At 61.8% G+C, this 56,091-nt stretch carries 56 protein-coding genes and 1 pseudogene; 15 read left to right on the plus strand and 42 right to left on the minus strand.

Annotated elements, in window-relative coordinates; all coding sequences use genetic code 11:
- The 7 genes from BRA62_RS05170 to wecB form a co-directional block, all read right to left on the minus strand.
- On the minus strand, nt 1–230 hold a 230-nt coding region (locus BRA62_RS05170), incomplete at its 3' end, for a hypothetical protein (RefSeq protein ID WP_292365398.1).
- Between the two features lie 128 nt (nt 231–358).
- A complete protein-coding gene (locus tag BRA62_RS05175; protein ID WP_292365400.1) occupies nt 359–1,492 on the minus strand; it encodes a phosphonoacetaldehyde reductase in 1,134 nt (377 codons plus the stop codon).
- Nucleotides 1,485–2,639, minus strand: coding sequence for a phosphonopyruvate decarboxylase (gene aepY / locus BRA62_RS05180; RefSeq protein ID WP_305066099.1), 1,155 nt, complete (start codon nt 2,637–2,639; stop codon nt 1,485–1,487). Before aepY ends, BRA62_RS05175 begins: the two co-directional genes overlap by 8 nt.
- Complete coding sequence (locus BRA62_RS05185; protein ID WP_292365402.1) at nt 2,636–3,247, minus strand: isocitrate lyase/phosphoenolpyruvate mutase family protein; 612 nt, start codon at nt 3,245–3,247, stop codon at nt 2,636–2,638. Before BRA62_RS05185 ends, aepY begins: the two co-directional genes overlap by 4 nt.
- Complete coding sequence (locus tag BRA62_RS05190; protein WP_292365403.1) at nt 3,159–3,944, minus strand: isocitrate lyase/phosphoenolpyruvate mutase family protein; 786 nt, start codon at nt 3,942–3,944, stop codon at nt 3,159–3,161. The genes BRA62_RS05185 and BRA62_RS05190 overlap by 89 nt, the downstream gene beginning before the upstream one ends.
- Nucleotides 3,945–4,145: 201 nt before the next feature.
- Nucleotides 4,146–4,859 (minus strand): FkbM family methyltransferase, encoded by a 714-nt coding sequence (locus tag BRA62_RS05195; protein WP_292365404.1) that lies wholly within the window; start codon nt 4,857–4,859, stop codon nt 4,146–4,148.
- Complete coding sequence (gene wecB / locus BRA62_RS05200) at nt 4,856–5,962, minus strand: non-hydrolyzing UDP-N-acetylglucosamine 2-epimerase (RefSeq protein ID WP_292365405.1); 1,107 nt, start codon at nt 5,960–5,962, stop codon at nt 4,856–4,858. Before wecB ends, BRA62_RS05195 begins: the two co-directional genes overlap by 4 nt.
- A 156-nt stretch (nt 5,963–6,118) precedes the next feature.
- On the opposite strand from wecB, the gene BRA62_RS05205 reads away from it, so the two are divergent.
- Together BRA62_RS05205 and BRA62_RS05210 are read left to right on the plus strand one after the other, a co-directional pair.
- Nucleotides 6,119–7,288: a glycosyltransferase family 4 protein gene (locus tag BRA62_RS05205; RefSeq protein WP_292365407.1), complete on the plus strand. Its 1,170-nt coding sequence runs from the start codon at nt 6,119–6,121 to the stop codon at nt 7,286–7,288.
- Nucleotides 7,289–7,310: 22 nt separating this feature from the next.
- Nucleotides 7,311–8,057 carry a glycosyltransferase family 2 protein gene (locus BRA62_RS05210; protein ID WP_292365409.1) on the plus strand — a complete coding sequence of 249 codons (747 nt, stop codon included), beginning with the start codon at nt 7,311–7,313 and terminating at the stop codon, nt 8,055–8,057.
- Between the two features lie 32 nt (nt 8,058–8,089).
- On the opposite strand, the gene asnB is transcribed toward BRA62_RS05210, so the two are convergent.
- From asnB to BRA62_RS05290, 16 genes and pseudogenes are all read right to left on the minus strand, one after another.
- Entirely contained in the window at nt 8,090–9,910 is a 1,821-nt protein-coding gene (asnB, locus tag BRA62_RS05215; protein ID WP_292365410.1) for an asparagine synthase (glutamine-hydrolyzing), read from the minus strand.
- Between the two features lie 352 nt (nt 9,911–10,262).
- Nucleotides 10,263–11,153 (minus strand): annotated as a pseudogene (locus BRA62_RS05220) (glycosyltransferase); the annotation flags it as partial.
- A 299-nt stretch (nt 11,154–11,452) separates the two neighbouring features.
- Nucleotides 11,453–12,772 carry a nucleotide sugar dehydrogenase gene (locus BRA62_RS05225; RefSeq protein ID WP_292365414.1) on the minus strand — a complete coding sequence of 440 codons (1,320 nt, stop codon included), beginning with the start codon at nt 12,770–12,772 and terminating at the stop codon, nt 11,453–11,455.
- Nucleotides 12,773–13,260: 488 nt separating this feature from the next.
- Nucleotides 13,261–14,346 (minus strand): DegT/DnrJ/EryC1/StrS family aminotransferase, encoded by a 1,086-nt coding sequence (locus BRA62_RS05230; protein ID WP_292365416.1) that lies wholly within the window; start codon nt 14,344–14,346, stop codon nt 13,261–13,263.
- On the minus strand, nt 14,343–14,942 hold the full coding sequence (locus BRA62_RS05235) for an N-acetyltransferase (protein WP_292365418.1): 600 nt from the start codon (nt 14,940–14,942) through the stop codon (nt 14,343–14,345). Before BRA62_RS05235 ends, BRA62_RS05230 begins: the two co-directional genes overlap by 4 nt.
- Nucleotides 14,939–16,678, minus strand: coding sequence for a glutamine--fructose-6-phosphate transaminase (isomerizing) (gene glmS, locus BRA62_RS05240; protein WP_292365420.1), 1,740 nt, complete (start codon nt 16,676–16,678; stop codon nt 14,939–14,941). Before glmS ends, BRA62_RS05235 begins: the two co-directional genes overlap by 4 nt.
- Nucleotides 16,679–17,833 carry a bifunctional sugar-1-phosphate nucleotidylyltransferase/acetyltransferase gene (gene glmU, locus BRA62_RS05245; RefSeq protein ID WP_331518890.1) on the minus strand — a complete coding sequence of 385 codons (1,155 nt, stop codon included), beginning with the start codon at nt 17,831–17,833 and terminating at the stop codon, nt 16,679–16,681.
- A 1-nt stretch (nt 17,834) separates the two neighbouring features.
- Nucleotides 17,835–19,034, minus strand: a complete 1,200-nt coding sequence (gene glmU, locus BRA62_RS05250) for a bifunctional sugar-1-phosphate nucleotidylyltransferase/acetyltransferase (protein ID WP_292365422.1) — start codon at nt 19,032–19,034, stop codon at nt 17,835–17,837.
- Nucleotides 19,035–19,038: 4 nt separating this feature from the next.
- Nucleotides 19,039–20,295 carry a phosphopentomutase/phosphoglucosamine mutase gene (locus BRA62_RS05255; protein WP_292365423.1) on the minus strand — a complete coding sequence of 419 codons (1,257 nt, stop codon included), beginning with the start codon at nt 20,293–20,295 and terminating at the stop codon, nt 19,039–19,041.
- A gap of 37 nt (nt 20,296–20,332) precedes the next feature.
- Nucleotides 20,333–20,938 (minus strand): hypothetical protein, encoded by a 606-nt coding sequence (locus BRA62_RS05260; RefSeq protein ID WP_292365425.1) that lies wholly within the window; start codon nt 20,936–20,938, stop codon nt 20,333–20,335.
- 2 nt (nt 20,939–20,940) lie between these two features.
- Nucleotides 20,941–21,549: a cyclase family protein gene (locus tag BRA62_RS05265; protein ID WP_292365427.1), complete on the minus strand. Its 609-nt coding sequence runs from the start codon at nt 21,547–21,549 to the stop codon at nt 20,941–20,943.
- Nucleotides 21,546–22,211, minus strand: a complete 666-nt coding sequence (locus BRA62_RS05270) for a protein-L-isoaspartate(D-aspartate) O-methyltransferase (protein ID WP_292365429.1) — start codon at nt 22,209–22,211, stop codon at nt 21,546–21,548. Before BRA62_RS05270 ends, BRA62_RS05265 begins: the two co-directional genes overlap by 4 nt.
- Nucleotides 22,212–22,226: 15 nt before the next feature.
- On the minus strand, nt 22,227–23,348 hold the full coding sequence (locus BRA62_RS05275) for a SufB/SufD family protein (protein ID WP_394339990.1): 1,122 nt from the start codon (nt 23,346–23,348) through the stop codon (nt 22,227–22,229).
- Nucleotides 23,324–24,055 carry an ABC transporter ATP-binding protein gene (locus tag BRA62_RS05280; RefSeq protein WP_292365431.1) on the minus strand — a complete coding sequence of 244 codons (732 nt, stop codon included), beginning with the start codon at nt 24,053–24,055 and terminating at the stop codon, nt 23,324–23,326. Before BRA62_RS05280 ends, BRA62_RS05275 begins: the two co-directional genes overlap by 25 nt.
- Nucleotides 24,056–24,429: 374 nt before the next feature.
- Nucleotides 24,430–25,533: a hypothetical protein gene (locus BRA62_RS05285; RefSeq protein ID WP_292365433.1), complete on the minus strand. Its 1,104-nt coding sequence runs from the start codon at nt 25,531–25,533 to the stop codon at nt 24,430–24,432.
- 4 nt (nt 25,534–25,537) lie between these two features.
- Complete coding sequence (locus BRA62_RS05290) at nt 25,538–26,305, minus strand: TIGR01458 family HAD-type hydrolase (RefSeq protein ID WP_292365435.1); 768 nt, start codon at nt 26,303–26,305, stop codon at nt 25,538–25,540.
- 133 nt (nt 26,306–26,438) lie between these two features.
- Here BRA62_RS05290 and BRA62_RS05295 point away from each other — a divergent pair, with 133 nt between their 5' ends.
- The 4 genes from BRA62_RS05295 (at nt 26,439) to BRA62_RS05310 (ending at nt 30,934) form a co-directional block, all read left to right on the plus strand.
- A complete protein-coding gene (locus BRA62_RS05295) occupies nt 26,439–26,942 on the plus strand; it encodes a hypothetical protein (RefSeq protein ID WP_292365437.1) in 504 nt (167 codons plus the stop codon).
- 84 nt (nt 26,943–27,026) lie between these two features.
- Nucleotides 27,027–28,106, plus strand: coding sequence for a ribonuclease H-like domain-containing protein (locus tag BRA62_RS05300; protein WP_292365439.1), 1,080 nt, complete (start codon nt 27,027–27,029; stop codon nt 28,104–28,106).
- A complete protein-coding gene (locus tag BRA62_RS05305; RefSeq protein WP_292365440.1) occupies nt 28,087–30,339 on the plus strand; it encodes a DEAD/DEAH box helicase in 2,253 nt (750 codons plus the stop codon). The genes BRA62_RS05300 and BRA62_RS05305 overlap by 20 nt, the downstream gene beginning before the upstream one ends.
- Nucleotides 30,340–30,397: 58 nt before the next feature.
- Entirely contained in the window at nt 30,398–30,934 is a 537-nt protein-coding gene (locus tag BRA62_RS05310; RefSeq protein ID WP_292365441.1) for an archaemetzincin family Zn-dependent metalloprotease, read from the plus strand.
- A gap of 385 nt (nt 30,935–31,319) precedes the next feature.
- Here the strand turns inward: BRA62_RS05310 and BRA62_RS05315 are convergent, their stop codons facing one another.
- From BRA62_RS05315 to BRA62_RS05325, 3 genes are read right to left on the minus strand one after another with little or no spacing between them, the layout of a single operon-like run.
- Nucleotides 31,320–31,526, minus strand: coding sequence for a helix-turn-helix transcriptional regulator (locus tag BRA62_RS05315; protein WP_048112121.1), 207 nt, complete (start codon nt 31,524–31,526; stop codon nt 31,320–31,322).
- Nucleotides 31,523–31,906, minus strand: a complete 384-nt coding sequence (locus tag BRA62_RS05320; RefSeq protein ID WP_292365445.1) for a hypothetical protein — start codon at nt 31,904–31,906, stop codon at nt 31,523–31,525. The genes BRA62_RS05315 and BRA62_RS05320 overlap by 4 nt, the downstream gene beginning before the upstream one ends.
- Entirely contained in the window at nt 31,903–32,289 is a 387-nt protein-coding gene (locus BRA62_RS05325) for a hypothetical protein (RefSeq protein WP_292365447.1), read from the minus strand. The genes BRA62_RS05320 and BRA62_RS05325 overlap by 4 nt, the downstream gene beginning before the upstream one ends.
- 759 nt (nt 32,290–33,048) lie before the next feature.
- Here BRA62_RS05325 and BRA62_RS05330 point away from each other — a divergent pair.
- Nucleotides 33,049–35,307: a bifunctional alpha,alpha-trehalose-phosphate synthase (UDP-forming)/trehalose-phosphatase gene (locus BRA62_RS05330; protein WP_292365449.1), complete on the plus strand. Its 2,259-nt coding sequence runs from the start codon at nt 33,049–33,051 to the stop codon at nt 35,305–35,307.
- Here BRA62_RS05330 and sepS read toward each other — a convergent pair.
- The 8 genes from sepS to BRA62_RS05370 form a co-directional block, all read right to left on the minus strand.
- On the minus strand, nt 35,282–36,877 hold the full coding sequence (gene sepS / locus BRA62_RS05335; RefSeq protein ID WP_292365451.1) for an O-phosphoserine--tRNA ligase: 1,596 nt from the start codon (nt 36,875–36,877) through the stop codon (nt 35,282–35,284). The two genes, BRA62_RS05330 and sepS, sit on opposite strands and share 26 nt — an antisense overlap.
- Nucleotides 36,874–37,767, minus strand: a complete 894-nt coding sequence (gene twy1 / locus BRA62_RS05340; protein WP_292365453.1) for a 4-demethylwyosine synthase TYW1 — start codon at nt 37,765–37,767, stop codon at nt 36,874–36,876. The genes sepS and twy1 overlap by 4 nt, the downstream gene beginning before the upstream one ends.
- Nucleotides 37,748–39,412: an arginine--tRNA ligase gene (argS, locus tag BRA62_RS05345; RefSeq protein WP_292365455.1), complete on the minus strand. Its 1,665-nt coding sequence runs from the start codon at nt 39,410–39,412 to the stop codon at nt 37,748–37,750. The genes twy1 and argS overlap by 20 nt, the downstream gene beginning before the upstream one ends.
- Nucleotides 39,412–40,683 carry a peptide chain release factor aRF-1 gene (prf1, locus tag BRA62_RS05350; RefSeq protein WP_292365457.1) on the minus strand — a complete coding sequence of 424 codons (1,272 nt, stop codon included), beginning with the start codon at nt 40,681–40,683 and terminating at the stop codon, nt 39,412–39,414. Before prf1 ends, argS begins: the two co-directional genes overlap by 1 nt.
- 107 nt (nt 40,684–40,790) lie before the next feature.
- Nucleotides 40,791–41,285 (minus strand): NUDIX hydrolase, encoded by a 495-nt coding sequence (locus BRA62_RS05355; protein ID WP_292365458.1) that lies wholly within the window; start codon nt 41,283–41,285, stop codon nt 40,791–40,793.
- Between the two features lie 3 nt (nt 41,286–41,288).
- Nucleotides 41,289–41,954 carry a 7-cyano-7-deazaguanine synthase QueC gene (gene queC, locus BRA62_RS05360; protein ID WP_292365460.1) on the minus strand — a complete coding sequence of 222 codons (666 nt, stop codon included), beginning with the start codon at nt 41,952–41,954 and terminating at the stop codon, nt 41,289–41,291.
- Nucleotides 41,954–42,562: a 7-carboxy-7-deazaguanine synthase QueE gene (locus BRA62_RS05365; protein ID WP_292365463.1), complete on the minus strand. Its 609-nt coding sequence runs from the start codon at nt 42,560–42,562 to the stop codon at nt 41,954–41,956. Before BRA62_RS05365 ends, queC begins: the two co-directional genes overlap by 1 nt.
- Nucleotides 42,549–42,962 (minus strand): 6-pyruvoyl trahydropterin synthase family protein, encoded by a 414-nt coding sequence (locus BRA62_RS05370; protein ID WP_292365465.1) that lies wholly within the window; start codon nt 42,960–42,962, stop codon nt 42,549–42,551. The genes BRA62_RS05365 and BRA62_RS05370 overlap by 14 nt, the downstream gene beginning before the upstream one ends.
- 173 nt (nt 42,963–43,135) lie before the next feature.
- Here BRA62_RS05370 and BRA62_RS05375 point away from each other — a divergent pair, with 173 nt between their 5' ends.
- Genes BRA62_RS05375 through BRA62_RS05385 form a run of 3 tightly spaced genes read left to right on the plus strand, consistent with a single transcriptional unit; the run spans nt 43,136 to nt 46,383 of the window.
- Entirely contained in the window at nt 43,136–43,564 is a 429-nt protein-coding gene (locus BRA62_RS05375; protein ID WP_292365467.1) for a 30S ribosomal protein S12, read from the plus strand.
- 5 nt (nt 43,565–43,569) lie between these two features.
- Entirely contained in the window at nt 43,570–44,160 is a 591-nt protein-coding gene (locus BRA62_RS05380) for a 30S ribosomal protein S7 (RefSeq protein WP_292365469.1), read from the plus strand.
- Nucleotides 44,161–44,190: 30 nt separating this feature from the next.
- Nucleotides 44,191–46,383: an elongation factor EF-2 gene (locus tag BRA62_RS05385; RefSeq protein ID WP_292365471.1), complete on the plus strand. Its 2,193-nt coding sequence runs from the start codon at nt 44,191–44,193 to the stop codon at nt 46,381–46,383.
- 301 nt (nt 46,384–46,684) lie between these two features.
- Here BRA62_RS05385 and BRA62_RS05390 read toward each other — a convergent pair whose 3' ends face one another.
- Complete coding sequence (locus BRA62_RS05390; protein WP_292365473.1) at nt 46,685–47,227, minus strand: hypothetical protein; 543 nt, start codon at nt 47,225–47,227, stop codon at nt 46,685–46,687.
- 168 nt (nt 47,228–47,395) lie between these two features.
- Between BRA62_RS05390 and BRA62_RS05395 the strand changes: the two genes are divergently transcribed.
- Nucleotides 47,396–48,157: an MBL fold metallo-hydrolase gene (locus tag BRA62_RS05395; RefSeq protein ID WP_292365475.1), complete on the plus strand. Its 762-nt coding sequence runs from the start codon at nt 47,396–47,398 to the stop codon at nt 48,155–48,157.
- A gap of 31 nt (nt 48,158–48,188) precedes the next feature.
- On the opposite strand, the gene BRA62_RS05400 is transcribed toward BRA62_RS05395, so the two are convergent.
- Nucleotides 48,189–48,650, minus strand: a complete 462-nt coding sequence (locus tag BRA62_RS05400; protein WP_292365477.1) for a protease inhibitor I42 family protein — start codon at nt 48,648–48,650, stop codon at nt 48,189–48,191.
- A gap of 220 nt (nt 48,651–48,870) precedes the next feature.
- Here BRA62_RS05400 and BRA62_RS05405 point away from each other — a divergent pair, with 220 nt between their 5' ends.
- Nucleotides 48,871–49,491, plus strand: coding sequence for a hypothetical protein (locus tag BRA62_RS05405; protein WP_292365478.1), 621 nt, complete (start codon nt 48,871–48,873; stop codon nt 49,489–49,491).
- An 18-nt stretch (nt 49,492–49,509) separates the two neighbouring features.
- Here BRA62_RS05405 and BRA62_RS05410 read toward each other — a convergent pair whose 3' ends face one another.
- The 5 genes from BRA62_RS05410 to BRA62_RS05430 all read right to left on the minus strand — a co-directional run bounded on the left by BRA62_RS05410 (nt 49,510) and on the right by BRA62_RS05430 (nt 53,574).
- Complete coding sequence (locus tag BRA62_RS05410; protein WP_292365479.1) at nt 49,510–50,076, minus strand: class I SAM-dependent methyltransferase; 567 nt, start codon at nt 50,074–50,076, stop codon at nt 49,510–49,512.
- Nucleotides 50,077–50,185: 109 nt separating this feature from the next.
- Nucleotides 50,186–50,362: a DUF1059 domain-containing protein gene (locus BRA62_RS05415; protein ID WP_292365494.1), complete on the minus strand. Its 177-nt coding sequence runs from the start codon at nt 50,360–50,362 to the stop codon at nt 50,186–50,188.
- A 65-nt stretch (nt 50,363–50,427) separates the two neighbouring features.
- Nucleotides 50,428–51,141 (minus strand): ABC transporter ATP-binding protein, encoded by a 714-nt coding sequence (locus BRA62_RS05420; protein WP_292365496.1) that lies wholly within the window; start codon nt 51,139–51,141, stop codon nt 50,428–50,430.
- Nucleotides 51,142–51,146: 5 nt separating this feature from the next.
- Nucleotides 51,147–52,331 carry an ABC transporter permease gene (locus tag BRA62_RS05425; RefSeq protein ID WP_292365480.1) on the minus strand — a complete coding sequence of 395 codons (1,185 nt, stop codon included), beginning with the start codon at nt 52,329–52,331 and terminating at the stop codon, nt 51,147–51,149.
- A gap of 1 nt (nt 52,332) precedes the next feature.
- Nucleotides 52,333–53,574 carry a COG1361 S-layer family protein gene (locus BRA62_RS05430; protein WP_292365481.1) on the minus strand — a complete coding sequence of 414 codons (1,242 nt, stop codon included), beginning with the start codon at nt 53,572–53,574 and terminating at the stop codon, nt 52,333–52,335.
- A gap of 464 nt (nt 53,575–54,038) precedes the next feature.
- Between BRA62_RS05430 and BRA62_RS05435 the strand changes: the two genes are divergently transcribed.
- Nucleotides 54,039–54,239: a hypothetical protein gene (locus BRA62_RS05435; RefSeq protein ID WP_292365482.1), complete on the plus strand. Its 201-nt coding sequence runs from the start codon at nt 54,039–54,041 to the stop codon at nt 54,237–54,239.
- Between the two features lie 89 nt (nt 54,240–54,328).
- A complete protein-coding gene (locus BRA62_RS05440; protein ID WP_292365483.1) occupies nt 54,329–54,994 on the plus strand; it encodes a hypothetical protein in 666 nt (221 codons plus the stop codon).
- 9 nt (nt 54,995–55,003) lie between these two features.
- Here the strand turns inward: BRA62_RS05440 and BRA62_RS05445 are convergent, their stop codons facing one another.
- Entirely contained in the window at nt 55,004–55,396 is a 393-nt protein-coding gene (locus tag BRA62_RS05445) for a hypothetical protein (RefSeq protein WP_292365485.1), read from the minus strand.
- A gap of 157 nt (nt 55,397–55,553) precedes the next feature.
- On the opposite strand from BRA62_RS05445, the gene BRA62_RS05450 reads away from it, so the two are divergent.
- A partial coding sequence (locus BRA62_RS05450; RefSeq protein ID WP_292365487.1) for an SRPBCC domain-containing protein occupies nt 55,554–56,091 on the plus strand: 538 nt, incomplete at its 3' end.

A 56,091-nucleotide genomic window follows, 5' to 3' on the forward strand; every position in this document is an offset into this window, starting at 1 on the left:
GAGGGTTTCAACAGAGCCGAATATTGATATATTACCTGGAAGTCTTTTGATTGATTCGGGTTTACTGCCTCGATCAGTGATTTATTGCAGGTGATCCATACGATCCGGAATTCATCACAATAATATTTAACAAACTTTTGAAAGAGATATTTACTATTGTCAGAAAATTTTTGACCCAGGGGTCCGGAGAAGACTAAAAGGTCATTGTCTTTAGGCCACACGAAGTCCATAGATTTAAAGACAATTCGTCGGAAGTTGCATAATGCCCATAATGGACGCGCAATTAAATTTCTTTCGAGAAAACCGAACGCCCTTGTTCTATACGACATAGTTTCTCCCGATATTATCCCCTTAACAACTATAGACACTGAAAAGCGTCCCTGACAATGGTACACACATCACTTACGTTTGCTGGGCGCATGTTGTTATCAGCCCTTCCCGGCGTGAGCATATTGTGAACCAATGAAAGAATTTGTTCTTCCTTTAGCCCGTATGTTGAAAAAAACCTTGGAACATTCAGGTTTAACAGTAACCTGTTCAGTGCATCTGCCAGCACTAGAGTGTCAGCATGCCCGAGACTCTGGGCAAGCTGTTTTAATCGTCCATCATCAACCTCCGCATTATATTTTAGGATCTCCGGTAGGGCAAAACTGCATGCGATCCCGTGGGGAAGGTCAAATCCGAGGGTCAATGGGTACGATATCGAATGAGCTAGAGCTGTTCGAGTCTGGCTTATTGCCATCCCTGCCAGAAGGCTTGCACTCATCATTGCCGAACGGTTTGCCCGATCATGGGACCTGTTCTTAAGTTCTGGCAGAGTTTTAAGTGATATCGCCAGCGACTGCGTTGCAAGACCAATACTTACTGGGTTTGCATTCTTGTTCCAGACCGATTCAAATGCGTGGGAGATCGCATCTAAGCCCGAAGATATAGTGAGTGATTCGGGGAGGCAGAGTGTTAATGTTGGATCGAGAATTGCTTTTATGGGAAAGAGATCGTTGCCTGTTAGAGAGTGTTTCTTCCGCTCTCGAAAGTCCCAAACTGTCGCAAAAGGAGTCACTTCAGCTCCTGTTCCCGCAGTGGTTGGGATAGTTATAACCGGGAGAGCCCTCTCGTTTTCAAGGGACAAACCCGCTCTGAGATGACCAGATAGCGTCGCTTCTTCGGGTTGGGTGAGTATACGAGCGAGGGCTTTGGCCGTATCAAGACTGCTCCCTCCCCCCAACCCAATCAGGCAGTCAGGGTCGACGTGCCTCAAGCGTTCCGCAGTGTTATCGATTGCATCGATATCTGGGTTGGGTTGTACCGTATCGCAGACAGTAGCGAGCCTATCACCCAGCGCTCTTTTCATATGGGTCACGACCCCGCGTTTAGTAAACCCCGGCGTCGTAATCAAGGCAATCCGCTGATAATTGATACCACTACTGGCCCTATCGAGGCCTTCGGGACAGAACTCAATATGAGTGGGGTTATAAAATGACCAGTTATCCATCTGATTCCTCCATTCTTACGACCCCTAAATTACCCATAAACGCGTCGCGGTTTTCCAGAGGAGTTGTTTTCGGTCGACCGAGATCCTTCCGGGAGCCTCTCTTGATCCTGACCTCAAGAAGCGCAGGGCCGTTGGCAAACCTGAGTTGGTTCATGAAATCTTTTATGCTGTCTGGTTCTGTTACCGAGCGCGCGTCCCGATAACCGCACGCTTTCGCGATCTGAGGGATATCAATATTGAGCCCAACAGTTGGCTGGCCCCCAACCGAATCGTGCGCTCCGTTGTTGAATATGACATGGATCAAATTATTCAGTCCTGATTGGCCTATCACAGCAAGAGCACCCATATGCATTATTGCAGCCCCATCCCCGTCAAAACAGATTACGCGCCGATCGTGTCTTCGTGCCGCAATTCCCATGGCGATAGAGGAGACGTGACCCATTGAACCAACAGTTAAGAAATCCTTTCCATGTCCTTCACCCCTCGCTTCCCGGTATTCGTAGAGTTCACGTGAGAGTTTCCCGGTCGTGGAGACCACCAGATCTCCTGGTTCGAGAAGATCAACGATAATTTCCATGGCTTTTTCTCTCGTTATGCAGCATTGCGTTGTACTCTCTTTCTGCAACGAGTAGTGCGAAAAGAATCCTGATTTCACCACTAAAACAACAGGCATCATCCGCTTCCGCAGGACCTGACATGCCCGGACTATCACCGATTCAGGCTCTTCTAAACTCCCATCGAGAACAAACCACGGCAACTGCAGTACGTCGAGCAACTCAGTCAAGATACGCCCTTGCTTTGAATGCTGTGGCTCGTCAGGTTTCCCGGGTTCACCACGCCATCCGATCATGATGAGCATCGGAATGCTATAGACCTCTGGATCCGCAAGTGATACCAGAGGGTTGATAGCGTTGCCCAGTCCGGAGTTTTGCATGTATACCAATGTGGGTTCTCCGGACGCCATGAACCAACCTGCCGCAAGGGCAATTGCATTTCCTTCGTTTGCGGCAATAACGTGCGCCTGCTCATCCACATGGTCAGTCACGTAAGCGCAAAAATTTTTCAATAACGAGTCAGGCACACCTGTAAAAAATGAGATACCCTGATCTCTAATCGTATCGAATACCCTTTTCGGTGAGATCATCATTTGCACCCAGGGATCAGTTCGAGTGTCTCTTTGATTGGTATAAGCATCGAATCTACCTCAAGTGACCTCTGGTGGATTAAAATACTCTTTGCTGTCTCGACCATTGCAGGATATGCCGCCCGAATTAGATGGTTCGCGTAAATGACCACGTCTACGCCCGCTCCAATGAGCTCATCTTCTGTCACCGAGTTATAGGTTGTAGGGACAACAAATAGCGGAACTCTCCGAGAGAAGTTTTTATATTCCGCACAGAAGGCAAAAATATCGTCAGGGGTCTTTGCTCTGCTATGGATGAGAATCCCGTCTGCACCAGCATCGATATACGCCCGAGCGCGTTTGAGTGCATCTTCCAGCCCTTTGTCCAAGATAAGACTCTCAATTCGTGCTATTATCATAAAGTCGTTAGTGACCTGAGCTTTCTTGCCTGCGCTGATTTTATTTGCGAAGTCCTCGATACTGTCTTGGTGCTGAACAACGTCGTTCCCTAGGAGGGAGTTCTTTTTCAGTCCGATCTTATCCTCAATTATCGCCGCTGAAACGCCGAGCCGCTCCAGTGTCCGGACAAGTATATTGAAAATGTTCCGGTTTGCCCCCTGTATCGGCATCATAAACGATAGGCTTCGTTGTCACCTCGATCAGATCGTTCAGTGTAGAGACACGTGCTGAAACATCTACTGCTTCAATATCTGGCTTCCCTTTTGCAGTTGATTCGGTGAGGCTGCTCGCCCAGATTCCATCGAACTCTTTCTTTCCTTTTTCGGTATTGATGCCAATATTTTCTACGATTAATCCGGTTAAACCATTATGTGCCTCAAGTAGCCGTACAATGGGTTTAGCATCCAAAAGACGTCTTAGTTTATTTCGTCGGAGATCTGGCGTTGTACCGTTGTTTTTCAGTGCGTGATTTAATTGTGTTGATGAAATGCCTCGTGTATAAGGGATCTCAACAAGTTGCCCTCCCCATGTTGCTAATGTGTCAATTACTGCCTGCCGTACGTATTTCTGGACGCCTTCTTGCCAATCATCTCCATGGACAACATAGTCTGGGCGGTATTTTAGCAGATTTGGAACATAATCCAGTTGTTCCTGAGGGACAACCCGATCAACCCCTTTTAGACTTGCAACAACTTCCTTGCGCTGCGCGAAAGTCATATATGGTAGACGTTTGTAACTGGCTATTGCAGCATCGGTTAGGACACCCACCGTGACCTTGCCGAGCTCTGCAGCTCGACGGATTACGTTCAAGTGGCCGGGGTGGATTATATCTGCACTCATCCCGACGTAAACTATCTTATCGCCTGGCATTCGTCTCCCTACATTTGTTTCCCTAATTATAGTAACATTCGAGTAAGCGAATATATATGCCCGTCGAAAGTTATCAACTCTATGAGGTCCTTATATTTGCTTCAAGTTTGATTGGATAAAGTTGCATATAAATTGGTTATTCACAGGTGACGCCCAGGTTATACTATCGCATATTTATTTGATATCTGGGTTGACATGGCACTAGTTCCCTCTCTCTAAGGGCACGCAATACAGGTCGTCGGGTGATAATTGCTCAATGTTATAATCGTATTCAGAGAGGAGGTCCAAACACTCATCTAATAAATTGTCGTGTACTGATAGTACAATTTCCGGTCTGATCTCCGATAGGCAGATATCAGCACCGTGCAGTGCTCTCACCTCCGCTCCCTCGACATCTATCTTCATGATGTCTGGTGAGATTCCGCTGTTCTGGATGAACATGTCAAGAGTGGTGCACTCAACCTCGATGTTACCGTCGTCAGAAAACTTGCACATCGTATGTGCAGTCCCATCAAATCGAATGATTCCAGGTGCATCTGCTAGTGCTTTTTGTACGGGGGTAACATTGATACACTTGTTGATCGTGATATGTTCAATGAGCACTTGCATGTTTCCCGGCTCCGGCTCGAATGAGATCACCTTCCCGGCGTCGCCGACAAGGGTGGATGCAAATAGTGTGTAATACCCAACGTTTGCGCCGATATCAAAGAACACCGCCCCCGCATTCAATCCACCCTGCAACCGTGTCGCAATATGCCGCTCATAGGCTCCAAATGCACAGGATGGGATGGAAGAAGTAAACTGCCATTTCTTTCCTCTGAGCACACCGAAAGGGATCCTAACCATACCGATCCCGAGTGCCTGCCCTGCCTGCATCACTGCAACTCCGGCGCGCTCCCGGATTTTTATGCTCATGTTCGTCCCCCTTCTGGGATAGAATCATCTACCAAGCCAACGATCTCCACAATCTTCCTCCCCGTCGTCCCGTCCCCGTAGGGATTCTGCCAGGCCCGCTCCCTCGCCATCATGACCCGCACGCCTTCGACAATCGCCTCCGGGTCGGTCCCCACCAGGATATTCGCCCCGACGTCCACCGTCTCCGGCCGCTCCGTGTTCTCCCGGAGCGTCACGCAGGGCGTGTGAAGAATACACGCCTCCTCCTGGACGCCGCCGGAGTCGGTCAGGATCAGTCCTGCATGCTTCTCCAGCTGGAGGAAGGAGAGGTAGTCGAGAGGCTCGACGCAGCGGATGGAGCCGGCCCGTAAGCCGAACCGCTCCATCATCTTCCTGGTCCGGGGATGCATGGGATAGATCACCGGCATCGCGTAATCGGCCGCGATACGCTCAAGACCCTTGAGGATATTGCCGAGTCTTCTCGCGTCGTCGACGTTCTCCTGGCGGTGGGCGGTGACGAGGAAGTAGCCGCCCGGGCGGACCCCGAGTTCCGAGAGAGGATCTATTGTTTCTTCGCTGATCGAGAGGTTCTGGTAGAGCGCATCGACGACTGTGTTTCCGCAGACGAAGATCTTCCCGTCAGGTATGCCCTCATGCATCAGGTTCTGCCGCGACGCCTCCGTCGGCGCAAACAGGTAGTCCGAAGCGTGGTCCGCCAGGATGCGGTTGATCTCCTCCGGCATTCTCCGGTCATTGCTCCGCAGGCCGGCCTCGACGTGCCCGACATGGATATGGAGTTTCGCTGCGGCGAGCGCTCCCGCGAGCACCGTGTTGGTGTCCCCCTGGACCAGAACTGTGCGCGGCTCCTCGTCGATCAGGACCCGCTCGATCTGGCCGAGCATCTTTCCGGTCTGCTCCGCCTGCAGGCCCGACCCCACATTGAGGTTGTACCGCGCCTCCGGGAGATGCAGCTGCTCAAAGAAGATCCTGTCCATCGAGTAGGAGTAATGCTGGCCGGTATGAAGGATGAAGTAGTTATCTCCTCTCTTTTCGTATTCCCTGATGATCGGAGACATCTTGATGATCTCAGGCCGGGTCCCGAGGATGATTGCAACGCCGCTCATGGTTCACCTGCACGGTTTTGGTGCGGTATTCCATTCATTGGTCCGGTGCCATATATAGCGCTGTTGTTGCGATTATCCCGCCAGGGTCAGCAGCTCTTCGACTCCCATCTGGGAAGACATATAATGAGCCTGATGTAAATGTAGTTAGGAGAGCGAATGGGGCTCAATATCTGCATACTTTCGGTCGATTTTCTCCCGAATGTCGGGGGGATCGCAGCACATGTCTACGAGCTTGCCAGGGCGCTCCGGGCTCTCGGGAACGACGTCACGATAGTTACGTTCCGCGATTCCCTCTTCGCTCCGGGAGAAGAGACGATCGACGGCCTCCACGTCGTCAGGGTCTACCTGCCTCGGAACACCGTGCTGCTGTATCCGGCATTTGCCCTGTTTGAATACTTCAGTGTACGGCGCATCATCAAGAGAAAGAAGATCGATCTCCTGCACTCGCATTACGTATTCCCTGACGGGTTCGTGTCGAGACTGCAGCCGGGGGTGCCCGGCATTGCGACCGAGCATACCTCTGGGTTCCTGGATCGCCTTGAGCGAGGAAGGATGCTAGGGCTGTACCGGTGGGTCTACAGCCGTATGGACCACATCATCACCCCCAGCGACGAACTTGCCGGGGCGGTCGGGTCGCTCGGGGTTCCCCGGCAAAAGATTACGTTCGTGTCAAATGGGGTGGATACGGATAAATTTTCGCCGGAGGTTCCGCCCAGGGACCTCCGGCAGCAGTACGCTCTCGCGGTGGGTACCCGGATCGTACTCTGTCCCCGGCGTCTCGAACCGAAGAACGGTGTCAAATACCTGATTGAAGCGGTTCCGGCGGTCCTCCGGCAATGCCCGGACACCTGGTTCTTTGTCGTCGGGGGATCCTATCCCGACCAGCTGGCCCTGCTCCAGAAGAGGGCCCGTGAACTCGGGGTGCAGGATCACATCATCTTTGCCGGGTCGGTTCCGAACGCCGAAATGCCCTCCTGGTATACGGCGGCGGACGTCGTGGTTCTCCCCTCCCTCAAGGAGGCGACCAGTATCGCGGGGCTTGAAGCGATGGCGTGCGGCAGGCCTCTGGTGGGGACAAATGTCGGGGGTATACCGCACCTCATTACCGACGGCAAGACCGGGGTCCTCGTCGAGCCAAGAGACCCTGATGGGCTCGCCGATGCACTGGTGCGTGCCCTGACTGACGATGCTGCGCGGAGAGAGATGGGGGTTGCGGCCCGCAAGAAGGCAGTGGACCAGTTCTCGTGGACCCGGATCGCCGGCACCGTGGAGAGCATCTACAGGAAAAGCCTCCAGGGCGTTGAGATTCGAGACAGGAAGTGGTGACAGCATGGGGATCTCAGCCTGCTTGATCACGAAAAACGAAGAAGAGGCTCTCGCCCGGTCACTTGAGATGATCTCGGCATACGTCGATGAGATCGTCATCGTCGACGGGCAGAGCGAGGATAATACGGCCGGCGTTGCCGAGAAGTACGGCGCCGTCCTGATCCAGAGGAAGTTCTCCGGCAGTTTTGCTATCGAGCGGAACTGCGGCATCGAGAGGGCGCGGAACGACTGGGTCTTCATCCTCGATCCCGACGAGACACTCGAGCCGGGGTTCCTAGAGGGCCTCCGAGGCCTTACATCCTCCCCGAAGTACGACGCCTACTCGTTCCTCAGGCACGACGTCCTCCCGGACGGAACAGTCCTTGAAACACCGTGCGGACACCCGGAGATCCATGTCAGGCTTGCAAAGAGGGACAGGCTGCGGTATTACGGTGCGATCCACGAAAAAGCGGTCGTCAACGGAAAGATCAAGTTCGTCCCGAAGGCGATCTATCACCATCGCGGCTACTTCGAGGACTACCCGCGAGAGAAGAAGGAACGCTTCGAGGCGATCGGACGGAACGCGTCAGAAGACCTCCAGGGCATGAAGATATCCTCGCGAGCGCTGTTCGTGAGGAATGTGAAACTGGTCTTTCACTACTTCAGGAACATGCTCGTCGGGATGGAGCTCTACAGGAAGGGGCCGGCCGGCATCGTCCGGGCGATACGGTATACCTACAGTTTTGCGAGTTATGGGCTGAGGCAGTACGTCCGCCTGGGCCAGATCTGACCGGGGAGAGGCCCTCCTCCCCCGTGCCGGAGCTATGCCGCCGGATCGATGAACCGGCGCAGCCAGAGTTCACAGCAGACCATACGCCAGATCTCGGACGAGTAGGGCGCCTTCCCCTGGAGAAAGGCCCGGTAACTCTCTGCTACGGCATTGGCGTCCCAATAGGGGCGGCTCTTAAACGTCGGTGACGCCAGGATCTCGAGGACCTTCTCGCTCATATCCCCCTGCATCCAGACCTCCTCCGGTGTCGCGAATCCCTTCTTGTCCATTCGGCACCGAATCGCGTCGGGCACCAGCCCCCGTATCGCTTTTCTGAGGATGAATTTGGTCACACCGTTCCGGATCTTCTGGTCGGCAGGGGTTGATGCCAGAAACTCCACGACCCGGTAGTCGAGGAACGGCACGCGAGCTTCTATCGAGAAGGCCATGCTTGTCCTGTCCTCCCAGTGGAGCAGATATGGCAGGTTCGCTCGCATCAGGTCGGTCTCCAGGACCTCGCTCAGGGTGCCGCGATAGCGGGGTGAACGGGACCCCTCCGTCCGGATCAGGCTCCGGTGCTTCTTGCGGGCGAAGAGTTGCGTCAGGGTGTACGAGAGGAAATCACTGTGGTGCCTGAGTGTCCCGAGGGTCTCGCGTGCAGCCCGCAGGATATGGAATCCCCGGGCCAGCTCCCTGATGTGGCAGTACTGGTAGGCGATGTAGCCTGCGAGGAGTTCGTCAGCTCCCTGCCCGTCCAGCACCACCTTCACCTCGTCCCGGGCAAGCCGCATGACGCAGTACTGGGAGTACAGCGTCAGGGCGGCAAACGGCTCGTCGTTGATGTAGAGCAGGTGCTCGATATCCGCCCAGATCGCATCGGTGGCCGGGTAGACCCGGTGTGACCTGACACCCGAGTTCTCCACGGCGATATCGATGTAGGCGCTCTCGTCACACCGTTTGTCCTCAAAGCAGGCCGAGAACGTATTCTGGCGCGGGGGCTCCCTGCCGGGAGAGCCACGGCGGAGCGCCCGGTTGATGAGCACTGTGAGGGTGGATGAGTCCAGTCCGCCGGAGAGGCAGGTCCCGACCGGCACGTCGCTGCGCAGGTGAAGATCGACCGCGTCCTCGAGGAGGCTCAGGAACTCACCGGACAGACGTTCGTCGGAACCGGGTTCCGATTCAAGGGCGGGATTGACGGTAACCCCCCAGAATGCCGTATGCTCCACGATCCCGTTCTCCCCGACGATCATGTAGTGTGCCGGGAGCAACTGGAGCACTCCCTTGAACATCGTCCGGTCGGTGTGGTCCGCGAGGCCCCACGCGAGGAACGCAGCGACCATCTCCTCGTCGGGGCGTCTCCCAACGTCGGGAGCGGTCCGGAGTGCCTTGATTTCGGACGCAAAGAGGAACGAGCCGCCGGCCATGGCGTAGTAGAACGGTTTGATCCCCAGGCGGTCGCGGGCGCAGAAGAGCTCGCGGCGCCGGCCGTCCCAGAGCGCGAACGCCCACATCCCGTTGAACCGGTGCAGGCAGCCCAGCCCCCACTCCTCGTATGCATGAAGGATCACCTCGGTGTCGGTCTTCGACCGGAACCGGTGTCCGCACGAGACGAGTTCCTCCATAAGTTCCCGATAGTTGTAGATCTCCCCGTTGAAGACCAGCCAGAGCGTTCCGTCCTCGTTCTGCATCGGCTGGCGCCCCTCTTCGGAGAGATCGATGATTGCCAGGCGCCGGTGAGCAAGCGCTACCATCCCGTCTACGTAGATCCCGTCCCCATCAGGCCCGCGGTGCCTGATGAGGTCGGACATCCGCCGGACCAGATCCGGATCGGCTGCTCCTCCTGCAAGATGTAGTTGCCCGGCAATACCACACATGGATAAGAACGTCTATCTGCAGGGTGATATATTTCTCTGGCAGGGTCCGGTTTGTCGCGCTGGAATGCGCCCCGGGTAAAAATAATGGTTTCCGGACCCATGGCGGTGGGGGTCGGGCCGGCTACCCGGTTCCCACCTTGTTAGACGTGCTCTCCCAGACCCGCATGTCTTTTCCGAGGTTGAGCAGCCCTTTTGCCAGGTAGGCCTGGTTCGTGGTGAAGGAGACGATCGTGTTGCTCCTCCAGAAGTACCCAACCATGGTAAGGAGGCCGAGCACCCCGATGGCGAGGACCGGGAATGCAAGGGCGAGCCCTACGATGAAGAGAGCGCTGCCGATGAAGAAGAGGGCCGGCGTTACGAGGTACATGTAGATCCGCAACGGATAAAAGAGCCGCGAGAACGGGCGCGCGTGCCTCAGGAGATCGAGATTCGCGGTTGTCGCCTCGATCAGACGTGTTGCCCGTCGGATCTTCTGCCGGTACTGCTTCTGGAAATCATGGGGTACATCTTCATATACCAGAGCCCCGGGCTCGTAAGCCGCCCGGAACCCGCGCCGGATCGCCTCGAACGCCGTATTCGCGTCGTCTGCTCCGCGCTTATCATCAATCCGCGTCACCAGATCGCGCTTGAACGCGACGAGCGCACCGTTGAACGTGTAGGTCGAATCTACCGCGCTCTCCCAGCTGCACATTCGCCCGTAGTAGTTCCTGTAAGCGCTCTCCATCTGTGCCGGGTGCGAAGGATCGCTTGGAAGGGGATGGAGGTCCCCGCAGACTGCGGCGATCCGATCGTCGCTGATCAACCGGGCAATGAGGTGTGCGAGAGCGTCATGCTCGAAGAAGACGTCGGCATCCGTTGTGACGATGATCGGGTGACGAGCCAGGCTCATTGCTTTGTTGTATGAGCGGTTCGTCCCCAGACGCTCGGTATTGGCGACAATGTGGTGAGTGATTCCCGCCTCCGTGAAGGCTTCTTCTGCAATCCGTCTTGTGTTGTCGGACGAGCAGTCATCGATGAAGATCACCTCGTATCGGTCTACCGGATAGGAGGATGCAAGGATATTCCGGACTCGCTCCTTGATCACAGCCTCTTCGTTATATGCAGAGATGATGATGCTGATGGCAGGAAATTCGAGAGGGACATGCAGTTTTTCCGGTTTCCGCCCGATATTAATCCCGATAAGGTATACTATGTATGGGGCGACTGCAGCAACGATGAGCCCTATGCCGATCCACAAGAGCATAGTATCAATTTAATGGTTTACTATTTATTATTTAGCCGGTATGATGAAAATACCCGTCTTTCTCCTCGCCTCTAACGAAAAATCCGCCCCGAAACGACGATCTGCATCTGGTGTGCGCGTGGCCGTGCGCTCAAAGCGGGATTCATATGAAACCCCGGGTCTCGGCCCTGTAGCCGTCACAGCATGGTTTTAGTGCCGGCCTCTATGTGGCTTATCCGACCTTGCGGCATCGGTCGTGCAGGCAGACACTTGCGTTCATCCTGAAAAAAGTGGTCTATTCCGTGCTGGCGTTACCGGGCTCACTCGCCTTTACCGATGCACAGGTATACGATTCCGTCTTTCTGCTGGAAGAGGTTCTTGCAGTCTACAAGAACAGGGGTACTCATACAGCTCCCGATATACCCTGCGTCCAGCCTTCTGAAGGCATCGTGGTCCACAAGGAATGCCGCACAATCAGCCCCCGAAAGCGCCTCTTCGATGTTCTCCGCCGAGGTAAACACGCCTGCCTTCGTCGCAAGGGAGGGGACGAACGGGTCGTAGACCCGCACGTCTGCCCCGAGGTTTGCGAGTTCTTCGACGATCTTGATGGAAGGCGACTCCCGCGAGTCGTTGATGTTCTTTTTGTAGGCGAGCCCCATCACAGCGACCTTCGCACCGTAAACCCGCTTGCCGACCTGTCTGAGCCCCTTCTCGATGAGGTTGACAGTGTGCACCTTCATGAACTCGTTGATCTCCCCGGAGGTCTCGATGAAGCGGGGGATGAAGCCATACTTCTTCGCCTGGTAAGACATGTAGTAGGGGTCGAGCGGAATGCAGTGACCGCCGATGCCAGGGCCCGGGTAGAAGGGCATGAAACCGTAGGGCTTGGTGGCCGCGGCGTCGATCACTTCCCAGGTGTCGATGCCCATCCGTTCGAAGATGAGAGCCATCTCATTGACCAGGGCGATGTTGACGTTCCTGAAGATGTTCTCGATCATCTTCACGGCTTCCGCCGTGCGGGCATCCCGAACCGGGACAACCCGGTCCATGATACTTCCGTAGAGGGCGGCGGCCACGTTGGTACACTCGACGTTTATCCCACCAACGACCGTCGGCACTTTATCGATGGGGTACTGCTTGTTTCCGGGGTCTACCCGCTCCGGAGAGTAGGCGATGCCGAAGTCGCTGCCGGCGACGAACCCGGTCTCTTCGAGGATCGGAACCACCACCTCATCGGTCGTCCCCGGAAAAGTTGTGCTTTCCAGAATGACGAACTGCCCCCGGCGCAGAATGATTTTGAGAGTCGAACAGGCATCCTTTATGCAACCCAGATCCGGGATCTTGTCTTCCGATAGCGGTGTTGGGACGCAAATGATGAGGAAGTCGCACTGGTGAAGGTCTTCGGGTTCAGAGGTTGGGAAGTAAGTATGTCCGAGGTATAGGGAGAGCTGCGTGTCCAAAACGTCCTGGATGTGAGACTTCCCTGCCCGGAGCCGCTCGACGGTGCCTGAACAGACGTCGTAGCCGAAGACGGTAAACTTCCGTGCAAAAGCCATTGCAAGCGGGAGGCCGACGTAGCCCTGACCGATAATTCCAATTTTTGCACTTCTATCAGTGATCTTTACAAGAAGGTTTTGCATTTGCTCCGCCTGCTTCGCTGAAATTTGACCTTGACCTGTACCCGGGTTTCAAGCCCCTTTTGCACGATGTCAGAGTGTTTTCCCCGCCTCATAGGCTCAGAAGCAACCACGTGCGCCGTCTCGGGCAAGAGTACTTTGCTACGTTCAGGGGATGGTCACTTCAATCCGGCTACCCTGGATCCGGCAGCGGTGCAGATGCCCCGGGTGCGCCGGTGTTTGGAGGCTTTCCGGGGCACTGTGCCTTACCTGTCCTGCCGCGGTGTGATCTCCGACATTAAAATATCCCTCTGCGGCACAGATAACTATATCGCTTCGATAAAATCTTATATTTATTCTCTCTCATAAAATCCGGCCACGGCACCCGTTGGATTCCGGAGGGCGATCTCTGGTGGCCTACAGCTTGCGAAGGAGATCCGCCAGGCCGCTGGCAAACGTGCTGATCGGATGCTCTTCGATAAAAAAGAGTATTTGGCCCTTCATCTTCTCGGTCAGGAGAGTTCCCGCACCGCGTCGCAGATATACGCCAGTTCTTCTTCCGTCACCGCCGGGTGGACGGGCAGGCTCACGACCGATGCCGCAAGGTCGTCCGCAACCGGGCAGGAAGCGCGCTCGTTTTCGTAGACGGGCTGCCGGTTGACGGGGATGGGGTAGTGGACGGCGGTCCCGACCCCCCGCTCCGCGAGAGCGTTCATGAACGCGTCCCTCGTGAGCGGGTAGCTGGCGGGGAGCCTCGTCACGTACTGGTGGTAGACGTGCCGGACGCCCGGCGCGACGTGGGGCGTCGTGAGTCCCGTGCCCGCAAGGTGGCGGTCGAGGTACCGGGCGTTCTCTATCCGGCGCTCGTTGAACCCCTCGACCCGGCCGAGCTGCACGAGGCCGATGGCGGCGGCGATGTTCGTCATCCGGTAGTTGTAGCCGACGGCCGAGTGAAGGTACTTCCGGCTCTGGCCGTGGTTGATGAGGAGCCGGACTTGCTTCGCAAAGCCGTCGTCGTCGGTCGTAACCATGCCCCCTTCGCCGGTGGTCATGTTCTTCGTCGGGTAAAACGAGAAGCAGGCAAGGTCGGCGAGGCTCCCCGCCCGTTTCCCGTGGTACTCCGCGCCGTGGGCCTGGGCCGCGTCCTCGACGAGGACGAGGTTGTGGTCGTCGCAGACCTCGCGAACCGCACTGACGTCGAACGGCTGCCCGAAGAGGTGGACCCCGACGATCGCCCGGGTGTCGGGGCGGACGAGGGCCGCGACCGAGTCCGGGTCGATGTTGAACGTTTCCGGATCGACGTCTGCGAAGAGCGGTGTCGCTCCGCACATCGAGACGCTTGACGCCGTCGCAAAGAACGTGAACGCCGGGACGACCACCGAGTCCCCCGGCCCGACGCCGGCGGCGAGGAGAGCCGCATGGAGCGCCGCGGTGCCCGAGTTGACGCCGATCGCGTGGGTTGCACCGCAGTAGTCCGCGAACCGCGACTCGAAATCCGCAACGACCGACCCCTGGGCCAGCATCCCCGATCGCATCACATCGGCAACGGCCGCGATCTCCTCCTCGCCGACGAGCGGCCGGGCGACGGGGATCTTCACGGGCACCGCCTCGCTTCAGGGGGGAGCGGCCGGAACCGTGCGGGAGTCCCCACCGCGAGCATTCCCGGCGGGACGTCCTTCGTCACCACCGCTCCCGCGGCGACGAACGCACCCTCGCCGACGGTGACGCCGGGGAGGATCGTTGCGTTCGCACCGATGACGGCATCGTCCCCGATCACCGGGCCCCGGAGGGATTCGTGGGGGCCGGGCGGATAGCGGTCGTTCGTCAGCACGGCGTTCGGGCCCACGAAGACCCGGTCGCCGATCCGGGCGCCGGTGGGGATGTAGACCAGGCTCTGGAGCCGGACGTCGTCGCCGATCGTGCAGTCGCCCTCGATCACCGCCGCCGTTCCGATCGCGACCCTGTCGCCGACGGTCGTCTTTTCGCGGATCAGCACGTTATGGCCGGTCTGGAAGGTATCGCCGATAACGACGTCGCAGTAGATGATCGTGCCCGACCGGAGGACTGCGTTCCTCCCGATGGTGGTGCCGGGGTAGTCTTCCTCTCCCATCCGGTCGCGGGAAGGAAACCCGATGGTCACCGGCTCGAATATCGTCGCCCCCTCGCCGAGGGCGTTGTGTCCATACTCAATCATTCAACGGTCACGCTCTTTGCCAGGTTTCGCGGCTTGTCGACATCCCGCTGCAGGGCACACGCGGTGTGGTAGGCCAGCAGCTGCAGGACGACCGACGCGGTCAGCACCTGCACCAGAAGGTGTGTGTTCGGAATAGGGATGAAGATGTCCACGATCTCGGCAAGTTCCGTATCGCCGGCAACGCCGAGAGCGATGATCGGCGCTTTCCGTGCCTTCATCTCCTTGATGTTCGAGGCCATCACGCCGTAGGTCGGCCCGGGGGTGCAGACGGCGACCACCGGCGTCTCGGGAGTGAGCAGAGCAAACGGCCCGTGTTTCAGTTCTCCCGCCGCATACCCTTCGGCGTGGACGTAACTGATCTCCTTCATCTTCAGGGCGCCTTCCATCGAAACCGGGTAAAACGGCCCTCTTCCCACGAAGAAGACGTGCTCGGCCTTCGAACAGAGGGCGACCGCCTCCTTGATGTCCTGGAGGAGGACGTCGCCGATGGCCAGGTGCGCGTGCGACAGAGCATCGTTGAACGCCCCCTCGCACCGCAGATTGACGATCTGCATCAGAGCCGCAAGCTGTGCCGTGTAGGACTTGGTTGCGGCGACGCCGATCTCGGGGCCGGCCCGCATGAGCAGGGTCTCGTCCGCAACCCGGGTGACCGTGCTCCCCTGCATGTTGGTGATGGCGAGCGTGGGGCAGTTGCGGGCTTTCGCCATCTTCAAGGCGGCAATCGTATCCGCGGTCTCCCCCGACTGCGAGACCGCGATCACGAGGCCGCGGAGGGGCGGGGTGAAGTACTTGAACTCCGAACCCATCTCGACCCGTACCGGTATGCTGCAGAGCGGTTCGGCCAGATACTTGAAGGCCAGGGCGGTGTGGTAGGACGTCCCGCACGCGACCAGGGTGATCTCGCCTGCTTCCATGACCATCTGCCGGACGCGATCGTCGATGCCCGCCCTGATGGTCTCGTAGAAGGACTGGGGCTGTTCGTAGATCTCTTTTAGCATGTAGTGGGCAAACCCGCCTTTCCGGGTATCCTCGACGCACCAGTCGATCAGTTCGACCGGGCGCTCCACTGCCCGGCCGTCGTGGTAGACGGTAAAACGGTCGGGCGTGATGTCGGCGACGTCGCCGTCCTCAAGGAAGATCACGCGTTCGGTGTACTCGAGGAGCGGCGTCATATCCGAGGCGGCAAAGATCTCGGCATCCCCGACACCGAGGACAAGCGGGCTTGCGTCGCGGGCGGCGACGATTCTCTGAGTGTCCTCCGCTATCGCGAGGACGGCGTATGAGCCTTTGAGCAGGGGCAGGGTCGCGTTGACAGCCGCGAGAAGGTCCCCGTCATAGTGCTCTTCGATGAGGTGTGCGATCACCTCGGTATCGGTCTCGGACCGGAAGATGTGGCCGCGCCCTTCGAGCTGGCGCTTCAATTCGCTGTAATTCTCGATGATCCCGTTGTGCACCACGGCGATCTTCTTCTCACAGTCGGTATGCGGGTGGGCGTTGATGTCGCTCGGCTCGCCATGAGTGGCCCACCGGGTATGCCCGATCCCGGTGTACCCGTGGAGATTGGCCGCCCCGGCCTCGCCCTCCGAGATGCGGCCGGCCTTTTTGTAGACCCCGATCGCACTCCCGACCGTCGCGATGCCGAAGGAGTCGTAGCCCCGGTACTCAAGCCGCTTCAACCCCTGGATCAGGACCGGAGTTGCATCCCGTCTCCCGATATAGCCGACGATTCCACACATCTACATCACCCGTGTGCCGTCCTCGATGATGCCGACCACCGTCTTCCCTCCCTCGATGGTGACACTGTTACCGGCGATGCAGTTCTTAAACGTTGTGAATGGTGCCGCGCGGACTCCCTCGCCGAGGACTGCACCGAATTCCTCCTTCTGAATGCGGCCTCTGACCTCGATGAGGCTCGCGGAGGGGTGGGTGGTGGTATGGTCGGCGAGGATGCACCCCTGGCCGAAGACCGCCGAGACGATCCTCGAATGGGACCCGATCGTGACGTCGCTCATGATGAGTGAATCGCCGACGTAGGTGAACGGCTCGAGCACCGCCCGATCGCCGATGCTCGTATCGGGCATGATCACGGTGTTCGGGCCGATATTGCAGTTGCTCCCGATGGTGACGGGGCCGTAGATCACGGTGTTCGGGCCGACGGTCGTTCCGGTGCCGATGTGCACGGTGCCCCGGCGGATGACGGATGCGTCGACCGTTCCCCCGATCCCGGGAGTGATTCCCCGGAGCATCCGGCTGTTGAGTTTCAGGAGATCCCAGGGATAGACGGCATCCTGCCAGTCGTCTGCCGGGATCGCCCGTATCCGCCGGCCCGATGTGATCATGGCGGCGAGGGCGTCGGGGATCTCATTCGTCTGGAGGTAGGGGAAGACGTCGGGTTTGAACGAGTAGATTCCGGTCGATACGGTGAATGTCGGGGCGTCTTCGGGTTTTTCGATGATCTCGCGGACGAGGCCGTTCCTGATCACCACGACCCCGAAGTTCGAGGGGTTCGGGTGTTCGACCACGAGCATGGCGTTCTGCTCCTTCCTGATCCGGGCGATCGATTCCGCGTTGATGTAGTTGTCGCCGGGAAGAACGAGGAAGTCTTCCGTGATCTCTGATGCGGCCGCCCGGAGGGCATCCGCGGTCCCGAGCTGCCGCTCCTGGACGACGACCTGGATGGGAGCGTCGAGCCTGTTGAGGTGCCGGATGACGTCCTCCTTGCGATACCCGACGACAACCACGATGTCGCGGATCCCGTTCTCCAGCAGGGCGTCGATGACATACTCGATGATCGGCCGGTTTGCGACCGGGAGCATGGCTTTGGGCTTGCTCCGGGTGAGCGGCCGCAGACGACTCCCTTCTCCCGCTGCTAAAATGACTGCCTGCATCATATCACCTGATAATGGAACCGTCCTCGATGCATCCTTCCACCAGGGAGTGGGGAGCGATCTTCGCGTTGCTGCCGATGAGGCTCCCGACGTTGACCGAGCAGTTGATCCCGAAGAGGACGTCGTCGCCGATGATGGCGCCGAACTTCCTCCGCCCGGTGGTCTTCCCGCAGACCTTCACCGCACCGTTGTCGTGCCTGAGGTTTGCGACCTTGGTGCCCGCCCCGAAGTTGCACCCGCTCCCGACGATGCTGTCGCCCACGTAGTTGAAGTGCGGGATCTTTGTTCCCGACATGACGATGGAGTTCTTGATCTCGGTCGCGTGTCCGATGTGACAGCCGTCGCCGATGGCGGTGGAGCCCCGGATGTAGGCGTGGGGGCCGATGACGCAGTTCTCGCCGATGACGCAGGACCCCTCGATGTAGGTCCCGGCCCGGATAACGGTCCCTTTCCCGATGCTGACCGTCTCTGGGATTGTGCACCCATCTTCGATAGTGCCGTGCCGTTCGTGGGAGAGCGAAGAGATGAGTGCCTCGTTTGCGTCGAGGAGGTCCCACGGCTGCCCCACGTCGAGCCAGTAGTCCAGCGGGTATGTCCTGAGCGTCCCTCCCCCGATATAGGATGAGAGTGCGTCGGTCAGCTCGAACTCGCCCCGCCCCGATATCTTGAGCCCCGCAAGAAGGTCGAAGATGTCGGGGTCGAAGAGGTAGGCGCCGGCGTTGATCAGGTTGCTCTTCGGGTCTTCGGACTTCTCTTCAAGACCGGTGATGCGGTTCCCCTCGACCGTCACGACGCCGTAGTCCTGCGGGTGGTCTGTCTCGTGTATCCCCATGCAGGGAGCACCCATCCGGCCGAATTCCCGAATATCGTCTTTTTTGAGGACCATGTCTCCGTTGAGGAGGAGGAACCGGCCGTCGACCAAGCCTGCCGTTGCCCGCAGGGCGTCTGCCGTGCCGAGCTGGTGGCGCTGGGTCACGTAGGTGATCTTCACGCCGAAGTTGCTCCCGTCACCGAAATGGTTCCGGATCTCGCGCTCGAAGTAGCCGACGACAAAGATGAAATCGTTGATCCCCGCATCGCGGGCCGCGAGAACCAGGTGTTCCATCATCGGGCGGTTGGCTATGGGAAGCATCACCTTCGGACGGCGGGCGGTCAGAGGCCGCATCCGTTTCCCCTCTCCTGCTGCCAGTACGACACACTGCATACATTCACTCCAGAATACGTTTCGCTTGCTCAAGGGCGGCGTGCCCCAGGCCAAGCATCTCTTTCGCCTTTGCGGGCGTTCTTCCTTCGGCCGTGATCCGGATCTTCGGTTCGGTGCCGCTTGCACGGATCAGATACCAGCCGTCCTCGTCCTCGAACCGGATACCGTGCGTCGGCTCGTCTGCCCCCATCGCCGCCATGATCTCTCCCGGAGCATTGACCCGATACGACTCCCGGAGAAGGGTATACCGGGGCATCCGGTCGAGTTCCTCGGCGATCGACCACTCCGAGGCGATCTCGCAGAGCAGGGCCGCGGCGTAGATCCCGTCCGGGCAGTAAGAGTGCTCGGGAAAGATCCAGCTCCCCGATGCCTCCCCGCCGAAGTCTCCCCAGGAGAGGAGCTCTTCGGAGACGAAACTGTCGCCGACCGGCGTGCGGCGGACTTCCGCGACCTCCTCGATTGCCATGGAGGCGTCGACGGTGGTGACCAGCCGCTTCCGGTCGAGATATTTCGCGAAGAGCATGAGGAGGTGGTCTCCGTCGATGTAGCGGCCGCGCTCGTCGAACGCCATCATCCGGTCGGCGTCGCCGTCGTGGATCACCGCACACGCGGCCTCCCGTCGCCGGACGATCTCCCCGATGTAGGGGAGGTTTGCTTCAAGCGGCTCCGATGGACGGGCAAACCTCCCCGCGACGTTGCAGTTCAGCCCGATTACGGCTGCCCCGGCTCCGGCAAGAAGATCGGGGGTGATGACGCTTCCCGCACCGTTGCCGCAGTCGAGCACGGCCGCAACAGGCCTCTCCAGGCTGACCCGATCGAGGATCGTCTCCCGGTGGGCGTCTACCGCATCGATGGGAAAGGCGTGCCCCTGCTCGTCCCAGTTCTTCCAGTGTGTGGCGTGGAGCGCCTCTTCGAGTACGGCCTGCTGCCGGCGGGTGAACGACGACCCGTCGGGGTTGAACAGTTTGACCCCGTTGTAGGACTCGGGGTTATGCGAGGCGGTGATCATGCACCCTGCGTCAACGCATCCCGTCGCGTGCGCGACCGTCGGCGTGGGCGCGATGCCGCAGGAATAAACGGTTGCACCGGCCGAAAGCATCCCGGCAACGACGCTGTGCTCCAGCAGTTCGCTGGTCATGCGGGTATCCCGGCCGACGACGATCATTGAAGCACCGTCTGCGGTGGCTGCTCCGATACGGAGCGCGAGCTCGACGAGGCCGGGGCCGAACTCCTGCCGGATTCCGGAAGAGCCGAAAAGCATACTCCTGTATAATCCTTTCTTTCCTAAAAAAAGGTATTCATCGTCCGTAGGGACACCAGTGCTCGAGACTTATAAGGCCGCTGACCCCGGCGGTCGACGGCCCGAGGAATATCATTCGCTTCTCCGCCCGGTACTCGTCGATGCGGTCGATCCCCGCATCGGTCGTCATGCCGTCCCCGGCGACCAGGAAGAGGTCTGCCGCCTCCGGCGAGTCGACCACCTGGTCTCCGAGAGTCCGTTCGAGCACCGGCATCGGGCCGACGAGATAGACTCGTTTTCCGGCGACCTCGCGGGAGAGTTCCGCAAGGCAGGGGGCGTAGCAGTCGGGGGCGCAGGGCCGGAGTCTCCGTGCCAGGCAGAGGAACGCCGAGACGGCGTTGACGATCGCGCCTGCCGCCGCCCGCTGCTTCTGATTTGCAAGCGGCGCACCGAACATGAACGAGACCCGGGTGTTTGCCCGGAGGGGCTCGCTCGTGACGAACTGCCCGCTCCGGCCGCCGAACTGCCCTTCCATGCATACCCCTCCGGGATACTGGCAGACGTCTGCATCGTAGTTCACATTGAGCGCCACTACTCCGTCCTCGCACCCGTTGTCCGCGAGGATCGACTCCAGTTTTCCTATTGCATCGTGCCAGAAACTCACGTTTACTCCTCCATGTCCCGGAGGATCGCCCGCACGGGCGACCCGTCCGCACCTTTGACCCGTAACGGCAACGCCACCATGAAATAGTTTCCCTCCGGCACGGCGGAGAGGTCGAGCAGTTCGAGGATGACTGTCCCGCCCCCGAGCAGCCGGCGGTGGACCGAACCGTCGCCGCCGAATGCTTCGATCGAGGGGGCGTCGGTCCCGAGGCAGGTGATCCCGGCTTCAACGATGAGGTCTGCCGCCTCGAGGGAGAGCGCCGGGTAGCCGGGTTCGAACTCTCGCCGCTCAGAGAACCAGGTTTTCAGGAGGACCGTCCGGGTGCCGTCGAGACGGCCGGCGAGGCTGCCGGGACCGATGAACGCTTCCGCATCGCTGCAGTCGAGCACCCGTGCCGGTCCCGCGAGCACCCCGGGCGGGATCTCATCGACCGTCCGGCCTCCCTCGATGTAGTGCGACGGGGCGTCGATGTGCGTCCCGGTATGACTCCCGAGGGTCATCTCGGTCACGCGGTACTGCCCGTTGTCGATCTCGCGAAACCGGGGCCTGACGTCCCCGGGGTAGAGGACGGCATCCTCGGAGAGGCCCCGGGTGATGTCGTAGACCTTCACAGGGAACTTTCTCCCTTCCATCCGAACTGGCCGATCAGCGGCACGAAGCAGACGCCGCCGAGCGGGATCTTCTCCACCCTGCCTTCGCGTTTGACGAGTTTGATGAGATCCTGGCACTCCCGCGGCCCGACGGGAGCGATCAGCCGCCCGCCTTCCGCGAGCTGCTTTACCAGGGGTTTGGGGATCTCGGGCGATGCCGCCGTGACGATGACGGCATCGTACGGCGCTTCGGGAGGGTAGCCCTTCGTGCCGTCGCCGACGACGATCCGGACGCCGGTGACCCCCGCCCGGGCAAGGTTCTCTCGCGCCCGGGCGGCGATGTCCGGGAGGCGTTCGACGGAGATGACCGTGCCGGCGAGTTCCGCGAGGAGTGCGGCCTGGTAGCCGCTGCCGGTCCCGATCTCGAGCACCCGGTCCTGCGCCGACAGATCGAGCTGCTCGGTCATGACGGCGACGATGTAGGGCTGGGAGATGGTCTGCCCCTCCCCGATGGGAAGCGGCCGGTCCTCGTAGGCTGCCCGTTCCCAGTTCTCCGGTACAAAAACGTGGCGCGGGACTTTCCGTATCGCGGCAAGGACTCTCTCGTCCCTGACTCCCCGGTCCCGGATCTGGAACTCCACCATCTCCTCGCGTTTGTTCCGGTAGGGGTCGGTCTCCGCCATATTGCCTCGCGCGCGTCAGAAGCCTGATTCCGCTTTATCGATCGCGGCGTCGATCTGCTCCTGCAGGACTGCAGGCAGGCCGCTGATCTTCACATCCAAAAACCCGCGTATAATGGTTGCGGTGGCCTCCTCCTCGGAGAGCCCTCGTGCCATGAGGTACTCGATCTCGTGGCGGGCGATCTTGCCTACCGCGGCCTCGTGGGAGAGTTCGGTGCCGGTCACCCTGCCTTCAATCTCGGGAATGGCATGGATGATGCCGTCCTTTAAGATCAGGCCCTTGCACTCGATGTGGCCCCGGGTGTTATCCTTCTCGCCGAGGATGTGGCCCCGGGATATGATGGTGCCGCCGGTGGTGATCGCCCGGGTGATCAGTTCGGCGCTCGTGTGCTCGGCGCCGAGGATGGCGCGGGAACCCAGATCGAGGGTCGAGCCCGGTGTCGCGACGACGATGCTCGAGAACCGGGCCACGGCGTTCTTCCCGACCAGGCGCGCCGTCGGGTACATGTCGATCCGGTTGACCGGCTGCATGCAGACGTAGTTCGAGAGGAACGTCCCGTCCTCTTCGACGACGGTGGCGCTCCGCGGGAAGACGCTGATGCCGGGGTTCCAGTTGTGGATCATCGTGGACGTGACCTTGGCGCCTTTGCCGACGTAGATCTCGGTCACCCCGATATGCGCTCCGTGCTCTTTCTGCCAGGAGCTCGCGCAGCCGGAGATGATGTTGATCTCCGAGCCTTCCCTCGCGATGAAGATGTTGTGGACGTGCTGCACCGGCTCTTCGCGGAGGAAGAGGCAGGCCTGAAGGGGCATCTCGACCTTCACGCCTTCATGGGCGATGACGACGAGGCCCTGCGGGCTCTCCTGTTTCGCCAGGTACTGCGTATATTTGTCCTTATCGCGCGATACGGCGTTCCAGTAATAATCCTTCACCCAGTCGTACTTCTCGAGGGCGGCCTTGATGGGGATCATCTCGATCCCTTCGGCACCGCAGGTGGTCTGGATCACATCCTGGTCGATCTGGAAGAAACTCCCGCACCGATTCTGCATCTCGACTTCAAGGCCGGTCAGGGCGAGGCGTTCCCGGTCCTCCTGCGAGAGCTGCTCAATATCGGTTACATCTGTTTGCAACGTAGACACTCTCCGTATCCTTTCTCTTTGACCACGCGCAGGATCTCGCGGGGGTTCCCATGACACCGGATCTGGCCGTCGATCAGCACGTGCCCCTGATCGGCCTCGAGGTAATCGAGGATGTAGCCGGTGTGGGTGATAATGAGGCCGCTCCGGCGGCGGTTAATGATATGGACATCTTTATCGAGCAGGCCTGCGATCTCTTTGCCCATCAGGCTCATGTTCTCGAGGTCGACACCGCTCTCCGGCTCGTCCAGCATGAGGAAATCGGGCTGCTGGACCTTCAGTTGCAGGACCTCGCTCCGCTTGATCTCGCCGCCGGAGAACCCGACGTTGGTGTCCCGGGCGAGAAAGTCCTCCATATTGACCGTCTGCGCGAGCGCCTCGATCGCGTCTGCCCCCAGGTGAGACGTGGCGGCGAGGAGCTTTTCGAGTTTCAGTCCCGATATCGCGGGCGGGTGCTGAAACATCATGCCTATCCCGAGGTGGGCCCGCTCGTGGATCGACATCCCGGTAATATCCTGCCCTTTAAAGACGATGGACCCGGACGTGATCGTGTAGCCACCAAACCCCATGATGGCTTTGAGCAGCGTGCTCTTTCCCGAGCCGTTCGGCCCCATCAGGATATGGGTCTCCCCCTGCCCGATATGGAGGTTGATATCGTGGAGCTTCTCGGTGCCATCCACGCTCACGTGCAAATCACTGATATCCAGCATACGGCACTCCGTTCCATGTATTTGTCAGGGAATACATTAACACTTGCCAACGGAGCAATTACTTTTTCGACTGGTGAGAGTCCGGAGCGTAGCGATACCCGGTAAATCCCTGCGTAACGGGTGCAGAGTTCCGGGCGGACCTCCCGGCTCTTCACTTTCACCCCGCACGCGGCCTACGGTTAAGTGACGCCCTCACCTCGTTTCATGTATGGAAAGATCCGCATTCACCACGTTTGATTGTCTCGCCGAGCGGGCCGCCCGGTATCCGACTGTTGTTCGGCGCAGCCAGATGCATAAAGCGGCATACTTCGCCTCCAACGCCCCGACGAACCGCCCCCCTCTCAGGGTAGAGAGTCTGGCGTAAGTTCTCCCGGTCATCCCGCGAGGTATGCCCGGGCACGGAGGTACGACCCGGGCCGGTCGTAAGCGTGGGCGACGAGGTAGTTGTGGAGATCCACGGCAGCCTCCGCCTCAGCGAGCGGGGCGTTGTAAGCGTCTATCGCGTCGTTGTAGTCCCGGGCCTTCCGGTTGTATTCCGGGACGAGGCGGTTGTAATCCCGGATCTCCCCCGACCGGGAGAGAGCCGTCAGCCGTGCGCCGAGGACGTCGAGGGACGCTCTCTCCTCCTCGAGCTCCCGGTCGCGTGCCGCGAGTTCCGCCCCGAGTTCCTCGACCCGGTTGCGGGATGCCGCGAGGGCTCGTTCGATCGTCTCAATCTCGCCGCACGCCGCGTAGCACCGGTCTCCGCCCCCGACCGGGATCACGAGCGGGTCGGAGGAGAGGACCGTCCCGTCCGCGAGCGCCGCGGGCGGGATGCCCACGTAACTTGCGTTCGTGGCCTCGATGTAGGCGAAAGAAGTGTTGCGGTAGAAGCACCCGGTGCTCTCCACCCCGACGGCCATGTGCCCCTCGTCGCCGAAGTAGAGGAGCGCGACCCCATAACCCTCCCGTGCGAGGAGCCCGGCGAGGAGGAGGCTTTTGTCGTCGCAGTCGCCTTCGGCGTCCACGCAGGTCTCGATGGGAAACTTCGGCTCCACGATCGAGGCGTCGGTCTCATACGGGATGGACTGCACGAACGCGGCTATCAGTTCCAGGTAGCGGTCGTCGTCGAGCCCTTCCCGGTCCCGGATCTCCCGGAGGGCCGCAAGCAGATCCGCGTAAAAGGGTTCCTGGTGGGAGTCGTTGATGAACGCCAGGTAGTAGATCGGGATCCACTCCTCTTTTGAGAGGTCTTTAGAGAGGTAGAGTTGCCGATCCGCTTTCTTAGCGCCGGCGTAGACCGCCGGGTCTGGACTGACCCGGATCGTCTCCTCACCGTCCCCGAAGGGGAAGGTGTAGACCGGCGCCTGATCGAGGGCCGGCCCCTCGACCGGCACGATCGCCGGCGGGACGACCGCCGGGTGCAGGAGGCCGCCCAGGCACCCGGCGCCGAGTGCCGCGGCGACGAGGACGAGCGCGGTGAGGATCCGTTTCCACATGGTATCAGATGTAATCAGGGAGATCCGCGAGCGAGTCGATGACGAGGTCCGGCGTGATGCCTGAAGCGCGGACAGCCTCTTCCCGGTACTTGCCGGTCCTGACCAGGATGCCTTTCATCCCGGAGGCCCGGGCGCCGCCGATATCGGTGACGATGTCGTCGCCGACCATCGCCGCTTCGCGGGGGTCCGCCCCGATCTCGCGGAGCGCACGACGGAAGAACGCCGGGGAGGGTTTCCCGATCACCTCCGCCTCCTTTCCGGCGGCGTACTCGAGCGCGGCCACGAAGGGGCCGGCCGAGAGCATCAGCCCGTCCGGCCCCATCCAGTACCGGTCTTTCTCGAGCGCGACGAGGTCTGCACCGTCCACGAGAAGGCGGAAAGCCCGGTTCAGGCGCTCGTAGGCGAGGCTGTCGGCCGCGTCGGCGACCACGACCGCATCGGCATCCTCCTCAACGGCCGTGATGCCGGCCTCCTCGAAGTCTCTCCGGGCGTCGGGAGTGGTGAGGAGGAAGCACCGGGTCCGCCCTCCTTCCCGCAGGTGCGCGGCGGCGGCGACCGGGGCGGTGATGATCCAGGGTTCCGGGACGGCGTAGCCCAGATCCTGCAGGCGGGCGGCGACCGAGCGGCGGGATCGGCGGGTGGTGTTGGAGACGAACCGGTAAGGTGTTCCCCGCCGGTCGAGTTCCCGGAGTGTTTGGTCCGCTCCAACGACCGGCCGGTCGCCGACGTAGAGGACGCCGTCGATATCGATCAGGACTGCTCCGATCTTCATGTCTCTCCTTCTGTTGTCCGCGGGAGTATTTATGCGGTGCCCGGAGAGGCGCGGCGCAATCATGAGAACCTTCATGGGGTTGCAGGTGTAATCGCCCCCGATCCGAAACCGTCACGAGGAGGGGAAAGAGGATATGGATGTATTTGAACGGATACCGGTGGACGTACGATGGAAACTCGCCGCCCGGGAGGTCTCCGCGCTGCCGCTTGCCTACCGGCGGGCCATCAGGGACGGCGCCGACGATCAGCTCTACAACGAGATCGAGCGGGCGGTATGGCGGGAGCAGGGCCGGGAAGCGGGCGTCATCGCCCGTGCTTTCGGGATGCCGCTCGGAAACGCCCGGGAGGTTGCGGAAGCGTTTGCGGCGGCGACAGGGGTGCTCTTCGGGCCGGAATACCGGTATGAGGTCAAAGACTCAGCACCGGACGAGGCGATCCTGACCGTCCGGAAGTGCGCGATGACCACCCGGGCAAAAGAGCAGGGGGAGAACCCTCTTGCCGTCTGCAACGCCTGTCACGCCTACTCAAAAGCCGCGATACCCGACCTGAACCGGGACTACACGTTGAAGTACCGGAGTGCCATCTGTGCCGGCGACGGTACATGCTCGATCGTGGTGAGGCCTGCACGGCGGGAGTGATCTCGGGGAGACCGTTCCTTCGTTCACTTTCACCACACGGGGGTCAGGTTCAATTCCGGCAGGATCCAACCTTCTGTCGACAGGATGGCTCACCCGTTCGATCAGGCAGGGAGGCTGTGGCGGGCCCGGATTGACCGGGCCGGGGAATACGATCTCGCTAATGAGAGCGAGGGTTTTCTCCCCGCCCCCTGGTCCTCGTTCGTCCCCCGCTCCGACTACGACAGGGCCCGGAGACTCCGGGACGACCTTGTTGCCGGGTACCGGGGCCGGGCATTCGAGGATGTCTTCTGCGGCCGGGAGGTTGCATGTCCCTCCGGGACGTGTTTCGTCCTCGAATCCCGGAGCGCCATGGATCTCGACGGCCGCGACCCGGCCCGGGCGGCGGCGGCCGTCCTCGGCGACCTCAAACTGGTCCGCGGCATCGGCGAAGTGACGGAGCGGAGGCTGAAGGGGCGGGGCTACCGGACGGTTGCCGATCTTGCCCGGCACCCGCTCTACCGGCGGGAGGCCGTACGCCTTCTCGATACGGTGGCGCAGGGAAACACCTGCGATCTTCTGGAGTGGATCGGGCGGCGGCACCGGCGAAGCGACCCGCTCCTCCTCGAGGCCAGCCGGTTCCATGCCCCCGAAGACTTCGTCTTCCTCGACATCGAGACGCTGGGGCTCTTCTCCCGGCCGATCATCCTGATCGGCCTCGCCCGGGTCCGGGGCGGATCGATCGCCGTCCGCCAGTACCTGCTCCGGTCGGTCGTTGAGGAGGAAGCGGTGCTTACCGCTGTTCTTCCCGGCCTGGAAGCGGAAGGCACGGCCCTCGTCACCTTCAACGGCCGGACGTTCGACCTCCCCTATATCCGGGAACGGCTCGCCTACTACGGCATCCTGGCAGACCTCGGCATGCCTCATTTTGACGTCCTCCACTTTGCACGCCGCCGCTGGAGGGACTCGCTCGCCACCTGCCGGCTCGGCGCGCTCGAGACCGGGGTCCTCGGCGTCGACCGGGAAAACGACGTTCCGGGCCGGATGGTGCCGGAGTTTTACGACGCCTACCAGCGGACGGGAAACCCCGGCCCGCTCGTCCCGGTGGTGGAGCATAACCGGCAGGACCTCGTCTCGCTCGCCAGGCTTTTTGCCATACTCCGGGGGGATGGCGACGGCGGTGCGTGACTTCCTCGGCCTGCTCGCGGCCGACCCCGGCTTTCGGGAGCAGGTCGTGCATATCGAGCCCGTCCCTCCCCGGAGAGCCCGGTACGGAGACCTCTCCCGCCCCCTCCCGGACGGACTCCGGGCCTACTGCGACGGAAAGGGGGTCCGGCTCTACACCCACCAGTGCGCGGCGATCGAGCACCTGCGGGCGGGGGAGAACGTCATCATCACCACCCCGACCGCGAGCGGGAAGACGCTCGCGTTCCTGCTCCCGGTCTTCGAACGCCTCGCCGCCGACCCCGCCGCGACCGCGCTCTTCCTCTACCCGACGAAAGCGCTCGCGAACGACCAGGTGAAGGTGGTCCGGGAACTGGAGAGATCCTCCGGGATCGGGGTGGATGCCGCCATCTACGACGGCGACACGCCCGCCGGGAGGCGCCCGGCGATCCGGGAGCGCTCAAGGGTCATCCTCTCGAACCCGCACGAGCTCCACCGGGTCCTCGCCTGGCACGTGAAGTGGAGCCGGTTTTTCCGCAACCTCCGGTTCGTGGTGGTCGACGAGGCGCACCGTTACCGCGGCGTCGCGGGGTCGCATATGGCCATGCTCCTCCGCCGCCTTGCACGTATCGCCGGGCACTACGGCGCCCGCCCGCAGTTCGTCCTCTCCTCCGCCACCCTTGCAAACCCCGCGGAGTTCGCCGCCCGCCTGACCGGGGAGGAGGCGATCCCTGTCGGAGAGGACGGGTCGCCGGCGGGTGCAAAGACGTTCGTCCTCTGCAACCCCTCTGCCGGCGGCGGCGGGCGGTCCGTCCATTCGGTGACAAAAGACCTTCTCCTCACGTTGGTGGAGAGCGGGTGCCGGACGCTCTGTTTCACTGTCTCCCGGAAACTTGCCGAACTGATCGCGATCCGGTCCGGCAGCGTCCCCGGGATAAGCACCTACCGGGCCGGCTATCTCCCAAAAGACCGCCGGGCGATCGAGGACGCCCTTAAAGACGGCAGTCTCCGCGGCGTCGTGACGACGAACGCCCTCGAACTCGGGATCGATATCGGGTCGCTTGACGGTGTCATCTCCGGGTATCCCGGGACGATGATCTCGGTCCGGCAGCAGGCGGGACGGTCCGGGCGCCGCTCCGGCGAGTCGTTTGCCGTCCTCGTCGCGTTCGAGAACCCGCTCGACCAGTATTTCATGCGCCACCTGCAGGCGTTCTTCTCGCGCCCCTGCGAGCACGCCGTCGTGGATACGGGGAACCCCTACATCCTCTCGGGCCACCTCCTCTGCGCGGCGGCGGAACTCCCGGTCGACCCGGAGCGCGACGGCCGCTGGTTCGGCGCGGATCTGCCGGAGATGCTTGCGGCGTTCGAGCGGGTCCACCTGCTCCGGAAGGCCTCGAGGGGCTGGATATACGCCGGACAGGGGCGGGCGGCGGATACGGTCGGCCTCGACGCCGTCTCTTCCGATACCTTCCGGGTGATGCACGGGGCGAGGCTGCTTGAGACGATGGATCGGGGGCAGGCCTACCGGGAGGGACACCCGGGTGCCGTCCTCCTCCACCGGGGGGAGACCTATGCGGTGACCGGGATGGACCTCGACCGGCAGACGATCCGGGTGGAGGAGACCGATACGGATACCTACACTCAGCCTCTCTCCACCACCGACGTGGCGGTCGTGCGGGAACTCCGGTGCCGCGATATCGGCGGCGTGCAGGTCTCGTTCGGCGACGTCACGGTCACCGAAGAGGTCGTCGGGTATACGGTGCGCCACTACGGCCGGGCCGTGAGTTACCACCGGCTGGACCTCCCGCCGCTCCACCTTGAGACGAAGGCTCTCTGGTTCATCCTGCCGGATCGGGCGGCGGAAGCGGTCGCCGCCGGGGGGCGGGACCTTGCCGGCGGGCTGCACGGTGCGGAGCACGCCCTGATCGCCGTCATGCCCCATCATGCCGTCTGCGACCGCCGCGATATCGGCGGGCTCTCGACCCCTCTCCACCCCGCGACCGGTGCGCCGACGATATTCGTCTACGACGGATACGAGGGCGGGATCGGGCTTGCGGAGAAGGCGTTCGATCTCCTTCCCGCGATCACCGGGACGGCGCACGAGCTGGTCCGCGACTGCGGGTGCGCCGCGGGATGCCCGGCATGCATCTACTCGCCGAAGTGCGGGAACCAGAACCAGCCGCTCGACAGGGTTGCGGCTGTTATGATCCTCGGCGACCTTGCCGGACGGCTCTCTGTCATGGGAGCCCCCCTCTGAACCCCTGACCGATACCATCAAGTTCTTGCCTGCCGATACCCGCCGCCGGGATGCCCCCATGAGTATTGTCCTGGTCCCGATCGGGAAGGTCGATCCGGCAGAGATACGGATGCTCGAGGATCCCCTGGAAGCGGCGTTCTCCCGCGGCGTCGCGATCGGGGAGGAGGTCCCGCTTCCCGCAGCCGCGCGGAACGCCGCCCGCGGCCAGTACGACGCGGAGATGGTGCTCGAGTTCCTCTCGCTCTCCGTGGAGACCACCGGCGACGGCCGGGTGCTGGGGGTCACCAACGCGGATCTCTACTTCCCGGGCATGAACTTCGTCTTCGGGATAGCGGGCCGGAGGTGTGCCCTGATCTCCCTGCATCGCCTCAGGCAGCCGTTTTACAGCCTCCCCGAGGACCCGGCCGTCTTCCGGCACCGGGCCGTCGTGGAAGCGGTGCATGAACTGGGGCACACCTTCGGGCTCGCTCACTGCAAAGACCCCCGATGCGTCATGCGTTTCTCAAACACCATCGCCGAGACCGATCGGAAGGGGCCGGCGTTCTGTACGGCCTGCCGTCCGCGGGTCTGCACCGGAGCGGCCGGACGGCGGTGATCGGTGGGGTAGAAAAGATCGATACGTATCTCTCCAAAAGGCGGAAAACAATTCCCGGGCGCTGCGCTCATTCCGAATAACCGGAGCGTTCCCATATAATATATTCAGGTTATGATAAAAATGAATTCCCTGAAAATGGCCCTGATCATTGGGCTGATGTAAAATCGGGGCAATTATTGCCAGAATTCCAAATCAAAATGCTTTTACCCTGCCACTCCAACCTTAGAGATTGTCCCCAATATCATTTTTTGCGATTCCTTTGTTGTTCTGCCATATCGTCCCGGAGCGGGCGCTTTCTGCTGCACCCGATCGTCGGCCGGCTCACGGAGGGCGCCGGTTGCGGTGCCCCCTGCCTGCCGTGCAGCCTCTGCCGGCTACGGCACGATCATGCCAGGTCCTCTTCCTCGAAGGTGAAGACCTCTTCGATGGTGGAGCCGAGAGTGTGGGCCACTTTGTAGGCGAGTTTCAGGGAGGGGTTATACTTCCCCTTCTCGAGGAAGACGATCGTCTCCCGCCGGACCCCGACCCGCTGCGCCAGTTCCTCCTGGGTGATCCCCGCCTTCGCCCGGAGTTCCCGGATCCGGGTCTTCACCCGGCGTCCCCCTCCCGGAGCAGGTATAGTTCCGCAACGCTCGCGCTGATCCCCGCAAGAAGGAAAAGTGCAACCAGCACCTCCCTCCCGCTCAGCCGGACCATGCCAGCAAAATCGACGAAGAGCAGGAACATCAGGGCGACAAACAAGACCTGCCAGGCGTACGGGCGTGCGAACGCGCGGATCTTGCGGAGCCGTTCGTCGTCTGGGGGACCTTCGTCGGTCTTCATCCGCTCCATCACGGCCCCGGCGATGAGCAGCACCCCGAAGGGGATGAGGATGATGGGTATCCAGGGGTTCAGCCCGGGGAGGATCACGCCGAAGGCGGCTCCAGTGAGGATGGAGGCCCCACCGACCACCGCCTGCAACGTCGGCCTCACGCCACGTCCCCCTGCCGGAAGAGGTACCACTGGAATAGCCGTGCGGAGAGCCCCATCAGCAGGATGGCGGAGAGCAGCACGGCCTCGACCGTGAGGGCGACCACACCGAGATAGTCCACCCAGAAGAGGAGCGCGAGGAAGACGATGGTGAGGAGCCAGGAGTAGGAGATGGCGTATGCCCCGATCTTCTGCGTCCGCTCGTCTCTCTCCGGCTCGTCCCGGAACCTCCAGTGCCGGACCACGGCCACCGCGAGGATCACGAGACCGATCGTCACCAGGAGCGAAGAGATTGCCTCTGTCCCGTCTACGAGGAACGGGAGGAGGATGCCTGCAGCGCCGAGAACCGCTCCCGCCGCAATCTGTATCGCGTATCGCTTCTTCATCGCTTCACCTGTTATGTATATCTAACATGGTGTTAGAAAAATATAACGTTTGCGATGTTGAACGCAGGTGCGGCACCCTGGTCCCACAACAATCCTCCCTCACCACCGGCCGTTGCCTCTATAGTCGCATTAAAATGGAGAGAATATCACAACTCCCGATAATCAGGCCGGAGGGATACCCGCCTATCCCTCCGGCCGGGCATATCGCCCTGCACTGCCCGCCCCTGAGGGGGGGCGGAACGACTTCCCCGCAGGGTGCGACGTTCCGCAGGAATGCGACGCGCCCGAAGGGCCGGAGCATGAGCACCGGAGGTGCGAACGGAGCTTAAGCACCGTCAGGTGCGGGGAAGGAGTTTGAGCACCGTCAGGTGCGGGTGAGGAGGCGCGAAGCGCCGGGCGGTGGGGTCGTTTGAGGGGTGATGCTGCGTCACCCCCGCGCGTGGCCCCGGAAATCGGATCGACATCCTCTTTTTGTCTCCCCGCATCCGGCCTCGACACGATAACCAGATTCCGATTGCTCTGCCCACCCCGCCCACGAATCCGCCCCTCCTCCGCCAGCCACCGCCCCGGATCCCCCGACGGAATCGCCTGAATAGGACACGCGCGGGAGCCGCGGTGGCTGCAGGCGCCGGGAGAGCCGGGGAGAGGAGTAGTTCGCCCGGGGTTTGATATCTGCAATTTTTTGAGATTTCGCCAAAAACTTAATTTTGGTTGAGAATCTTAGGATGGATCATACCACGAGTGTGAGCAGGGTCAACCATGAACCGGTTACTGATAGTTTCAAACAGGCTTCCGATCAGCGTTTCCCGGAAGAACGGCGATCTCCATCTGCAACGGAGTGTCGGCGGTCTTGCCACGGGAGTCGGCTCTTTCTACAAGTCCTACGAGAGCCTCTGGGTCGGCTGGCCTGGTATAAACATCCAGAAGAAACAGGAAGAGGAGAAAGAGCGGATTGTCGAGGTACTCGGAAAAGAGCAGTGCCATCCGGTCTTCCTCTCCCCGTACGACATCAAGAACTATTACGACGGATTCTGCAACAACACCCTCTGGCCGCTCCTCCACTACTTCAACCTCTCTGCAGAGTACGACCCGAAGACATGGCAGGTCTACCAGCGGGTGAATGAGAAGTTCTGCGACGCCGTGATGGAAGTGGCCCGGCCCGACGACACCATCTGGGTCCACGACTACCACCTGATGCTTCTGCCGCAGATGCTCCGGGAGCGGCTGCCTGATGCCGAGATCGGCTACTTCCACCACATCCCCTTCCCGTCGTTCGAGATATTCCGGCACCTGCCCTGGAGGGAGGAGATCCTCTCCGGGCTGCTCGGGGCGGACCTCATAGGCTTTCACACCTACGGCTACGTTCGCCACTTCCTTTCCAGCGTCAGGCGGCTCCTCGGCTACGAGCACACCTTCGGCGAGGTCAGGACCGGAACCCGGATGGTACGGACCGACCTTTTTCCCATGGGCATCGATTACCACCGGTTTGCCGACTCCGCGGGCAGCACCCAGGTCCAGAAAGAGATCGCCCGGATCCGGCAGAAGTACGGGAAACGGAAGATCATCCTCTCTTTCGACCGCCTGGACTACACGAAGGGAATCCCGCTCCGGCTCGAGGCCTTCGACGCACTCCTCGAGAAGAAGCCGGAGTACCGGGGGAAGGTCTCCCTCGTCCTCGTCGCGGTCCCGTCCAGGACCGGTGTCAGCAGTTACAAGGCGTTGAAGAAACGGATCGACGAACTCGTCGGCCGCATCAACGGGAAGTACGGGACAACCGACTGGGTCCCCATCCGCTACTTCTACAACTTCCTCCCGTTCGAGACGCTGGTGGCGTTCTACAGCGCCGCCGACGTCGCCCTGGTGACGCCGCTCCGGGACGGCATGAACCTGATGGCGAAAGAGTACGTCGCCACCAGGACCGACGGCACCGGGGTGCTTATCCTCTCCGAGATGGCGGGAGCGGCGGAGGAGCTCGGCGAGGCGATCATCGTCAATCCGAACGACCAGGACGCGGTGATCGAGGCGATCGAGACCGCGCTCGCCATGCCGGAGAAGGAGCAGATCGAGCGGAACCGGACGATGCAGAGGAGGCTGATGCGCTACGACATCGAGCACTGGGTCGGCGACTTCCTCACCCGGCTGGGCGACGCGCGGGCGGTCCAGGCCGAGCGCTCCGAACAGGTCGTCACCCCTGCCATCAGGGAGAAACTGGTCGCGGGTTACGCCGCCGGCAAGGACCGGCTCCTCCTCCTCGACTACGACGGTACCCTGGTGCCGTTCGCCGCAAGGCCGCAGAAGGCGGTTCCCGGCGACGCCACGCGGGAGGTGCTCAAGACCCTCTCCCGCACACCGGGAAACGAGGTGGTGGTGATCAGCGGCAGGGATCGGTCCACGCTGGAGGCCTGGTTCGGGGCGATGGACATCGGGATCATCGCCGAACACGGCGTCTGGATAAAGGAGCGTTCCGGTGAGTGGCGGATGCCCGAGGCGCTCTCGGACGAGTGGAAGGGGGAGATCTACCCGCTCCTCGAACTCTACACGGATCGCACGCCCGGCGCCTTCATCGAGGAGAAGGACTACTCCCTCGTATGGCATTACCGGAGAACCGAACCGCTGCTCGGCGCACAGCGGGCTAAAGACCTCAAAGACGATCTCCTGCACCTGACGGCGAACCTCAACGTCGGTGTCATGGACGGGAACAAGGTCATCGAGATCAAGAACAACGTCGTCAACAAAGGAAGGGCGGCGCTGAACTGGGTCTCCCGCCGCGCCTGGGACTTCATCCTCGCTATCGGGGACGACCGGACCGATGAGGACCTCTTTGCGGCGATGCCGCCCGAAGCCTACTCGATCAAGGTCGGGCTCGCCCCGAGCAGGGCGCGCTTCAACCTGGTCGCCCAGCGGGACGTGCTGCCCCTGCTCAAAAGGTGCATCGAGCGCGATAAGGAAGGTCTTTCCGGGAAAAAAGAGAGGCCGGGGAGGGAGAAGGCCCTTATTGAGTCGGCTGCTCCGGGATGACGGATCTGACCGTCAGGAAGACCGGTCCCCGGAGGTCCACCTTTTTGTTGTGGTCGGTGATATACCGCATCGCGTACTCTTCGATACGCAGGTTGACGTCTGAAGGAAGTTTCGACATCTTCACCTGGACGCGGCTCTCCTGTCCGCACCGCGCCGCCTCCTCGATCCGTGCGGCGGCGAGGCTCGATACCGCGTCGAGGTAGGTGATGCCGGTCGAGACCCCTTCCTGCCGGACGGTCGCCCACTTCTCGGTGTCCGGGACGCCGAGGACCGAGCCGTTGTGGACGAAGACCTCGTTAAAGCAGGCAGGGCCGCAGAGTTTGGTGTTGGACTCGGGCTCCTCGACGATCACCTCTATCTTCCGTCCCGCGATCTCGCCCTTCCACGCGGTGAACGCACAGGGCCCGGGGGCGGCGGCGTGCTCGGCGGCCGTGGCGCGAATCGCCTCCGCTATCCGTTTCCCGGTCGCGGACGCCGGCCCCTCACGGAGATGGACGGCGCCGGCTATCTCGCGGTCGGAGATCTCCTGCGGGAAGAACTGCGGGTAGGTGAGCTGGCGGACGTCGTTTGACTGGTAGGCGATCATCGCGAGCCGCTCCACCCCGAGGCCGAGGTTCATCACCGGCACGCCGATCCCGTACTCCGCGAGCGCCGAGGGCGAGTAGATGCCGAAGGTAGCCACCTCGACCCAGCCGAGGACCGGGTGGCGGGCGTAGACCTCTGTCTGGGTCTCGGGCATGTAGTACTTCGACCGCTTCTCGTCGGGCTGGAACCGGAACTCCGTAAACCCGAACGCCGAGAGGAGGGCTTCGCTGATGGCTTTCCCCTCCTCGAGGGTGACGTCTTCCCCCGCGACGATGCAGGAGGCCGAGTGGTAGGTCATCAGGCGGGTGGCCCCCTCCTCCTGCTCCCGCCGGAAACACCGGTCGACCGAGAAGAGCCGGAGCGGGAGGTGACGCTTCTCCCAGAGGGAGGAGAGCGTCAGGAACCAGCCGCTCGTCATATGGCTCCGGAGTGTGTTGCGCGACGACTCGGGGGCGAGCGCTTTGAATTCGGGGAAAACCGCATCCAGGATATGCACCACGGCGGCGTCGTCGGCCTCGAGGACGGCCGCGAGTTCGTGCGCCAGTTCGTCGCCGTCGATCGTTCCCTTCTTGTAGCCGTGGAGGGTCTCGCGGAGTTTCTCCTCGGCCCCGGGCGGGACTGCACGGCCGAGGATGGCCTCGATCTCCTCGATCTGCTTCCTTGCAATCCCGACGTTCGGGCGGGGCAGGCCGCCCAGGTAGAAGACCCGGTCGAGGACGGCCATCGCCTCAGGCCCGAATTGCCGGTAGATGTCCGATTCTTCGACGATCAGGGGGTTGATCGCCTCGTCAAACCCCATCGCGAGGTAGGTCTCGCGGAGCCGCTGCACGATCTCGAAGATCGGGTGCGGTGTCGCCCGGGTGTACCTCAGCCGGGGGTACGTGCCGGAGACCCCCGGCGGCGTCAGCACCGACGGCCCTTCGTGCCATGCGTGCTCGAAGTCCTCTCTCGCCCTCTTTTTGAACTCTTCCACATCGAATCTCATACGTCTCGCTCCAGGCAGACGACCCGGCTCACCGGGCTCTCGTCCCTGATACTATAATCGCAATGCTCCGCAATTTTCTCGGAAAATGCCCTTACTTCGCGGTGTTCGGGCATCCGGTCCCTCTGCAGTCGATTCCTACTGTACCCCAGATACATATAACCCTTTACCTCCACGAACCGGGCCCCGGAGTCCTGGTAGATCGCTGCATAACCCTCGGGGGAGAAGTCATTGTAGCCGCGCACCACGGTGGTGCGGATGGCCGACCGGCGTTCCCGGAGTCCGGCGAGGCTCTCGTGAATCCTGTCCCAGTAGTCCTCCCTCGGCCGGCAGAGGGAGAGATAGGTCTCCCGGTCGGGAGCGTCCAGCGAGACGTAGGTCTGGTAGGGCCGGCACCGGGCGAGGACATCGGGCCGGGTGCCGTTCGAGACGAGGAACGTCGTATATCCGTCCGCGTTGAGGGCATCGACCAGCTCCGGGAGGCGCGAGTAGCAGGTCGGCTCCCCTGAGAGCGATATCGCGACCATCGTGGGGTCGAGCGCCTCCGCGAACCGTTCCGGCGCGACGTAGGGGGAGACCTTGTAGCCCGAGAGGGCCTTCTTCTGGACCCGCCGGAGGTTTGCCACGATGACGTCCGGCGGGCATTCCTCCTCCTCCACGACCTCGTGCTCGAACGATCGCCAGCAGAAGAGGCACTGCTGGTTGCACTTGAGAGTCGGGGTCATCTGGACACAGCGGTGGCTCTCGATGCCGTAGAACTGCGCCTTGTAACACATCTCGCCACCTTTGAGCGCCCGCTTGTTCCACATGCAGGGTTTTACGGCCGCCGAGGAGGTCGGGGTGATGAACTGGTAGCCCTGCTTTTTGAGGGCCTTACATGCTTCTGAGTGCATCGATCCCGAGAGTCTCGAGGGACTCCTGTAAGGTGTTCCTGACCGCGTCCACGAGCGCGAGGCGGCTGCTGCGGGTCTCGCCCTCGCTCTTCAAGACCGGGTCGTAGTGGTAGAAGGCGTTGAAGAGGTCGGCGAGTTCGCGGGCGTAAGAGGCGAGCAGGTGCGGGCGGAGTTCCTGCACGGTCTGCTCGACGACGGCCGGGAACCGGGCGAGGTGCCGGGCGAGCGCGACCTCGTGGTCGGTCTCGTAGTGGTATGCCCGCGTAAACTCCCCGGCCTTCCCGAGGATGCTGCATGCCCGGGCATGGGCGTACTGGATGTAGGGGCCGCTCTGCCGCTCGAAGTCCAGCGCCTCCTTCCAGTTGAAGACCGTGCTCTTCTCCGGGGAGACTTTCACGATGTCGTAGCGGATGGCGGCGATGGCGACCGACTTTGCGATCGAGCACCGTTCCTCTTCGGGGAGTTCCGGCCGGCGGGCGGTCACCTCGTCATACGCCTTCGCGCCAACCTCTTCGATCAGTTCGTCCGCCGAGACGAACTTGCCCGCCCGGGTGCTCATCGAGCCTTCGGGGAGGGAGACGAACTCGAAGAAGACGATCTCGGGCGGCTGTTCGCCGAGGAGTTTGAGGGTGGCACGGAGCTGGGCGCCGATCAGTTTGTGGTCCGCCCCGAGGACGTCGATCATCCGGTCGTAGTTGCGTGCCTTCCAGGTGTGGTAGGCGAGGTCGCGGGTGCTGTAGACCGAGGTGCCGTCGCTGCGCCGGAGGATGTATTTCTTCTCGAAACCCTGCCCGGTGAGGTCGACCCAGAGCGTCTCGTCCTCGTGGGCCTGTGGCAGGCGCCGGACCCGCTCGATGATCCGGTCCACGTCGCCGATCCGGACGAAGTCGCTCTCCCAGACGAACCGGTCGTGGTGGGCGTTCAAGGCGGCAAGGGTCGCCCTGATACCCTCCGCGCAGAGGGAGACGGCTTTCCGGAACTTCGCGACGGTCTCGGCGTCGCCGCGCTCCACCTTCTGCATGAGGCGGTCGATCTCTTCGGTGATCCCGGGGTTCTTCTCGATCTCCCGGTTCGCCGCGACGTAGACCCGGGCGACGTAGTGGTCTTCCTTCTCGCCCTCCTCCCGGGCGATATCGAGGTGGTCGAACCCCCAGGAGACGATGGCGATCTGGCGGCCCATATCATTGAGATAATACTGCACCTCGAGCGGGTTCCCGGCTTTCCGGAACGTCCGGGCAAGGGTGTCGCCTATAACGGTGTTTCTGATATGCCCGACGTGGAGCGGGCCGTTCGGGTTCGCGCTCGTGTGTTCGAGCACGACCCGGCCGGAGCGGCGGGAGAGGCTCCCGTAACCGGGCTCGATCGCCTCCCTGACCGCCTCTGCTAGAAGCGTCGGGCCGAACCGGAAGTTGACGTAAGGCCCGGTCGCTTCGACCCGGACATCCCCGAGTTCGGGGTTCGCCGAGAGTTTCTCCGCGATCTCCGCCGCGATCTTCTGGGGTGCCCGTTTCTCAACCTTCGCAAGTTTAAACGCTATCGTAGAGGCGAGATCGGCGTGATCCCCCCCCGTCGTGAGGAGGACATCCTCTTCACCGGTGCATGCCCGGAGCATGCGCTCAATCTGGTGGTACTTCTCCTGATACATCAGTATCCTGTCCTGTAACGCAGGATTGCAGCGATCCCGCCGAACGCATTGTAGAGCATCGACCCTTCTTCGAAATCGTCCGAGATTATCCTGACCGTCGCGCTGCTCTGGTCCGCGAACGTGGTCAGCTCGTCGATGATATCGGTCTCTTCGGCCACGTAGAACGACCCGCCGTCGTTGGGGCAGGTGCCGAAGTCGAGGTCCTTGATGTGCTTGCCCGGCTCAAGGCTGACCGTCCGCTCCTCGGTGTAGTCGCTGTTTGAGCAGGCAAGTTTCAGCCGGGCTCTCCGGAGTTTGTCGGAGAGGAGGAGGGTGTCGACGGCGCCGAGTTCCAGGTTCTTTCTGACGCTCTCCTCGCCGTAGGCGGCCGCTCCGTCGTCTTTGACCAGCTCCTGGAGGAACCGGTTCATCACGGTCTTCTCCTTGATGATATCGAGCCCCTTCAGGGCATCCGACGCGTTCTCGACGAGTTCGGCAAGCCCGGACTCGTTCGTGTAGGAGACGTCGAAGAGCCCGATGATCCGTTTCTGCAGTTCGTGGTGGAGGAAACCGCCCGCCTCGAACTCCTCCTTGGTCGGGGTCGGGCCGCCGATCAGCACGCCCTTGAACCGCTCGAAGAAGTCTTTTTCGCCGAGGAAGACCTCGCTCGCGAGGTCGCCGATCTTCTTGTAGAACTCGTTGATGGCGATCAGCCGCAGCCGCTGGAAACGGACACTTGACTGACCTCCTTTTCGCTGCTTGCCGGGGACTGTCGAGGTTACGCCGCGGACCGGCTCGATACGATTGCCCCGGAGAAATCCGACGTAGGCTTCCCGCCGGTCAAGGACGATGAGGCCGTAGATCTCCTTCTCGCCGAGCATCTGCTCCAGCGGCTCGAGTTCGAACGAGGAACTGCACCGGTACGTGTAGGTGTTGAGCGGCTCGGGCGGCTCGATGATCTCGCACTCGAGGTTGGTGCGGTCGCCCCCGGTGTTGATCGTGCCGCAGAAGATCGCCATACCGTGCTCCGGCGGGCGCTTATAGTATTTCAGGCGGGAGAGGATGGAGGATATGGCACTCTGGACGTTCGTCCGGGTCTGTTTGCTCTTGATGTTCGCGCATTGCCCGAACTCGTCGCGGAGCTGGGCGGTCACGTCGGATATCTGCTTATCCGGAGGTATATAGAGTGTGATCAGCTCGGTGCCGCTCCCCTCCTTCTCCGCAAGCCTCTCAAGCATCTTTTTAAATTCATAGCGCTTTCGCGGGGTATCCATCTCTTGCGTCTCTTCCATAGGAGTTCACCAGGCCAGCTGAATGTTGTTCATTTATCGGAGCTACTATATGTTTCCCGGGGGAGGGCATAAATCTGCGCACATACGCCAATCCCCCTCCCGCCGCCTCACTGGAGGCACCGGCAGGCGAGGCAGATCGTCTTTGCATCGACGATCCTTCCGTCCGCAATCATGGCCTGAAGCTCTCTGACAGGGACGCGGACGACCTCGATCACCTCGTCGTCGTCCATCCCGTAGTCGGAGCAGGGAGAGAGTCCTTCGGCCCGGTAGAGCCAGATCCGCTCGTCGGTGTAGCCGGGAGAGGGGTAGATCCAGCCTTTCGGGACGAAGGTCTCCGCTTTCATCCCGGTCTCCTCGATCAGCTCGCGGTACGCGGTCTCGTGCGGCTCTTCGCCCTCGTCGATGGTGCCTGCCGGCGCCTCGTAGATGTAGTCGCCGACGGCGAACCGGTACTGCCGGATAAGGTAGCAGTCGTCCCCAACGACCGGGAGGATCGCGACCGCGCCGCCGGGGTGGACGACCACCCGCTCCTTCGTCTCCCCGTTCGGGAGGGTGAAGACTTTTTTCTCGACGGTAAGCCGTCTGCCGCGGTAGATCTCCACGATTCACCTCTCGTACGCGATCGGGTCCTCTACCCCGGCTTCACGGAACGCCTCCCTCCTGTAGTGGCAGGAGGAGCAGACCCCGCATGCCCGGTCGTTGTTCTGGTAGCACGACCAGGTCCGTTCGTAGGGGACGCCGAGGGCGAGGCCCTTTTTGATGATATCGACTTTCGTCATCCGGACGAACGGCGTCATCAGAGTGATCCGCGGGTCCGCCGCCGTGCCGAGGTCGACCACCCGCTGGAACGCCTCGATGAATTCCGGCCGGCAGTCCGGATAGCCGGGGTAGTCCCCGGTCTGGACACCGATAAATATCGCCTCCGCCCGCCGGGCTTCCGCGAGGCTGGTCGCGATGGCAAGCAGGTTCGCGTTCCTGAACGGGACGTAAGTGCTCGGCACCCCTTCCTCCTCGCCGGCATACTCCTCGACCGGGATGCTCTCATCCGTCAGGCTCGAGGCGCCGATCTTTTTGAAGTGTTCGAGGCCGATCTCGACGAACTCCTGCGCGTCGAGCATCCGCGCGACGCTTTGGGCGCACTCGCGCTCCTTTGCCTCCGTCCGCTGGCCGTAGGTGAAGTGGAGCGCGATGATATCGTAGCCCATATCCTTTGCGACGTAGGCGAGCGTGGTGGAGTCCATGCCGCCCGAGAGAAGGCAGACCGCTTTCATCATTTTACCCCCAGGATCTTGTGGAGCTGCAACTGAAACCTCACCGGGAGGTTCTCTTTTACGATGTAGTCCGCGATGACGCGGTAATCGGACCCCTCCACCGGCGAGATGAAGACCTCGCCGCGGATATCGTAGCGGCTCATCACCGCCCGGGCGTAGAGGAGGTCGTCCTCGTCCGCCACCACGAACTTGACGCAGTCGCGGGGGGTGATGAAGGGGAGGAGCGTAAGATCGCTCTTCTCGCCCGACGAGGGGCATTTGACATCCATGCAGATGGAGGCGAAAGCCTGCATCTCCCGGAAGTCCCGGGTGCCGTTCGTCTCTATCTCGACGGTGTAGCCGTGAAGGTCGAACTTCTTGAGAAGTTCGAGAACCTCCCCGGACTGCAGGAGCGGCTCCCCGCCGGTGATGCAGATGTGCTTCCCGTTCTGCAGCCAGACCCGGTCGAGGACCTCTATGACGCTCATCTCCTGCCCGCCTTCCCACGCGTAGGCGGTGTCGCACCAGGCGCACCTGAGGTTGCACCCGGCGAGCCGGATGAACGTGCAGGGCCGCCCCTGGTTCTTCCCCTCCCCCTGGAGGCTCCGGAAGATCTCACTGACGATCATAGGTGCGCTCTGCGTAACAGGTCGTCGACTCCCAGACCCGGATCTTTACGACATGCGCGTCGTGTCCCTGCTGTGCGGCCTCGGCGTCGATCATCTCCGCGATCTGCCCGGCCAGGAGTTCGCTCGTCGGGTCGCCGGAGGTGGTGACGACCGGGTGGAACTCCTCGATGCACGCCGCCATGGGGTCATCCTGGTTCAAGATCACCTGGTGGTCGAACCGGCCGACGACCTCCTTGATGCAGTTGTAGTCAAGGACGATCCCGGTGCGCTCATCGGCCGTACCTTCTATCCAGACCTCCACGCGCCACTGGTGGCCGTGCAGCCGGAAACACTTCCCCTTATAGTGGATCAGACGGTGTGTCGCCTCGAAAAAAACCTCCTTGTATATCCGGGTATTCATCAATGAAGGTTGCCCGCCAGGATATAATATTATATCAGCTCCCGATCAAATAGCCAAGGCAGAAGATCGGCGTGCGGGCGGGTTCCACAATATATAAATCCGTAACGCGCGTTGCTTTATAGCACACCAGGAGTTGCTCCTATCCACAAATTCAACTAATTCGAGGGTATTCGATGGGAAATGGTAAATTTGCAGCCCGAAAACAGAAGCGCGACGCAAATAATAACCGGTGGCATGACACTGGCTACGCGCGCCGCCAGCTCGGGCTCGATGTAAAAGCTGACCCCCTTGAGGGAGCGCCGCAGGGCCGCGGGATCGTTCTCGAGAAGGTGGGTGTCGAGGCAAAGCAGCCGAACTCCGCCATCCGCAAGTGCGTCCGTGTGCAGCTGATCAAGAACGGCCGGCAGGTAACGGCGTTCGCCGTCGGCGACGGCGCCATCAACTTCATCGACGAGCACGATGAGGTCGAGATCGAGGGTATTGGCGGCAGGCTGGGCAGGTCGAAGGGGGATATCCCCGGCGTCCGGTTTGTCGTGACCAAGGTGAACAACGTCAGCCTGCGTGAAATGGTCACGGGCCGTAAGGAGAAGCCGCGGAGGTAAGTGGTATGGTAGAAGCAGAGGCAGGAGCGGGAGCCCAGCAGCTCCTCTTCAACCGCTGGGACATGAGTGAGGTGGAGATCCGGGATCCGAGCCTTGCCCGTTACGTGAACCTGCACGCGATGATCGTGCCGCATTCCTGCGGCAAGCTCGTCGGCCAGCAGTTCAACAAGAGCAACATGCTGATCGTCGAGCGCCTGATCAACAAGATGATGCAGACCGAGAACAATACCGGCAAGAAGGAACTTGCCATCCGCATCGTCCGGGACGCCTTCGAGATCGTCAACAAGAAGACCAAGAAGAACCCGGTCCAGGTGCTGGTGGACGCAGTCGCGAACACCGGGCCCCGCGAGGAGACCGTCCGGCTGAAGTACGGCGGTATCAACGTGCCGAAGTCGGTCGACACAGCACCCCAGCGCCGTGTCGACACTGCGCTCCGGTTCATCACCGCCGGTGTCCTGCAGGCGAGCCACAAGAAGAAGAAGAGCGTGAGCGAAGCGCTTGCCGAGGAACTGATCGCGGCCGCGAACGGCGACACCCGCTCATACGCCGTCTCGAAGAAAGAAGAGAGAGAACGTATTGCAAAGGCCGCCCGCTAAAACTCTCTATTATTTTTTTGGTGTATTTTCATGACCAGACGAAAGAAGATGGTAGAGCGGGTGACGGAGCTGATGGACAAGCCGGAGAAGATCCGGAACATCGGGATCGTCGCCCACATCGATCACGGAAAGACAACACTCTCGGACAACCTGCTCGCCGGTGCAGGCATGATCAGCGAGGAACTCGCCGGCCGGCAGCTCTTCATGGACTCCGACGAGGAGGAACAGGCACGCGGCATCACCATCGATGCGAGCAACGTCTCGATGGTCCACACGTACGGCGGGGAGGGGTACCTGATCAACATGATCGATACCCCCGGCCACGTGGATTTCGGCGGTGACGTGACCCGCGCCATGCGTGCGGTGGACGGCGCCGTCGTCGTGGTGGACGCGGTCGAGGGGACCATGCCCCAGACCGAGACGGTGCTCCGGCAGGCCCTCAAAGAGGGTGTCCGCCCGGTTCTCTTCATCAACAAGGTGGACCGGCTGGTCAACGAGCTGAAGGTAGACGAGCAGGAGATGCAGATCCGCCTCGCGAAGGTGATCGACAAGGTCAACAAGCTGATCAAGGGCATGAACGAGAAGATGTACAACGAGGGCTGGAAACTGGATGCCGTGAAGGGCACCGTCGCCTTCGGCTCCGCGCTCTACAACTGGGCCGTCTCCGTGCCCTTCATGCAGAAGAGCGGGGTCTCGTTCAAGGATGTCTTTGAAAAGTGCAACTCCGGCGACATGAAGTGGCTGGCGAAGAACAGCCCCCTGCACGCCGTCCTCCTCGACATGGTGGTCAAGCACCTGCCGAACCCCCTCCAGGCCCAGGACCGGCGTATCCACATCATCTGGCACGGGGACTACAACTCCCCCGAGGGCAAGGCCATGGTCAACTGCGACCCGAACGGCCCCGCCTGCCTGATGGTCACCGATATCTCGTTCGACCCGCACGCAGGCGAGGTCGCCACCGGCCGTCTCTTCTCGGGGACGCTCCGCCGGGGCACCGAGTGTTACATCATGGGTGCGGCGAAGCGTGCGAACCGTCTCGCCCAGGTCGGCATCTTCATGGGCGCCGAGCGGATCGAGGTGGAAGCGCTCCCGGCGGGTAACATCGCCGCCGTGACGGGCTTGAAAGACGCCATCGTCGGTTCGACCGTCACGACGCTCCTTGAGATGATTCCTTTCGAGTCGCTGAAGCACTACTCCGAGCCGGTTATGACCGTCGCCGTCGAGGCAAAAAGCATGAAGGACCTCCCGAAACTCGTCGAGGTTCTTCGCCAGGTGGCCAAGGAAGACCCGACGGTGCAGGTCTCGATCAACGAGGAGACCGGCGAGCACCTGATCAGCGGCATGGGTGAGCTCCACCTCGAGATCATCACCGGCCGTATCAAGCGCGACAAGGGCGTCGATATCATCACCTCCCCGCCGATCGTCGTCTACCGCGAGACGGTCACCGGCCGGGCGGGCCCGGTCGAAGGGAAGTCGCCGAACCGCCACAACCGGTTCTATATCGAGCTCGAGCCGATGGACCCGGCGATCGTGAAGCTGATCCAGGACGGCGAGATCTCGATGAACCAGCAGGCGATCGAGCGGCGTGATGCCCTCGTTGCTGCCGGTATGGACAAGGACGAGGCCAAGAACGTCAAGGCGATCGAGGGCACCAACATGTTCATCGACATGACGAAGGGTATCCAGTACCTCAACGAGACGATGGAACTGGTCCTCGACGGCTGGCGCGAAGCGCTCCGTGGCGGCCCGCTCGCCGACGAGCTGGTCCAGAACCTGAAAGTCCGGCTGGTGGACGTGAAACTCCACGAGGACGCCATCCACCGCGGCCCTGCCCAGGTCATCCCGGCGGTCAGGAGCGCCGTCAAGGCGGGGCTGCTGATGGCCGGCGACTCGCTCCTCGAGCCGATCCAGAAGATCCAGATCACGGTCCCGAGCGAACAGATGGGCGCTGCTACCTCGCAGATCCAGGGCCGGCGCGGCCAGGTCTTCGATATGCTGAGCGAAGGCGACACGATGACGATCGTCGGCAGGGCACCGGTCGCCGAGCTCTTCGGGTTTGCCGGGGACATCAGGTCGGCCACCGAGGGTCGCGCGATGTGGAGCACCGAGTTCGGCGGGTTCGAACTGGTCCCCTCCGGCATCGTGGACGAGGTCGTCAAGAGCATTCGCCGGCGCAAGGGCTTGAAAGAACAGATCCCGCGGCCGGACGACTATCTGGCGTAACGAGTATCGAATACCCTCCCTTTTTGTTTTTCCCCCACGGTGAGCGGATGCGCCGGACGCAACTCGCGAAAGCGGGGGCATGGTTGGGCTATTGTCCCGGCCGCGAGGAGTTATAGAGGCAAACTGCCTCGCATCCGGGGAGTTATCAACGCCTTCCGGCGGCAGTATCCCATCCCCGTCGGTTGTCCGGGTTGTCTCCGGCGTGGGCGTCCCCCAAGAAAAGTTGCGAGGCCGGCCGGCAGCCCGTTTTGCCGGTCGGGGAGATCCGCGGCTGCTTCTCAAACGATACGGCGGAGTCTGCCTACCGCTTTTGCGCCGCGGCGAGCAGCCCGCAGATGCCGAGAGCGGCGATCGCGATCAGTCCCGGGAGCGGCGCCTGCGTCGGGGCCGTCGTGGCCGTGGCCGGCGGTGCCTCTGTCGGGGTTTCAGTGACCGTGGTGACGGTTTCAGTGGGCGTGGGCGTCTGAGCGTGGACGAATAGGATGCTGTTGTGCTCAATCAGGCCGTCTGCAGTACTGTATGGGAAATACCGTCCGTATTTCCCGTGGAACGTATAGGTATTGATCTTGAAGTAGTCGTCGTTCGGCACGCCGATGACCCGGATAACCTGTTTCCTGGGATCGTCGTCCCGGTACTGCCGGAGTTCCGTGATCGGGTTGAGCGTGTCCTGATTGCGGAGGTTGATGAGGTCGACGACGAACGGCTCGGCCCCGACCTCGATCGTCTGGCCGGGCTGTACCACCAGTTTGCCGGTCTCCTGTGCGGCTGCCGGGGCGACAAGCACCAGGGTGAGGACCGCGAGGGCTGCGAGAAGATACCGGGATGCCATTTTCTGATCAGTCATAGTTCCAACCTCGTTTTTGCTGTATATATGCGTATTGAAACGCAGCCGGAATCGTCGTCTCTCACCGGGTAAATCCGCCGGAGCGCTGCCCGTTTTCCGCCTGGCATCACTTTTCCTCCCCGACCGAATCATTGATGTGGAGAGAGGGTATCTCACAGTGGAGATGCCATGAAGGCCGCCGGCCGGGATAGAAAGGGTTCTGCCGGGAGCGGACGGGCCCCGGTAACAAGGACGGAGAACGCCGCCATGGGCTACCTGCCGGCAGTCATCTCCGTGCCGCTTGGCCCGACAACCGCATTCATCGTCAGGGACCGGAGCGTGCTCCTGGTCGACACCGGCAACCCCGGGGATGAGACGGCCATCCTGGCCGCGATGAGGAAGGCCGGCATCAGGCCCGACGAGGTCTCCCTGATCCTGGTCACCCACGGGCATCCGGACCACTGCGGGAGCGCCGACGCGCTCCGGGAACTGACCGCCGCGCCGGTCGCCGTCCACGAGGCCGACGCGGCTCTCATGCGCCTCGGGTTCGACGGGCTGCGTTTTTCCACCGGGATCATCGGGCGCCTGACCGGGTTCGCGGGCGGCAGGAGGGCAGTCCCCGGTTCGGGCGGTGTTGAGCCCGATATCGTCATCAGGGGCATCGCCGACCTTGCGCCTTTCGGGGTCCGGGGCAGGATCGTCCCCACACCGGGGCATACTTCCGGTTCTGTCTCGGTCCTTGTCGCCGGCGGCACTGCCATCGTCGGCGACCTTCTCTCCGCTCTGTTTCCGGGCGGGAGGCCCCGGCTGCCCCTCAGGACACAAGACCCTGCGGCGGCAAGGAGAAGCCTCCGGACACTCCTCGCCTTCGGGCCGGAACGTGTCTGTGCGGCGCACGGAGGGCCATGGTCGGGTGCGGAGGTGTCGAGGCGGTTCGGGAACGGCCGGTGACAGGGGAGATGCGGGAAAAAAAGGTGCAGGGTTACTCGATGACGAACGCCATCGAGAACGTGGTCTCGTCTCCTGTCTCGTTCTCCCAGGGGCGCTTGTAGATTGCGGAGAACTCGCCGGTGCCCTCCTCGGCGGCGAGGTACTCCCATACATGCACGCCTCCGGCGCCTACAAGTCCTGTCTCCGGTGCGATGTAGGTGTCGTTCACGTACTCAAGCCCGGCCGACGAGGTGACGTTCCACTCGTAGCCGGTCGTCGGGTTCTCGTCGAGACTGATGGTGATCTCGCTCCCGGCCGGGAGGGTGACGGTCTCGTTATTGTTCGTCTCGTCAAAGGCGTACTCCTCCGCCGCGGGCGGCGTCGTCGCCACCGGGGTGGGTGTCGCGGTCGGGGTTCCCGGTTCCGCCGGCTGCGACGTGCAACCGGCGCCGAGCATGCACAGTACCAGGAGTCCTGCAATAAGGACACTATAGATGCTTTTTCTCTGAATCATGCGATAAGATCGCTCAGATATGTTAAATAGTTTTCTTAAACCCCTGGAAGAGGTGCCCGCTCCCGGACCGTGTCCTGATCCGATTGCACCGGGATCGACCGTTACGGAGAGGATCCGTGGACGCTCCAAAACCGATTCAGGATGATGAGACCGCCTTGTGCCGGGGGGAGGCAAATTATAAATAATATTTTATCGATCAGGTCCGTCTGAGGACATTGCTATGAAAATAATCTCTCGAAAAACGATCTTTCCCGTGCTTCTTATCGTGCTCGGGATCTGCCTGCTCGCAGCAGGCTGTACGTCGACGCCACCGGATACGACCGCGCCGCCGACAACCGCCACGACCACCACCGAGGCCACGACGGCTCCTGCCGCCGCCGGCACCACCGTCTCCGGGGCTGCAGAGGGCTACGTAACCGCGGTTCCGTTTGCGGCGCTGATACCGTTCCTGCCGGATGCGCCCGCGGGCTGGACTGCAGACGAGCCGCAGGGTGCCACCTGGACGGACCAGGAGGTCCAGTGGACCTGGGCGTCCCGCGATTACAGCAAGGGCGATGCCCGGGCGACCGTCCTGATCCAGGACTCGGCTTATTACGACGTGGGTTACTGGGAGTCGTGGGACTCGCTCGTTGCGTTCGAGACGACCGAGGGCTACTACAGGCAGGGCAACGTCGGCGGCCAACCGTCCTGGAAGGTCTTCAGCAAACCCGACTCCTACGGCACCTGGGTCGGCGTGAACGAGCGGTTCATGGTCTATGTCAGTGTCGAAGGCGGCTCTGAGCAGGATCTCGATGCGCTCGTGAACGCCATCGACTACGGCGGCATCGCGAACCTGGAGTAACCCCGAAAAACCCTCTTTTTATCGCCCCGGCATGGCCGTGACGATGTAGTGGTACGGCCCCGCCTCCGCCACTGTCCTGACCTCCAGCCCCGCCTCTACCATCAGCGACGCCGCATGCTCCGGACTGAACTTCTTTGCGGGCGGCGGGCCGAGGGGCAGGGGTTCCTTCTTCCAGTCCACGTCGACGACCACGCCGGTGCTGCGCGCCATCCGTTTTGCGTTTCGAAGCACCCGGACCGGGTCGACGAAGTCGTGAAGGTCGATGCCGAAGAAGACGATGTCAGTGCATCCGTCGCAGAGGACAATCTCCTCGGCCATTCCCTTGCGGAGGATGACGTTATCGAGCCTCTCTGAATAGGCTTTCTCCCGGAGCAGATCCAGCGCTTCGGCGTCGATGTCGATTCCGCAGACACGGCCGCGCGGCCCCACGATCCGCGCCGCAGGAAGCGCGAAGAACCCGTCCCCGCACCCGACGTCGACGAAGGTGCCTCCGGGAGCAAGCCCGATCTCCTCGAGGATGGACTCGGGGTGCTGCCAGCGCCGGCGGGCGGCCTCGTCTTCCGGAGAGTGTCTGTGATGCATCATACCGGTCCCGGTGGCGTGGATCCCGGAAAAACCTGCCGTTCTTACCAGGAGAGTGTCGGGGGTGGGCCCCGGCTCAAAGCTAAAAAAGCATCGGTGGCACAGCCACCCCCTACTTCATCGCCTTGCGAATCTTCTCCTGCACTTCCGGCTGTTCCGGGTTCATCTGGTGGGCGGTCTGGACATGCCCCTCGACCCGCTTCATCAGCTCGTTTTCGTCCTCTGCCTTCTCTTCGAACTCACACGCAAGGCCAAGGTCCTTGCACCTGAACGTCTTCATCTCCTGCATATTTCTCACCGGCCGGGTTGTATACCGGGAGTGATATAAAAATATCGGCGCTGTCTTTTCCGGCTCTACCCTGCCTCACCTCCGCCCGGGTGCGGCTCCTTCCTGCACTCCACCATCTCCTCGATCAGCCCGTCCCGCAGGGTGACGATCCGGCAGAAGTACTCCTTGTGCCAGTCCTCGTGCGAGACCATCACGATCGTCTGGTCGAGGTCTTCGTTTAAGCGGGCGAAGAGGTCGAGGATGCTCTTCGAGGTCTGGCTGTCGAGGTTCGCGCAGGGCTCGTCGGCGAGCAGGATGCTCGGGTTGTTCACGAGTGCCCGTGCGATCGCCACCCGCTGCTGCTCCCCGCCCGAGAGTTCGCTCTGCCGGTGGTCCATCCGGTCGCCGAGGCCGACCCGGCGGAGGATCTCGGCGCTTCGTTTCAGGTACTCGGCTTTCGATGCCCCCCGGACAAGCGATGTCAGGTAAACGTTCTCGAGCGCGGTGAGTTCACCGATGAGCGCGTAGTCCTGGAAGACGTAGCCGAGCCGGTTCAGCCGAAAAAGGGTTCGCCGGTGGTCGGAGAGGGCGAGGACGTCGGTCCCGTCGATCGTGACCCTGCCGGAGGTGGGCCGGTCGAGGAGCCCGAGGATATGGAGGAGCGTCGACTTGCCGCTGCCGCTCGCCCCCATGATCCCGACGAACTCTCCTTTCGCGACCTCGAGCGAGACGCCCCCGAGGGCACGGACCTCAACCCTCCCCATGGTGTAGACCCTCGTGAGGTTTTCTGCAACGATCAGTCTTCTCACCCCCTGATTGCGGAGAGGATATCCTCCCGGGCGATCTGCCACGCCGGGATGTAGCCCGCCACCACCGAGACCGCGAAGAGGCTTGCGATGCTCCGGAGGATGGCCGACGCTTCCACGTCCGGGTAGACCGGGCCGCCGGGGAAGACGAGCGGGTAGGCGGTCAGGTAGGTCGTCACGCCGGCGTTCAGTCCTATCCCGACCAGCGCCCCGACGGCGGTGATAAAGAGCACCTGGAGGACGTAAGAGTTGATGATGATCTGCTGGTCGATGCCGATCGCCTTCAAGATCCCGATCTGCCGCCGCCGGTTCACGGTGTTGATGAAGATCACGATGAAGACCACCACGATGGCGATGATCAGGCTGACGAGCGTCGAGATCGCGTTGATGATGTTGAAGCTCTGGATCGCCTGGTCGACAAACCCTCCCGATTTCTCCCGGAACGTCAGGATCTCCTCCTGGATGCCGTAGGAGAGGATCTCCGTTTTGTACTCCTCCTCCCTGCCGTTGACCTCGGTCTTCACCAGAATTATGGACGCCTGGTTATCGAGCCCGAGCACCTCGCTTATCTCGCGGCTGGTGACGAAGGCTGCCGTATCGACGCCGAAGGACTGGGTCTCGAAGATCCCCTTCACCCGGTAGGTCCGTGTCTCGCCGTTCGGGTAGGCCACCTCCACCGAATCGCCGACCCCGATCCCCTGGAGCGAGGGAAGGCCGCCCGCCTCCTCCCCCTCGCTCCCCGCGAGAGTTGCGCCCATGACGATCGCGTCGGTATCTCCGTTCGAGAGAAACTCTCCTGTGGTCATGTAATCGGCGATCCTCGTCACCGACCGCTCATCTTCCGGGTTTATGCCGTAGAGCGTGCTTGCGGCGTTGCGGCCCCGGTAAAAGAAGGTCGCCCCGGCGATCCCCGGGATACGTTCGACCTTCCTCTGGAGGCCGGTCACGTCGTCGATGTACTGGCTGCCCTCCCGGGGCTCGATGACCAGGTTTCCGAGGTCGAAGTCGATCGACTGGGTGTTGAAGGTCTCGACGACCCCGGAGATGATGGAGGGGAGGAAGACCAGGTTCACGAAGATGAGGGCGATGATCATGATGGTGAGAGCGAGCGTTCCCCTGCTTCCGCGCTGGATGGATTTCCACGCCAGGAACGCGGAGACCCTGAGGCCTGCAAGCACAGGCACGTCACTCCTCCTTTCGCCGCCGGTACCAGAAGACCGCGGCCGCGATGATGACGACGAGGACGGCTGCCGCGGCGGCGATCGCCGGAACCGGGCTTTGCTCCGCAACGACAACCTGCAGGGCCTGCCTGACCGTGCGCTCCCCGTAGTCGTCGGTGTAGTGTATGACGAGGGTGTAGTCGAAGACTCCCTCCTCGTCGGCCTGCAGGGCGAAGACAGCGGGACCGTCGTTGCCGGGTTCGATAGTCCCGAGGAACGCCTCCTTTGAGCCCGGGAGGGGAAGGTCTTCGATGGTCGCCCGGACCGACTCCGCGTCCGCCGTTCCGGTGTTCTCCAGCCGGATTGTCAGGTCCACCGGGTCTCCGGCGGTGATCCGGGCCGGTTCGGTCCTGATGGAGGCGATGCCCATCTCGGCGCGGCCGACGATGGGAATGCCGATCGTCGCCACCTGCCGGAACGCCGCGAGATTGGCGCCCCTGTAGTCGACGGTGACGATGACAGGTGTAAGCCCGAGCGGTACGCCGGTATCGGTCTCGAAGGTCAGGTTCAGGACCGACTCTTCTCCGGCCCCGAGTTTCGGGATGTAGTAGTTCTCCGAGTTCCGCGGGGTGATCGCGCCGGAAGTTGCGTTGACGTCGACGGAGATGTCGCTCGCGCTGGCCTGGCCGTCGTTATGGAGGATGAGCGTGACGTTGAAGGGGTCGCCCGGATCGACGGATGCCGGGACGGCCCTCTCCAACCGGAGCACGGGCTTCTTGATCAAGGCATACGCGGAGTTGACGTTCACCGGCACGGGATACCGCACACCGGCCCCGTCCCGCACCCGGACCCAGACCTCCGGGAAGTAGATCCCTTCTTCTCCGGGAGCGCGGATCCGGAAGGTGAGAGGGAAGGACTGGCCGGGACCGATCTCGCCGATATCCTGGAAACTCCCGGTCAGGACCTCGACGTCCTCGCTCGCCAGGAGCACGTTCTCGATGTAGGCGTTCTCCTGCGTCTCCGTAGATGTGTTCGCCTCTCCCGTACCGGGATCCAGCCGGATATTGAGTGGCGATCCCGTGGCTCCCGGGGCGGTGCTCGTGAGCACCACCGTGATCGTCCCTTCGTCCCCGGGCATGAGGACGGCAGGGGTGACGGTGTAGTTGGAGACGAACACCGTCGGGGCGGCCGCGGACGCCGCTGCCGGGATGAGCAGCAGGATGAGAATGAGTGCGCCCGTGATACGCCCGATCGTTTGCCTTCCCATGCCCCTCCGGGGAGCAGCCGCGGGTTTTTGAACCATCTCTCTTCCCTCCTGGAGGGGGTCTCCGGAGCCCAGAGTCCTGATGTTTGTATATAACGGTTGTGCATGCCTGCTCTTCCGGGCCGGGGTGGTGCGGCACACCGGGTATCCGGAAAACATTTTTATTGTCTACAAAATATATTGTGTTCGGGATACGGACGAGCCGTTACGGGATCGGTTCACCGGACGAGTGGTCACAAACATACCTCCATTCGTGTTGCAACGCTCTATACCTCTCTGCACGTCATCATAATCCGGTGCTCATAACGTCCTGCTGCTCTCCGTTCTCACTCATCAGTCCGCCACCAATTTTTTGTGCCGGGGATTCATGAACGTGGACCCGGGGTACCGGAGGACAACCTTCCGGCTGTGAGCTGCCTTTATGTTCCCCCGGCGGTATACTCCGTCCACGTTCTGAGGGGGAAGAGATGGAGACGACCCAATGGCTGGTGACGCTGACGTTCAGGGTAACGGTAAGCGGTGTCCGGTCGAAGGATGACTCGGTGGCTGCAGGCCTGGAACAGCTCAAACAGGGGCTCTGCAGCGGAAAAGACGTCCCGATGGAGGCGAGTGTCCGGAGGATCACGAATATCGTCGAGGAGGAGCCGATCTTCGGCGTGAAGTGGTGAGCGGGGCCCGGCGTGAACCCGCGCCGTGACGGCGCGGGCTGCAGATCCCGGGGAAAACTCTTTTCTACATCTCCCGCCTGTTCGGCCCCATGTACGAACTTCCCGATACGGTCGCCATCGATGTCGTCCTCCTGCCGCCCGGGCCGATCATGGATATGGCGATCGGTGCGAACCGGGCGCTGCTTGCCGGCAACCCGGACGGGGGGATACGCCTCGATAGAGAGGACTGCCTCCCGCACGTCTCGGTCGCGATGCTCCCGGCAAGAAGTGGCGATATCCCGGAGATCACCGCGAAGGTGGACCGGATTGCCCGGCGATGCACCCCCATGGCCATGACCATCGACGCCGTCGCAAAACACCGCTCAGGCACGGGAGGGACCGTCTCCGCATTTCACATCCTCCGGGCGGAGATCCACCAGCTCTTTCACAAGACCGTGATGAACGCCGTAAAGCCGTACCAGGCACCCCCGGCCGGACCCGCGATGTTTGCAGGGGATGCATCCGCGCCGTCCGTCGACTGCCTCCTGCGGTTCGGAGAGACTTCTGCGTATGAGCGCTACTCGCCGCACATCACGATCGGGTTCGGCGACCTTCCCGAGATCATCCCCGGGATCGACTTTCCCGTCCGGTTCGAGGCGGCGAAGGCCGCCGTCTGCCACCTGGGCAGCCACTGCACCTGTCGGCGGGTCCTTGCCGAATTCGATCTCGGAACCCGGACGCCCGGAACCCGCGGCAGGGTTGCGGCCCGCCGGTAGATCGGCGGGCTACAGCAGCAGTCCTTTCACGTACGCCCGTGTACACTGGACGCACCCTGAGTAGCGGTTGAACGTCCCGGTCTCCAGGACTTCGACCGGCGGGGGCTCCCGGCGCATGCGGTCTACAAACCCCGGATCGTGCTCCGTCATCACTCGCAGGAAGACCTGCAGCGGCATGAACGGCCGGGCCTGCACCGGGACGACCTGGAAGTCCGCGAAATCCGCATCGAGCGTCGAGTTCCGGGCGAGGTATTCGTCGAAGTAGAGGATGACTTCCAGATCGTGGCGCTCCTGCAGGTCCCTCAAACGATCGAGCCCGAGCCGCGCGCCGGCTGCGAGGCCGAGCGGTCCGAGTTCTTCGGGTTCCCCGGGGGAGAAGGTCTCGTATCCTGTTGCCGTCATGGTGTCACTCTCAGAGAATGGTTTCGCGGGGGACGACTTCTTTTCTCCGGCCCCGCGGGGGCAACCGCTCCCGGATTGCCTCCCGCCCTCCTGTTTTTGCGAGAGGAAGAAAGCCTTTTCACCCTCCCGGCCCATCCGGTGCGATCGTGACGAGGGCATGACCGCTCCCCTGCCGGCACTCTCCGGGGTCCTGGTCCGGGAGGTCCGGGCCGAGACCGTTATCGCCGCCCCGCCCGCGGTCGTCTGGCGCGTGCTGACCGACTTCGCCGCCTACCCCGACTGGAACCCGTTCATCCTCTCGATCGAGGGGAAGCCCTGGGTGGGAACACGCCTCACAGTCGATATCCGGCCGCCGGGAAGGAAGAGTATGCGGTTTCGGCCGAGGGTGCTGCGGGTCGCGAAAGACCACGAGCTCCGGTGGATCGGCCGCGTCCTGATCGCCGGGCTCTTCGACGGCGAGCACCGGTTCACCATCATTCCAGAGGGAGACGGTTCCCGGTTCGTCCAGGCCGAGGTCTTCACCGGGCTGCTGGTGCCCGCCGTCGAACTCACCGGCATCCTCCGGGCGACCCATCTTGGGTTCCTGCTCATGAACCGGGCGCTCAGGGAGCGTGCTGAATGCGACTGGCGGGAGCGTAGCGACCGGCAGGAGCATGAGAATACCGAAGGTCTTCGAGTTGCGACGGGTCGTAAGA

It is taken from the genome of Methanoculleus sp. UBA208, from assembly GCF_002498065.1.
Classification (GTDB): Archaea; Halobacteriota; Methanomicrobia; order Methanomicrobiales; family Methanoculleaceae; genus Methanoculleus.

Coding starts and splice junctions, on each gene's coding strand:
- BRA62_RS05175 (WP_292365400.1), bottom strand. CDS start 1,492: ATGGATAACTGGTCATTTTATAACCCCACTCATATTGAGTTCTGTCCC.
- aepY (WP_305066099.1), bottom strand. CDS start 2,639: ATGATGATCTCACCGAAAAGGGTATTCGATACGATTAGAGATCAGGGT.
- BRA62_RS05185 (WP_292365402.1), bottom strand. CDS start 3,247: ATGATGCCGATACAGGGGGCAAACCGGAACATTTTCAATATACTTGTC.
- BRA62_RS05190 (WP_292365403.1), bottom strand. CDS start 3,944: ATGCCAGGCGATAAGATAGTTTACGTCGGGATGAGTGCAGATATAATC.
- BRA62_RS05195 (WP_292365404.1), bottom strand. CDS start 4,859: ATGAGCATAAAAATCCGGGAGCGCGCCGGAGTTGCAGTGATGCAGGCA.
- wecB (WP_292365405.1), bottom strand. CDS start 5,962: ATGAGCGGCGTTGCAATCATCCTCGGGACCCGGCCTGAGATCATCAAG.
- BRA62_RS05205 (WP_292365407.1), top strand. CDS start 6,119: ATGGGGCTCAATATCTGCATACTTTCGGTCGATTTTCTCCCGAATGTC.
- asnB (WP_292365410.1), bottom strand. CDS start 9,910: ATGTGTGGTATTGCCGGGCAACTACATCTTGCAGGAGGAGCAGCCGAT.
- BRA62_RS05225 (WP_292365414.1), bottom strand. CDS start 12,772: ATGCAAAACCTTCTTGTAAAGATCACTGATAGAAGTGCAAAAATTGGA.
- BRA62_RS05235 (WP_292365418.1), bottom strand. CDS start 14,942: ATGATTGAGTATGGACACAACGCCCTCGGCGAGGGGGCGACGATATTC.
- glmS (WP_292365420.1), bottom strand. CDS start 16,678: ATGTGTGGAATCGTCGGCTATATCGGGAGACGGGATGCAACTCCGGTC.
- glmU (WP_331518890.1), bottom strand. CDS start 17,833: ATGATGCAGGCAGTCATTTTAGCAGCGGGAGAAGGGAGTCGTCTGCGG.
- glmU (WP_292365422.1), bottom strand. CDS start 19,034: ATGCAGTGTGTCGTACTGGCAGCAGGAGAGGGGAAACGGATGCGGCCT.
- BRA62_RS05255 (WP_292365423.1), bottom strand. CDS start 20,295: ATGCTTTTCGGCTCTTCCGGAATCCGGCAGGAGTTCGGCCCCGGCCTC.
- BRA62_RS05270 (WP_292365429.1), bottom strand. CDS start 22,211: ATGGCGGAGACCGACCCCTACCGGAACAAACGCGAGGAGATGGTGGAG.
- BRA62_RS05280 (WP_292365431.1), bottom strand. CDS start 24,055: ATGCTGGATATCAGTGATTTGCACGTGAGCGTGGATGGCACCGAGAAG.
- BRA62_RS05285 (WP_292365433.1), bottom strand. CDS start 25,533: ATGTGGAAACGGATCCTCACCGCGCTCGTCCTCGTCGCCGCGGCACTC.
- BRA62_RS05290 (WP_292365435.1), bottom strand. CDS start 26,305: ATGAAGATCGGAGCAGTCCTGATCGATATCGACGGCGTCCTCTACGTC.
- BRA62_RS05295 (WP_292365437.1), top strand. CDS start 26,439: ATGGATGTATTTGAACGGATACCGGTGGACGTACGATGGAAACTCGCC.
- BRA62_RS05300 (WP_292365439.1), top strand. CDS start 27,027: ATGGCTCACCCGTTCGATCAGGCAGGGAGGCTGTGGCGGGCCCGGATT.
- BRA62_RS05305 (WP_292365440.1), top strand. CDS start 28,087: ATGGCGACGGCGGTGCGTGACTTCCTCGGCCTGCTCGCGGCCGACCCC.
- BRA62_RS05310 (WP_292365441.1), top strand. CDS start 30,398: ATGAGTATTGTCCTGGTCCCGATCGGGAAGGTCGATCCGGCAGAGATA.
- BRA62_RS05325 (WP_292365447.1), bottom strand. CDS start 32,289: ATGAAGAAGCGATACGCGATACAGATTGCGGCGGGAGCGGTTCTCGGC.
- BRA62_RS05330 (WP_292365449.1), top strand. CDS start 33,049: ATGAACCGGTTACTGATAGTTTCAAACAGGCTTCCGATCAGCGTTTCC.
- sepS (WP_292365451.1), bottom strand. CDS start 36,877: ATGAGATTCGATGTGGAAGAGTTCAAAAAGAGGGCGAGAGAGGACTTC.
- twy1 (WP_292365453.1), bottom strand. CDS start 37,767: ATGCACTCAGAAGCATGTAAGGCCCTCAAAAAGCAGGGCTACCAGTTC.
- argS (WP_292365455.1), bottom strand. CDS start 39,412: ATGTATCAGGAGAAGTACCACCAGATTGAGCGCATGCTCCGGGCATGC.
- prf1 (WP_292365457.1), bottom strand. CDS start 40,683: ATGGAAGAGACGCAAGAGATGGATACCCCGCGAAAGCGCTATGAATTT.
- queC (WP_292365460.1), bottom strand. CDS start 41,954: ATGAAAGCGGTCTGCCTTCTCTCGGGCGGCATGGACTCCACCACGCTC.
- BRA62_RS05365 (WP_292365463.1), bottom strand. CDS start 42,562: ATGATCGTCAGTGAGATCTTCCGGAGCCTCCAGGGGGAGGGGAAGAAC.
- BRA62_RS05370 (WP_292365465.1), bottom strand. CDS start 42,962: ATGAATACCCGGATATACAAGGAGGTTTTTTTCGAGGCGACACACCGT.
- BRA62_RS05375 (WP_292365467.1), top strand. CDS start 43,136: ATGGGAAATGGTAAATTTGCAGCCCGAAAACAGAAGCGCGACGCAAAT.
- BRA62_RS05380 (WP_292365469.1), top strand. CDS start 43,570: ATGGTAGAAGCAGAGGCAGGAGCGGGAGCCCAGCAGCTCCTCTTCAAC.
- BRA62_RS05385 (WP_292365471.1), top strand. CDS start 44,191: ATGACCAGACGAAAGAAGATGGTAGAGCGGGTGACGGAGCTGATGGAC.
- BRA62_RS05390 (WP_292365473.1), bottom strand. CDS start 47,227: ATGACTGATCAGAAAATGGCATCCCGGTATCTTCTCGCAGCCCTCGCG.
- BRA62_RS05395 (WP_292365475.1), top strand. CDS start 47,396: ATGAAGGCCGCCGGCCGGGATAGAAAGGGTTCTGCCGGGAGCGGACGG.
- BRA62_RS05400 (WP_292365477.1), bottom strand. CDS start 48,650: ATGATTCAGAGAAAAAGCATCTATAGTGTCCTTATTGCAGGACTCCTG.
- BRA62_RS05405 (WP_292365478.1), top strand. CDS start 48,871: ATGAAAATAATCTCTCGAAAAACGATCTTTCCCGTGCTTCTTATCGTG.
- BRA62_RS05410 (WP_292365479.1), bottom strand. CDS start 50,076: ATGATGCATCACAGACACTCTCCGGAAGACGAGGCCGCCCGCCGGCGC.
- BRA62_RS05415 (WP_292365494.1), bottom strand. CDS start 50,362: ATGCAGGAGATGAAGACGTTCAGGTGCAAGGACCTTGGCCTTGCGTGT.
- BRA62_RS05430 (WP_292365481.1), bottom strand. CDS start 53,574: ATGGGAAGGCAAACGATCGGGCGTATCACGGGCGCACTCATTCTCATC.
- BRA62_RS05435 (WP_292365482.1), top strand. CDS start 54,039: ATGGAGACGACCCAATGGCTGGTGACGCTGACGTTCAGGGTAACGGTA.
- BRA62_RS05440 (WP_292365483.1), top strand. CDS start 54,329: ATGTACGAACTTCCCGATACGGTCGCCATCGATGTCGTCCTCCTGCCG.
- BRA62_RS05445 (WP_292365485.1), bottom strand. CDS start 55,396: ATGACGGCAACAGGATACGAGACCTTCTCCCCCGGGGAACCCGAAGAA.